Here is a 57,671-nt window from a genome sequence, read left to right on the forward strand (position 1 = left end):
GTGGAACGAAGCTGGCGGACTCGACTGGTGGCTCCTCGACGACCCGGGACACCGCGGCGTGCAGGACCTCGTGGCCGAGCTGAACCGCGTGTACGTCGCGAGCCCGGCACTGTGGACCCACGACGACTCCCCGGAGGGGTTCGAGTGGCTCGAGGGTGGCGACGCCGAACACTCGACCATCGGTTTCATCCGGAAGGCCGGAGACGAGCGGATCGCCGTGTTCACGAACTTCTCGGGCGTCCCGGTCGAGCGTCGGTTCGGGCTGCCCGAGGCGGGCGTCTGGCGCGAGGTCCTCAACACCGACGCCACCGCGTTCGGCGGCTCCGGGGTGGGCAACATGGGCGCCGTCACCGCCGAGGACCAGCCCTGGGCCGGTCGTCCGGCGTCGGCTGACCTCGTGGTCCCGCCGCTCGGGTCGGTCTGGCTCCGACTGGAGCGGTGAGCGATCGCCGCGCCGCACGCGCGCGGTGACGAACGGAACGGCCGGGAGGCGTGCCTCCCGGCCGTTCCGTTCGCCCTGCGTCCGCTGGGGGGCGCGCCACGAGCCGGTGCCGGCAGGGCGCGCCGGGCTCAGTAGAGCAGCGTCGCGAGCCGACGGCGTGCCGCCACGACCCGTGGGTCGTCGGCACCGACGAGCTCGAAGTACTCCACGAGCCGCGCGCGGACGGCCTCGCGCTCCGCACCGTGCACGGTCGGGAACACGTCGAGGAGGCGACCGAAGGCGTCCTCGACGTGGCCGCCGCTGATGTCGAGGTCGGCGACGCCGAGCTGGGCAGCCGGATCCGTCGGTGCTGCGGCCGCCGCGGCACGGAGCTCGTCGGCGGTCGCGCCCTGCAGCCGGTCGAGGAGCGACACCTGCGCCAGCCCCGCCACGGCCATGCGGTCGTGCGGGTCCTGCGCGATCGCGGTGCGGTACTCGGCGATCGCCGTCGTGTAGTCACCCTGCTCGATCGCGTCGTACGCGGCCTGGTGGTGCGGCGGCAGCGGCTCCGGTTCGGGCTCGGCGTCGGCGTCGGGGGCGCCGCCGGCCACCTGGACGCGTCCGGCGATCCCGTTCTGCGCGGCGGCCTGGAGCACCTGCTCGATGACGTCGCGGACCTCGGCCTCGGGCAGGGCGCCGACGAACAGCCCGAGCGGACGACCACCGATCACGGCGGCGACCGTCGGGATCGACTGTGCCTGGAACGCCTGCGTGAGCTGGGGGTTCGCGTCGACGTCGACCTTGGCGAGGACGATGCGCCCGTCGTACTCCTGCGCGAGGCGCTCGAGCACCGGCGACAGCTGCTTGCACGGCCCGCACCACTCGGCCCAGAGGTCGACGATCACGGGGACCTGCATGGACAGCTCGATGACGTCCTGGAACGTCTGGTCCGTCACGTCGACGACCAGCGAGGGCACCACGAGGGCGTCCGAGACCCCGGCGGCTGCGCCTCCGGGCCCGCCGGGGGCGGCAGCAGCCGCGGACGCCGGAGCCGGAGGTTGCGGCGATGCAGTGCCGCGGTTCACGAGGGACGACAGGTCGACCGCGCCACGGAGACCGGCGGGGGTCGGGGGGATGTTGCTCATTGCACCTCACTCGCTGCGATCAGGCCCTGCGTGAACCCGAGCAGTTCTATCTTGGCCTTGGATCCGACCGGCGGCACCGAGAACAGCACCTGCACGCCGTAGGTCGCGCTGATCCCCTTCGTGCTCGACCCGACCTTCGAGAGCGCCTTCACCGCTCCCTCCGTGTTCAGCGTCGCGCCCGACTGGGTCGGGGTCACCTTCTCGATCTCGTCGAGGCTCGTGGAGACGAGCGCGCCAGCGCCGTTCGTCGCGAGCGCGATGCTCGAGTCGGCCGACGGGACCTCGGACGAGTACGCGATCTTCGCGGTCGAGGACAGGCTCTTCGCCTTCTGGTCCTTGTAGGACTTGCCGATCTTCTGGCGGAGTTCGTCGCCCTCGGACGAGAAGACGTCGGCGTACTGGCTCGCCGTGTCGTTCGCGAGGATGTCCGCGTAGGCGGAGGCCACCTGCCCGGGCGGCAGGGTCAGCAGCTTGACGTCCGGCGAGAGCTGCGCGGCACCGGTGGTGACGGGCGCGACCGACGGGAGCTTCGCGTCCGCCTCGAGCGAGACGTCGTACTCGACCTTGTACTGCGCCCGCGGCGACGCCTGCACCAGCGTCAGGGCCTGCGGAGCGACGTCCTTCTGCTGCTGCGATCCCGTCAGCACGACGAACACCGAACGCGGCCAGGTGTCGGTCTGCTGCGGCAGGGCGACCGAGATGCCCGACGACGGGATCGTCGGCGGGGCGTCGACGTCGGTGTCGCTCCCCCGGATCGTGTAGTTCGCCTTGCGCAGGTCGAGCGCGGACCCGGTGAAGCGCTCCGCGGCCGTGGTGGCGTTCCGCGAGCTGTCCGCCTGCGCCGCGACCGCGGCGACGCGCGCGACGATGCGGCGGATCTGCGGGAGCGTCGCCGCCGTGGGCTCGGCGGCCGCGGCCGGGCCCGCCGTCGCGGTGACGGTCGGCGTCGGCGTCGGCGTACCGGAGGTCCCGTGCGGCCAGTACTCCGACGAACAACCCGCGAGGGCGAGTGTCGTCAGCGCGACGACCGGCACGACCGCGACCATGCGGCGGCCGCGGCGTGGACGCGGCGGGACCTGCGCGCCCGCGGCGACCGCGCGACGGCGCGAGACCCGTGCGCGCGGCGGCCGGGTGCCACCGCTGCGCCGGCGGGGTCCGCGCAGCCGCCGCTGGTGGATGATGGCCCAGATGTAGAGCGCGATGCCGAGCGCGACGAAGAACCCGCCCGCCGTCATCAGAGGGCCGACGAGTGGTGTGGCGGTGTCCCGCGGCCAGGTGACCGAGAGGTGCGCGGGGGCCGGGTCCGACCCGTTCGACACGATGACGAGCGCGGTGTCCGCCGGCAGGTCGACGGTGAAGTCGAGGGTGTGCCCCTCGTACTCGCCGTACCAGAGGTCACTGCCCTTCGGTGACGGGACGTGTCGCTGCGTGCCCGAGACGCGGTCCCGGAGCGATGTGGTCTCGGCGTCGTAGCGGATGGTGTTGTGCCGGGCCTTCCCGACCCAGGCCATCACGTCGGCGGTGCGCCCGTAGGCCGCGAACGCGGTGCCCGTGCCCCCGGAGACGCGGACGCGCTGGTGGCCCGCGTTCGCGACCAGCGTCCGACCCGGGATCACCGTCACCGGAGCGTCGCCCGTCGTGGTCGTCGACGCCACGGTCGAGGAGGGCGGCGCGAACACCGTCCGCTGCCCGACCCCGAGGCCGACGAGCACGACGCCGATGACGAAGCTGATGATCGCCAGGACGAAACGCACGTGTACTCTCCCTCCGCGCCGGGGTGGGTTGCGGCGCGACGCCCCCACGACATCGGACGCGGGGTCCCGCTTCGGATGGCGGGCGCCACGCTCCCGGGGGCCGCGCCGGAGCACGCCGCACGGGCGCGCGGAACGACGGTCCAGGATAGCCAACGAGCCTGGGAGGCGCATCTTCCCGGCGACCGGTGTGGACCGGCGGACGATGCCTGCATGACCGTCGTGCGCTCCCGCCGTGCTCGCCGGACCCACCACTACAATCGACCCCGGGCGGAGCCGCCTCGACGAGTGACATCAGGAGCGACACGTGGCGTACGACGAAGCAGAGTTCGGTTCGGAGCTCCGGGGCTACCGGCGGGACGACGTCGATCGCGCACTCGGTGAGCTGCGCCGTGAGCTCATCAAGTCGAACAACGACCGTGCCGAGGCCGCCAAGGAGATCCGCCTGCTGCAGGCCCGGGTCGACGACCTGCAGTCCGAGCTCGACGAGGCCGGCACGCCGACGTACAGCGGGCTCGGCACCCGGCTCGAGAACACCCTGCGCGTCGCCGAGGAACAGGCGACCCGCCTCATCAGCCAGGCCGACATCGACGCCGAACGGCTCCGTGCGACGAGCAGGACGGAAGCCGCCCGCCTCGTCGCGGACGCCCAGCGCGAGGCGACCGACACCCTCGAGGACGCCCGGGCCCGCGCGACGAGCGACGTGGCCCGAGCACGCGCCGAGGCCGCGGACACGATCGAACGCGCCCGGTCCGAGGCCGGATTGCTGCTCCAGGACGCCCGGAGCGAGGCCTCGGCCACGCGCGGCGCCGCGGTCACCGAAGCCGCCGAGACCCGCTCCGTCGCCGTCCGCGAGACCGCTGCGCTCCGTGCGCAGGTCGAGCGCGAGGTCGCCGAACTGCGCGAGGTCGCCCAGCGCGAGGCCGCAGCGGCACGCGAGGCCGCGGCGGCGCTCGACCGCGAGACCGAACACCGCCGCGGTGTGTTCGAGGCCGAGCACGAGCGACGCACCGCCGAGCTCGAACGCGCGATGCGCGAGGGCCACGAGACACTCGACCACGAACTGCGGAGCGGCCGCGAGTCCTGGGCCAGGGAGCTCCAGGCAGGTCGCGACGCCCTGGCGCTCGAGCTCGAGACCGGACGCGCGCAGCTCGAGGACGAGGTCGCCGGTCGGCTCGAGGCCGTCGACGCGGAACTCGCCAGGCGCCGTGACGACACCGAGGCCGGGCTGGCCGCCGAGCGTGCGGCGTGGGAGCACGAGGCCGTCCGCGCTCGGACGGACCTCGAGCAGGAGCTCAGCGCGGCCCGTGCCCGGTCGGACCAGGAACTGGCCGCGGCGCGCAGCGACCTCGACCACGAGATCGAGTCGGCGCGTGCCGCGATCGCGGTCGACACCGAGCAGACGCGCCTCGAGAACGAGCGCCTGGTGGAGGAGACCGCCGAGCGGATCGCGCGCGAGACCGCCGACCACCAGGCCCGGATCGCGCGGGAGCGGGCCGCCGCGGAGGACGCCGCGGAGCGGGCCGTTGCGGCACACGAGCACGAACTCGCCGAGCGCTCGGCACGGGAGCACGCCGCGCTCGACACCGAGATCGCCGAGCGGCGCACCGCCGAGATCGGCGCGCTGCTCGCCGAGCGGGACGCACTCCGCGAGCAGATCGACGTCGCCCGGGCCGACCTGGACCGTGAGGTCGACGAGATGCGCGCCGCCCTCGCCCGCGAGCGCGAGGACGCCCGCGCCGCCCTCGAGTCCGAGCTCGCCGGTCGCCGCGACGAAGCCGAGCAGGACTACCTGCAGAAGCACCAGGACACCGTCGCGGAGACCCAGAAGTACCTCGACGAGGCGAACCTGCAGCTCGCCGAGGCCGTCCGACGCGCCCACGACGCCCGAGCGGAGGCCGACCGGCTCGACCGCGAGTCACAGGACGCCGCTCGCGCGCGCGCGGACCGCGCGGCCGAGCGTGCGGACGAGACCCTCCGCGACGCCCAGGAGCGCGCCCGCACGCTCGTCGCCGAGGCCGAGGAGCGGACCGCTCGCCTGGTCGCCGACGCGGAGGACCGCCTCGCCGCCATCCGCATGGAGCGCGAGGCGGTGGCCGGGTACCTCGAGAACCTCCGTGGAGCGCTGACGCACGCGGTCGAGGTCCAGCGGGACTGAGCACGAGCCACGGCAGCGCCGCGCCGGCTCCCTCCGACGGCGGGGCGTCCGCCTCAGTCCGCGACCGGCCAGGTGGTCGGCAGCGGCGCGGATCCCGGCACGACCAGGTCGGCGATGGCGTCGAGCACGACCCGGACGGCCCGCTCCCCCACCCAGAGGTGCTTCGCTCCGGCGACGGGGACGACGCGGACGGCCGGCGCGATCGCGAAGCGACGGGCTGCCTCGTCGGGGCGCAAGAAGTCGTCGTGTTCCGGCACGAACGCGACGACGGGGACCTCGAGGTCTCGCCAGCGCGCCAGGACGTCGTCGGTCGTGCGGTGGAGGGGCGGCGACAACAACACCACGCCCGCGACCGCACCGGATCGGACGTGTTCGATGCCGTGCTGCAGGACGACCTCGGTCCCGAAGGACCACCCGACGAGCCACGGCGCCGGGAGCCCGCGGTCACGGACCTCGGCCACGGCCGCACGGAGGTCGAACCCCTCGGTGACGCCGTCCCCGAAGGCACCCTCGGACGTCCCCCGCGGCGACGACACCGAGCGGAAGTTGAAGCGGAGCACCGCGATGGCGGCGAGGGCCGGGAGGCGCGCGGCGGCTTTCCGGAACACGTGGGAGTCCATGAACCCGCCCGCCGTCGGCAGGGGGTGCAGCGTCACGATCGTCCCGGCGGCGGGCCGTCCCTCCGGCTCGGCCAGCTCGCCGACGAGCACGAGGTGGTCGTCGGTGACGAGATCGACCTCCGTGCGCAGCGCGGGCAGCACGACGTCGCTCCGGATCTCGGTGACGCGGTCGTCCGGGGCCGTACTCACGCGATCCTCCAGCAGTGGACGTGCCAGTGCCGACGACTGGCGAGGTCGGCGGCGTCACCGAGGACACCGTCCTGCCGCCACACCACGAGGTGTGCGACACCGGGCTCGATCGTCCCCCCGCACCCCGGACACACGTATGCCTTCTGTGCGGAGGACGCACTGATCGGTTGCACCGTGAACGTCCTGCCGCGCCGCGACTCGGTGCGCGCCCAACCGGTCAGGAGGCGGTCGAGACCGGACTCCTCATCGGGATCCGCGCGCCCGCGTCGCCGGGGCCGGTTGCTCCGCGGCACGCCGGGCGCCGATCAATACCAGTTGAAGGCGTTGCTGTGCGCCCAGGCCGCGCACGGCGTCCCGTACGAGCCCTGGATGTACCCGAGCCCCCACGCGATCTGCGTCGCCGGGTTGGTCTGCCAGTCGGCCCCGACGCTCGCCATCTTGCTGCCCGGCAGCGCCTGCGGGATGCCGTACGCACCCGAGGGGTTGTACGCGTAGACGTTCCAGCTGGACTCACGCGTCCAGAGCGACACGAGGCAGTTGTACTGGTCCGTGCCCCAGCCCTTTGCGGTGACCTGCGTCAGCGCGATCGCCTTGGCGCTGCCCGGGTCCGGCGTACCCGCGGCAGGTGCGGCGTCGCTCGCGGTCGCCGCGGCGCTCGAAGCGGTCGAAGTCGACGCTGCTGCGGCGGTCGTCGTCGTGGTCGTCGTCGGCGCGGTCACCTTCGGCGTCACGACCACGGGCTTCGTCACCTGGTAACCGTCGCGCGTGACGACGACGTTCTGGTACGTGCCGTGCGCCGTGAACTGCTGCGCGGGCGCCGAGGGCAGCGTCGGCGCGAGGACCGCCGCGGACGCGTACGAACCGGACAGTGGATTGACCAGTGAGCCGCCAACGAACCCGAACACCGCGAAGAACGACAGCGCGGGGATGGTCGCGCGACGACGGAGGAACGCGGTCACGCCGACGGCACGCTCCGGACGCTTCGGCGGAGCCACCGGAGCGCGCCGCACCCGGACGACGCGGGCGGCGACGTCACGCTGCGCGGTCAGGGCCGACTCGGCGGCGGTCGTCGCGTGCAGCGCCGCCTCGCCCCGAGCGATGGGTGCCGAGACGCGGTTGTCGGCGACCGAGACCGGCGTCGGCAGCACGGGAGTGGCCTCCCGGGCCGCCACGCGACGGGCCGCGGGCCGCTCGACGCGAGGCCGCCCGAGGGCTGCCCGACGTTCGCCGATGACGGAGCTGGACCTGCCCTGGTCGACGGTGTCCTGCTGGAAGGACTCGTTCTGACGGGGGGTCCGGACGGATCGTGGTTCTGCGGTGTGCCTGCCCATGAGTCCGTCCAGGGTAACGGATGGATCACGGAATGCGAAGCACTGACTCACCGAACGGCGAGCATGACCTCCACCACGGCGTCGAGCACCGCGTCGACCTGGCCCTCGCGGTACCCACCGTGCTTGGGCCGGAACACCACCGACCGCACCTCGGTGAGGCTCAGGGGCTTGCCGTCGTGGAAGTACCCGCGCAGTCGGGCGGCGAAGGTGTCCACGTCCTTCGGGTGGTAGCCGACCGTCAGGAAGCCGACCCGTTGGAACCGCTGGCCGTCCGGGCGGTCGAGGCGCGCCACCACGTCGGACGCCTTGGCGCGGGCCTCGGCGTACCACGCCTTCTGTCCGTGACGGCTCAGCTCCGCCTCGCGCTCCCGAGCCGCGAAGGCGTCCTCGAGCCGCTCGAGCGCCGCGTCGACGTGCTGCGTCGAGTACCCGCCCTTGCGCATGCTGAAGGCGGTCGCGCGGATCTTGTCCGAGGCGACGTGGCCGTCGGCGCCGTCGTCCGTGTAGGCCCGCCGCGCGTCCTCGAGGAACCGGTCGACCTCGTCGACGTCGTAGCCGAGGGTCGAACGGTCCACGGTCGGGAATGTCGAAGCCACGGCGACATCATGCCATCACCGCCCATGCGAGCAGCACCGGGCCGTCGGCTCGGCTCGCGCCTCAGTGCACCACGAGGTACAGGACGTACGCGACCGCCGCCGACGGGAGCACGCTGTCGATGCGGTCGAGCAGGCCACCGTGCCCCGGCAGGAACGTCGAGATGTCCTTGATGCCGAGGTCGCGCTTGATCATCGACTCGGTGAGGTCCCCGATGGTCGCCGAGGCCGTGATCGCGACACCGAGGACGACGCCGAACCACCAGGGCTCGTCGAGGAGCAGCACGGACACGATCACGCCCGCGATCATGCTGGCCAGCAACGACCCGCCGAAGCCCTCCCACGTCTTCTTCGGACTGATCCTCGGCGCCATCGGGTGCTTGCCGAACGACAGACCACTCGCGTAGGCGCCCGTGTCGACGGACACCACGACGATGAGGAACGCCATGGTCCACCACTGGCCGTGTGGCAGCGCGGTGAGGAGCACCGCACATCCGGCGAGCAGTGCGACGTACACCTGGACGAACAGGCCCGCCATGAGGTCGAGGACCACACTGCTCGCCGCCAGGCGCGGTCGGGTGGCAGCGAGCTCGACCAGGCGCCACACCGTGATGAGCACGATCCCGGCGATGAGTTCGAGGAGCGCGGCGCGCGGCCCCCCGAAGAAGGCGACCGGGGCGATGGCGACGCCGGCGAGGACACTCGGGATCCGGGGGACGTCACGGCCACCGGCGCGCATCGCCGTCGCGAGCTCGTAGACCGCGACACCGACCAGGAACGCGCCGACGAGGATGAACAGCGCCTTCCAGATGACGAGGCTGCCGACCATCACCAGGCCGAACACGACTCCGATGCCGATCGCCGCGGGCAGGTTGCGTCCGGTGCGCGCGGTCAGCTGTTCGTTCCGGGCCTCGATCTCGGCACGACGCTGCCGCAGCTGCGTCTCGAAGTCGGTCCGCGCAGACCGTGCGCGCGCGTCGAGGTCGGCGCGGAGCCGTCGCGCGGTGGAAGCGGGCCGGGTCGCGCGGTCGTGTTCGCCCGACTCGGGGCGGGGGTCCCCCTGCGACTGCTCCATCAGACCTCGAGGAGTTCCGCTTCCTTCTTCTTGAGCGCGTCGTCGATCTGGTCGACGTAGCGCTTCGTGAGGGCCTCGAGCTCCTTGTCGGCGCGCGAGATCTCGTCGTCCGAGATCTCGCCCTTCAGCGCGTCGAGGTCGTCCTTCGCGCGACGACGGATGTTCCGGATGACCACCTTGTGGTCCTCGCCCTTGCCCCGGACGATCTTGACGAACTCCTTGCGGCGGTCCTGCGTCAGCTCCGGGATCGTGACCCGGACGATCTCGCCGTCGTTCGACGGGCTCGCGCCGAGGTTCGGGAACGTCGCGATCGCGCGCTCGATCTCCTTGAGCGCGGTCTTGTCGTACGGCGTGACGATGAGGGTGCGCGCCTCGGGCGTCTGCAACGACGCGAGCTGCGCGAGCGGCGTCGGCGAACCGTAGTAGTCGACCGGGATCTTCTGGAACAACGCCGCGTTGATGCGGCCGGTGCGGACGGTCGAGAAGTCGTCCTTGGCCACCTCGACGGCGCGCGTCATCTTCTCGGTCGCCTCGGTCAGGACATCACTGATCACGGTCGTTCTCCTTCGGTACGCGTCGAGTCTAGTCGCGCGGGGTCCGTCGACCGTCCGGGAGGCCCCGCGCGCCTCGACCTCGCAGGGCTCAGTTGCTGACGACGGTCCCGATGCGTGCGCCGCGGATGGCGGCGGCGACGTTGCCCTCGCCCTCCATCCCGAACACGTGCATGGGCATGCCGTTGTCCATGCAGAGACTGAAGGCGGTGGCGTCCACGACCTTGAGCCCGCGGACGAGGGCGTCCTGGTAGGTGACCCGCTCGAGCTTCTCGGCCGACGGGTCCTTCTTCGGGTCCGCCGAGTACACCCCGTCGACGCCGTTCTTCGCGACGAGGACCTCGTTGGCACCGATCTCGAGCGCACGCTGCGCGGCCACGGTGTCCGTCGAGAAGTACGGCAGCCCCGCACCGGCGCCGAAGATGACGACGCGGCCCTTCTCGAGGTGCCGCTCCGCCCGGCGGGGGATGTAGGGCTCGGCCACCTGCGTCATCGCGATCGCCGACTGGACCCGCGTCGCGGCACCCGCCTGCTCGAGGAAGTCCTGGAGCGCCAGCGCGTTCATGACGGTGCCGAGCATGCCCATGTAGTCGGCGCGGCCGCGGTCCATGCCGCTCTGGCTGAGCTCGGCGCCGCGGAAGAAGTTCCCGCCGCCGACGACCACGGCGATCTCGACGTCGCGTGCTGCTTCGGCGATCTCGCCCGCCAGGCGGCTCACGACCGCGGGGCTCACACCGAGGGATCCGGCGCCGAACGCCTCTCCCGAGAGCTTCAGGAGGACGCGCCTGCGGCCGGTCTTCTCGTCGGTCATCGTTCGGTTCGCCCTTTCGTCGTCGTGCTGGAGGGAATCTATCGGAAGCGGACATGACGACGGGGTCCGGAACGTGTCGTTCCGGACCCCGTCGGTGGTGGGTTACGCGCCGACCTTGACGCGGGCGAAGCCCTCGATGGTCAGACCGGCGTCCTGCGCGACCTTGGCCACGGAGACCTTCGAGTCCTTCGCGTAGCCCTGCTCGAGCAGCACGATCTCCTTGAAGAAGCCGTTCAGGCGGCCCTCGATGATCTTCGGGAGCGCGGCCTCCGGCTTGCCCTCGGCGCGCGTGGTCTCCTCGACGATCCCGCGCTCCTTCTCGACGGCCTCGGTCGGGACGTCCTCGCGCGTCAGGTACTTCGGGTCGGCGAACGCGATGTGCTGCGCGATCGACCGAGCCGTCTCGGCGTCGTCACCCGAGTAGGCGACGACGACGCCGACCTGCGGGGGCAGGTCCTGGCTGGTCTTGTGCAGGTAGATCGCGAAGTTCGTGCCGTCGACACGGGCGACCGTGCGGAGCTCGACCTTCTCGCCCATGAGCGCGGCGTTGTCGTTGATGTAGTCGCTGGCCGTCTGGCCGTTGACCGTCGCCGCGTTGCCGGCCTCGACCGTGCCGGCGCCGGCCTCGGCGACCGCGCCGAGGACCTCGGACGCGAGCGCGATGAAGCGGTCGTTCTTCGCGACGAAGTCGGTCTCGCTCGCGAGCTCGATGATCGTGGCGGCACCGGTGGTCTCGGTGGCGGCGACGAGGCCCGCGGTGGTCGCACGGCCTTCGCGCTTCGCGACACCCTTGAGGCCCTTGACCCGGAGGATCTCGATGGCCTTCTCGATGTCGCCGTCGGCCTCGACGAGCGCGTTCTTGCTGTCGAGCATGCCCGCGCCGAGGCGGTCACGCAGGGTCTTCACGTCAGCTGCGGTGAAGTTCGCCATGGTGGACGTCCTTTCTGGACTCGCGTGTGGTGATGAACGGGGAGGCGCCGGACGGCGCCTCCCCGGTGTGTCCTGTGCGGCTGGTGTTACTCGGCCGGGGTGGTCTCGGCGGCGGCAACGGCCTCGGCCGTCGGCTCCGCGTTGACCGTCTCGAGCGGCTCGCCCAGCGGCTTCTCGGCGACCTGCGCGTCGGCGTCGTTCTCCTCGACCGTGGCGCCCTCGCCCTCGGTCTGGCCTGCGGCGGTGTTCGACCCGCCCTGCGCGAGGAGCTCCTGCTCCCACTCGGCCAGCGGCTCGACGGGCTCGTCCGACCCGCCCTGGTGGCGGACGGTCAGGCCCTCGGCGGCGGCGTCGGCGACGATGCGCGTCAGCAGACCGACCGAGCGGATCGCGTCGTCGTTGCCCGGGATCGGGTAGGTGATCTCATCGGGATCGCAGTTGGTGTCGAGGATGCCGATGACCGGGATGCCGAGCTTCTGCGCCTCGTCGATGGCGAGGTGCTCCTTCTTGGTGTCGACGACCCACAGGGCGCTCGGCGTGCGCGTGAGGTTGCGGATGCCACCGAGGGTCTTGTGCAGCTTGTCGAGCTCGCGCTTCTTGATGAGGAGCTCCTTCTTGGTGAAGCCCTTCGTCGTGTCGTCGAAGTCGATCTCCTCGAGCTCCTTCATGCGGGCGAGCCGCTTGGAGACCGTCTGGAAGTTCGTGAGGAGACCCCCGAGCCAACGCTGGTTGACGTAGGGCTGGCCGACGCGCGTCGCCTGCTCGGCGATGGAGTTCTGCGCCTGCTTCTTGGTGCCGACGAAGAGGATCGTGCCGCCGTGGGCGACGGTCTCCTTGACGAAGTCGTAGGCGCGGTCGATGTAGGACAGCGACTGCTGCAGGTCGATGATGTGGATGCCCGAGCGCTCGGCGAGGATGAAACGCTTCACCTTCGGGTTCCACCGGCGGGTCTGGTGCCCGAAGTGCACGCCGCTGTCGAGCAGCTGGCGGATGGTGACGACGGCCATGGCCGTTCTCCTTTTCCGGCGCACGGCACGGCCGCGCGCTGATGTTGCGGTTTGTCGACCACGACCGGCGGTCGGGTCCCTGGTGCCCGGCGCACGACCGCCGCGACGCCGGAGAGGACCAGCGGGCGGACCGATGGGCGTGGAGGCCGATGGGCACGCGAAGTCAGCGCTCAGCGCGCTGCTGCACTCAGGATAGCACCAGCCGGTCGCGCCGCAGGACGCCGGGAGGCACGGTGCCGGTGACTTGATCGTCTCCCGTGCCCCGTGCCTCCTGGACGACCGGCAACGCCGATCGCGATGGTCCCGCGCCGGTCAGGACCTGCTGCCGACCTTGCCGCCCTCGGCGCTGACACCCATCTCCTCGAGCGAGCGGCCCTTGGTCTCCGGGATCTTGGCGAGCACGAAGAAGAACGACACGAGCGCGAACAACGCGTAGATGCCGTACGTGACCGTCAGGTTGAAGCCCGACAGCGCGGGGAACGTGATCGTGACCACGAAGTTGGCGACCCAGTTGGCCGCCGAACCGATGCCGAGCGCGGTCGCGCGGATGCGGTTCGGGAACATCTCACCCAGGAGCACCCACATGAGCGGGCCCCACGTCGCACCGAACGACACGACGAACAGGTTGGCGAAGACGAGCGCGATGACGCCCCACGGACCCGGCAGGTGCGGATTGCCGCTGGAGTCCAGCGACGCCTGCGAGAACGAGATCGCGACCATGAGCAGCGACACGAACATGCCGGCCGATCCCGCGACGAGCAGGGGCTTCCGACCGAGGCGGTCGACCGTGAAGATCGCCACGAACGTGACGACGACGTTGATCACCGACGAGATGGTCGAGATCGTGAAGGAGTCCGACGCCTTGAACCCGACGGCCTGCCACAGGGTCGTCGAGTAGTAGAAGATCACGTTGATGCCCACGAACTGCTGGAGCACGGCGAGGATGATGCCGACCCAGACGATGCCCTTGAGGCCGAAGCGGTCGCCGCGGATCGTGCCCTTCTGCTGCTGTTCCTCCTGGCGGATGCCGTCCTCGATCTCGTCGAGGGACGTGTCGACGGTGTCGCTCGGCACGATCTTCGTCAGCACCTCCCGCGCATCGTCCTTGCGCCCCTGCGCGGCGAGGTACCGCGGCGACTCGGGCAGCACGAGCGCCAAGACGCCGTACACGACCGACGGGATCACCCCGACCAGGAACATCCACCGCCACGCCTCGAGGCCCCAGAAGTGTCCGCTCGCAGTGCCGCCCCCGCCGATCGCGATGACCTGGTCGGACAGCAGCGCGGCGAAGATGCCCAGCGTGATCGCCAGCTGCTGGAACGACGCCAGTCGACCGCGGATGCCCTTCGGCGCGACCTCGGAGATGTAGGCGGGCGCGATCACCGACGCGGTGCCGATGCCGAGACCGCCGATGAGGCGGAACACCACGAAGAACGTGGTGTCGGGCGAGAACGCCACCGCCACCGAGCTGACGAAGAACAGGATCGCCGCGATGAACATCACGCGCGTGCGGCCCCAACGGTCTGCGACCCGCCCGGCGAAGTAGGCGCCGAAGGCGCAGCCGATCAAGGCGCTCGCGACCGCGAAGCCGCTCCCCCCGGCCGACAGCTTGAACTGCTCGGTGATCGCCGACTCGGCGCCGTTGATCACCGAGCTGTCGAACCCGAAGAGGAACCCGCCGACCGCTGCGGCGATGGCGAACGCAGTCACCTTGCCCTTGAACGCCCGGTCTGTGCCGGACCTCGTCGTCGATGTGCTCACGTGCTCCTCGTTCCCGCCGGCGTACGACCGAGTCGCCGTGCGCTGCCCCGGAGGTCGGCTGGGCGCCGTCCGGGGCGGCGTTGCTCGGGACCGGAGCGACTGCCACGGTACCCCTGGGGCCGTGTCCGTGGTCGTCATCGCACGCCGCAGTCGCTCCCCCTCCCCAGGACCCGCCACCACGCGGCACTCCCCGCTCGCTCGCGCAGCGTCCCACGAGACGTGCGGCGGGAGCCAGGCTCGGCCCATGAACACGACACGACGGTCGCGAGCGGTGCCCTCTCCTCTGCGGACGATGACGCCGCGCAGATCCTGGACGCGCCTCGGCTCGGCGCTGGTGGTCGTCCCGCGCGTCCTCGTGCTGTGCGTCCTCGCGCTGTGCACCGTCACGCTGGGCGCTGGGCCCGCGCGTGCTGGTTCCTCGTGCGCTGGGCCCCCGTGTGCAGGGGCACCCCGGCGCCCGGCGTCGATCCCGTCGGCGAGCATGACGGCGTCGGCCTGGACCTGGCCCGTCCCAGAGCGCGTCGTCCTCCGGCCGTTCGAACCCCCGGCACACGACTACGGCGCGGGGCACCGCGGGATCGACGTCCGCGCATCCGTCGGCACGCTCGCGCTGGCCCCTGCGGCGGGCACCGTGGTGTTCGCCGGGCCCGTGGCAGGACGCGGCGTCGTGACGATCGACCACGGCCGTGGCGTCCGGAGCTCGCTCGACTCGGTCACGCCGGACGTCGTGGTCGGCACGACGGTCGCGGCCGGGACCCCTGTCGGTCGTGTCGCGGTCGGACACTGCCCGGCCGCCGCGCCCTGCGTCCACCTGGGTGTGCGGGTCGACGAGCGGTACGTCGACCCGCTCGCGTACCTCGCACCGGCGGCCTGGCCCGTGCTCCTGCCACTCGGTGATCACGCCCGAGGGTGAGCACTCCGGTACGCCTCGCGCAGGCGCGCACTCGACACGTGGGTGTAGATCTGCGTCGTGCCGAGGCTCGCGTGCCCGAGCATCTCCTGCACGGCCCGGAGGTCGGCCCCGCCATCGAGCAGGTGCGTCGCCGCGCTGTGCCGGAACGTGTGCGGGCCCGCGGGACCGTCCCCCGGCTCGGACGCCAGGATCCGCGCGATGAGCCGGTACACCCCGCGGACGCCGAGCCGGGCACCCCGGTCGCCCAGGAACAACGCCGACGAGTCCGGCGCCTGGGCACGGCCGACGAGCACCGGTCGGCCCTGTTCCATCCAGGCACCGAGGGCGTCGTCCGCGGGCACGCCGAAGGGGACGACCCGTTCACGTCCGCCCTTGCCCAGGACACGGACCGTCAGCCGGTTCCGGTCGACGTCCGTGAGGTCGATGCCCACGAGCTCACCGACCCGCAGCGCCGACGCGTACAGGAGCTCCACGACGGCGCGGTCACGGAGGGCTCCCGGATCGCCGTCCGCGGCGCGGTCACCGAGGGTCGTCAGGATGCCCTCGACACGGTCGGCACGCACCACTCGCGGCAGGTGGGCGCCGCCCTTCGGCGCACGGAGCCGGACGCCGGGGTCGGTGGCGATCCGACCGGTCTCGGCGGCCCACCGGGTGAAGGCACGCACCGACGAGGCCCGGCGGGCGATCGTCGTTCGGGCGAGTCCCCGCTCGGTCGCACGCCACAACCAGTCTCGGAGCACCTCGAGGGTGAGCTCGTCCGTCCCACCGACACCACGCTCCGCCGCGAACGCCACGAGGTCCTCGAGGTCACCGCTGTAGGCGCGGACCGTCTGGGCGCTCAGACCACGACCGTGGACGAGGTGGTCGAGGAACGCGTGCGTGGCGCGGACCAACTCCAGGTCCTCGGCCGCGGGCGTCATGGGCCAACCGTAGTCGCCGCCGGTCGCCCTCACGGAACCAGGCGCCACCCCGTCCGGTGGCGTTCCGCCCGGCCCTCGAGCTCGGCCAGGGCGAGCGCGTCCTCCGTCGCGGCGGTCCCCAGCCCAGACCGTCGAGCGACCTCGTCCACGGACAGTCCCGCGCGGCGGCTGAGCGCATCGAGCACACGGAGCAGCTCGGGGTCGTCCTGCGCCGATCGGATGCGGAGCGGCCCGCCGTCGGCGTCCGGACCGCTCACCGCCCGCACCGCATCGGCGGGGGCGGTGAGCAGCGTCGCCCGACCGCTGGACACCAGTCGGTGGCACCCGACCGACGACGGTGAGGTGAGCGGACCCGGCACCGCCAGCACGGGTCGACCGAGCTGAGCGGCGTGATGGGCCGTGTTGAGCGCCCCGGACCGCACGCCCGCCTCGACGACCACGACGGCGTCGGCGAGGGCCGCGATCAACCGGTTGCGCTGGAGGAACCGCCACCGCGTCGGCCGGACCCCGGGTGGCGCCTCGGCCACGACGGCCCCGCGCCGCATGACGCGGTGGAGGAGTTCCACGTTCGCCGCCGGGTAGAGCTGGTCGACACCGCCCGCGAGCACCGCCACGGTGGGTGTACCCGCCGCGAGGGCCACGCGGTGTGCCACCGCGTCGATCCCGTGTGCGCCGCCCGACACGACCAGCACGCCTGCATCGGCCGCGGCCGAGGCGAGGTCGGCCGCTGTCTCGGCTCCGTAGGGGGTCTCCGCGCGGGACCCCACCACCGCGAGCGATGGCGCGGACGCCCACCACGACGCGGGCGGGGCGGTGCTGCGCACCCAGAGCGCGAGCGGTGCGTGCGGGCCGAGATCCGCCAGCCGCTCGGGCCAGTCAAGGTCCCCGGGAACCAGGAGTCGTGCGCCGACCGCCGCAGCCGCGTCGAGCACGCGATCGGGGTCGAGATGTCGCAGCCGCGGCGCCCAGCGGGCGAGCGCGGCGACGAGCGCCTGCACGAGTTCGCGGTGGTCCTCGTCGGCCACCGGAACCCGTGCGCGGCAGGCGTCGGCGATGCGGAGGGCGTCGTCGCCGCGCGTCACCAGGCGGAGCGCGTCCACCGCCCCGAGGGCGGCGACGAGATGCCCGGCGACCGCGTCCCCCGGTTCCGTGACGACGGTCCAGAGCGCCGCGGCGACGGCCGTGTCCGGATCGCCGTCGTCCGTCCTGCCGACGACGCGCAGGCGAGCGGCCGCGGTGGCGCTCACAGGGCGCTCCGCAGCGCGATCGCCTGACGCACGTGGTCGGTGTCGGGCCGCTCCTCGCCCGCCAGGTCGGCGAGCGTCCACGCCATGCGCAGGATCCGGTCGTACCCGCGCATCGTCAGCGTCCCCCGTTCGAGTCCGACATCGAGCGACCGTGTCGTCGTGGTCGGCAACGCGATGTCGGCGCTCCGGAGATGGGTGCCGGGGACGTGGGCGTTGAGCCGCCACGGGGTGCCTCGCCAGCGCCGGGACATCGCGGCCCGGGCGGCGACGACGCGCTCTCGCGCCACGGCGGTGGTCATCGGGTCATCGACGTCAGAGCGGATGCGAGCAGGGGTGACCCGGGGCACCGCGAGCCGGACGTCGATCCGGTCGAGCAACGGGCCGGACAGCCGTCCGAGGTATCGACGCCGCGCGAGCGGCGGGCACTCGCACGGCGGTCCGGGGACGCCGTACCGGCCGCAGGGGCACGGGTTCGCCGCGAGCACGAGTTGGAAGCGTGCCGGGAAGTGCGCGCGTCCCACCGCGCGGTGGATGGTCACCGTGCCGGACTCGAGCGGCTGCCGCAGGGTGTCGAGCACGCTCCGGGGGAACTCGGTCGCCTCGTCCAGGAACAGCACCCCGTGTGTCGCACGGGACACGGCGCCCGGCAGGATGAGACGGCTGCCGCCGCCGATCAGCGCGACCGGACTCGTCGAGTGGTGCGGGTGCTCGTACGGCGGCCGGACCGTCCACGACTCCGCGCCGTGGCCGGCGAGCGACCGGATGGCCGCCACCTCGAGCGCGGTGACCGGATCGAGGTCGGGCAGGAGGCCGGGCAACCGTTCGGCGAGCATCGTCTTGCCCGCGCCGGGTGGGCCGAGGAACAGCACGTGGTGACCACCGGCGGCCGCCAGGACGAGGGCGCGGACCGCGGTCGGGTTGCCGACGACGTCCGCCAGTTCCTTCGGTTCGGGGTCCGCCGCCGTCACTGCCGCGGCGGTCACGGGTTCGGCCGGCTCGGCGAGCAGGTCGGCTCCTGCCAGGATCGCGGCGTCGCGGAGGGTGACGACCGGCTCGACGCGGATGCCGGGGACGTACGACGCCTCGGCGGCGTTGCCCGCCGGCACCACGGCACGCTCGGCACCCGCCTCGCGCGCGGCGGCGAGCATGGGGATGATGCCGGGGACGGGACGGACTCGCCCGTCGAGCCCGAGCTCGCCGATGTGCACCGTCCCGGCCGGGTCGGCGGGCACGACCCCCGCGGCGACGAACACCGCCATGGCGATCGCGAGGTCGAACCCGGAGCCGTGCTTCGGCACGGAGGCCGGGATGAGGTTGACGGTGATGCGCCGCGCGGGCAGCGCGCTGCCCGTGTTCGACGCCGCGGCACGGACCCGCTCGCGGGCTTCACCCAGGGCCGCGTCCGGCAGGCCGATGATGCTGAACGAGGGCAGCTGACTCGACAGGTGCGCCTCGACCTCGACCATGCGGCCGGTGATGCCGAGCAGCGCGACGGCCGTGGTCCGCCCGATGCCGCTCACGCGATGTCCTCGAGGTGCTCGACCGCGACGTGGTCGCCGACCATGAGGACCGCGACTGCGTCGACGCGGACGGCCGAGGCGCGAGCGACGCGGGGATGTGTCGCGCACCACTCCGCGGCGAGCCGGCGGAGCCGGGTGCGTTTGCGGCGGGTGATCGCCTCGAAGGGGTGTCCTGCAGTCGTCACCGTGCGCGTCTTCACCTCGACCACGGCCACCGTCTGCCCGTGGCGCACCACGAGATCGAGCTCGCCGCTCGGGCCTCGCCAGTTCCGGTCGAGGACGCGGGCCCCCCGTTCCTCGAACCACCGCGCTGCGATGTCCTCTCCCGCCGCCCCGGTCCGGCGGTTGTGACCGCCATCGTCCTGTGTCACCTGCATCATTCCTCCCGGACCGAGCCTGCCGAACCCGGGATCCACGCATTTCGCGTGGCGCAGATCGGTGGAAGGAATGCGATTCGGCCGGATTGTGGAGGACGGGAGGAATTGACAGGACGGATGTCCTGCTGAGAACACGAACGGCGGATCCGCGTGCGCGGATCCGCCGTTTCCCGACGGTCGTTCAGCGATCGTCGGAATGCGTCGTCAGTGGGCGGCCGCGTAGGCCTCCTGCACCGCCGCCGAGATACGGCCACGGCTGGAGACGTTGTGACCGTTCTCCTGCGCCCATTCCCGGATCTTCGCGAGATCGGCCGAGTTCCCGCGCTTGGCCGGGGTCTTGGTCGAACCCGATCCGGAACCCGAACGCCGGGCCCCCACCTTCCGCGCTGCGGCGATGTAGTCCGACAGGACTTCGCGGAACGCGTCGACGTGGTCGTTGGACAGGTCGATCTCGTAGGTCGCTCCGTCGAACGCGAACTCGACGGTCCGGCCGTCGCCCGCGCCGATCGGGGTGTCGTCGAGATCGTCCACCAGCTGAACGGTCACCTTCTGGGCCATGTGCACACTCCTTGCCCACCGTGGGGACGGTGGTTCTCCGGTCGTTGACGACGTCGATGACGTGGGGCATGCGGACATGTCCACGAATTGACGTCAGCACACAGCGTAACCATTCCGGATTGCACTCGCTCACGGAATTGCGGAATGCCGTCGAATTCGTCGGCGCCGGGTCCGTGATTTCACCCCGCCGGGGTGAACACCCCGTGCACGGCGCACCTACTCGTCGAGGGCGAGTTCCTTGGGGAGTTCGAGCTCCCGACTCGTCAGTTCCTCGACGTTGACGTCCTTGAACGTGAGCACTCGAACTGATTTGACGAAGCGATCGGAACGGTAGACGTCCCACACCCAGACGTCGTTCATGCTCAGTTCGAAGTAGAAGTCGTGCTCGGTGTCCCGCCGGACGAGTTCGACCTCGTTCGCCAGGTAGAACCGTCGCTCGGTCTCGACCACGTAGCGGAACTGGGACACCACGTCGCGGTACTCACGGTACAGCGCGAGCTCGACCTCGCGGTCGTAGTCGTCGAATTCGTCGTCATCCATCGCCGCACATCCTACGGCGCGACGAGCTTCAGGAGCGCTCGGGGTCGGCTCCGACGAGCGGGCGGACCCCGTCGTCGACCGACGGGACCGCGTCGTGGGCGGATGGGACCGCGTCGTCGCCGGACGGGACGTCCTCGTCGAGCTCGAACAGCGGCTCGACCTCGACGACGGGATCGAATCGGTGGAGCCACGACCGACGGTGGAGCGCGTGCGGACCGGCGGCACGGATGCCGTCGTAGTGCTCCGTTGAGCCGTACCCCTTGTTCGACGCCCAGGCGTAGTGCGGGGCCTCCTCGTGCGCGGCGACCATGAGGGCGTCGCGCCGCACCTTCGCGACGACCGACGCGGCGGCGACCGAGGCGCAGTCGCGGTCGGCCTTGACCCGCACGAGCACGTCGACCGGGTCGCGGAGCGCTCGGCTCAGCCAGTCGAACGAGCCGTCGAGGACCACGACCGCACCGTCCAACGCGATCCCGGCCGCGACGAGCTGGTCGATGCCGCGCGCCCCGGCCACTCCGAGCGCCGTGACGATGCCCTGCTCGTCCACGAGGTCCGCCGATGCCATCCCGACCGCGGTGGTCGCCCAGGCCTCGAGCCGCGGCACCAGCGCCTCACGCTTGGCGGGCGAGAGCAGCTTCGAGTCCGCGAGCCCGCTCGGCATCCGGCCGACCGCGATCGTGACCGCCGCGACCCCGACGGCCACCGGGCCGGCGATCGCTCCGCGACCGACCTCGTCGCACCCGATGACGGTCACGCGACCCTGCTCGAGCAAGGAGCGTTCCCATCGCAGGGTCGGCCGCGCAGGCCGCTTCGCGCCGCGCACTGCGCCCGCCGCCGTCACGAGTCCCGCTGCTCCACGCCCGCGAAGACGTCCGGGTAGTCGCCGAGCCACGACCACCGGCTCGTGGGCCACGAGATCACGAACGCGCGCCCCACGACGTCGGACTCCGGCACGAAGCCATGGCTCGGCGTCTGCCGGTTGTACCGGGAGTCCTTCGAGTCGTACCGGTTGTCACCCATCACCCACAGCGAGTGGGCCGGCACGGTGATCGAGAAGTCCGTGCCGGATGCGCGGGTCTCCCCCGCCGGCAGGGTGATGTACGGCTCCTTGATGGGCACGCCGTTCACCGAGAGCTGTCCGAAGTCGTTGCAGCAGGACACCTTGTCGCCCGGCAGCCCGATCACGCGCTTGATCAGGTGGTCGTCGCTGTCCGCGGTCCCGAGGCCGACCAGCGTGAGCAGCCACTCGGCGGCCTTGCCGAGCGCGGTGTGCGGGGTCAGGTCCGGGAGCTGCTCGCCGTCGAGCCATCCACCCGGGTCCTTGAACACGACGACGTCACCGCGCTTGAGTCCGACCACGTGCGGCACGAGTTCGTTCACGATGACCCGGTCGTTCGGGACGAGGGTCTCCTCCATCGACGCCGAGGGGATGTAGAACGACCTGATCAGGAACGTCTTCACGAGGAACGACACGAGCAGCGCCGCGAGGAAGATGATGACGAGGTCGCGGAGGAAGGTGAGCGCTCCACTGCGGCGGCGCGGCTCGCCCCGGCGACGGGTCTCCCCGTCGGTGATCGGTTCGGTCATTGACGTCCTGCTGGTCCTTGAACGGTGGCGGACGAAACAGCGAAGGCCCCCCGTCCAGCGAACACGCTACATGGACGGGAGGCCCTCGCCGACGCTCGGCGCGCTGGCTGATCCTTCGAGGAGGATCAGGCTTCGCGCTTCTCCTTGATCTTCGCCTTCTTGCCGCGGAGCTCGCGGAGGTAGTAGAGCTTGGCGCGACGCACGTCACCGCGGGTCACGAGCTCGATGTGGTCGATCACCGGGGAGTGCACCGGGAAGGTCCGCTCAACGCCGACCTGGAAGCTGACCTTGCGGACCGTGAAGGTCTCGCGGACCCCGTGGCCCTGCCGGCCGATCACGACGCCCTGGAACACCTGGACACGCGAGCGCGTGCCTTCGATGATGTTGACGTGCACCTTGACGGTGTCACCGGCGCGGAAGGCGGGGATGTCGCTCTTGAGCGAGGCGGCGTCCACCTGGTCGAGGAGCTGGCTCATGATGTGTCACTCTCTGCGGCCGCGCACGGGTCGGTCGCTGATCGATGGGAAGATGTGGTGCGTGCCCCACGAGCGGCGGTTCCCCCGTGGCAGAACCAGGCCAGGGCACGGCTGTCCATCTTGCCACAGGCTGTATGGCCAGCGCCACCCGGGCCGTCAGCCGGGACCACGTCCCGCGCGGGGTCGGCGTGCCGAAGCGCGGCCCGTGCGGTGCAGGATGGTGTGCATGATCGAACTGCGCACCCCCGCCGAGCTCGACGGCCTCCGCACCGCCGGACGGTTCGTCGCGGACGTCCTGGACGCGCTCGTCGACGCCACCGACGTCGGCGTCGACCTGCTCGACCTCGACGCGCTGGCCGGTCGGATGATCGCGGAGCGCGGCGCGGAGAGCTGCTACGTCGACTACCACCCGTCGTTCGGCGCGATGCCGTTCGGCCGGTACCTCTGCACGTCCGTCAACGACGCCGCGCTGCACGGCCTGCCCCACGCGCAGCGCCTCGTCGACGGCGATCTGGTGAGCCTCGACTTCGCCGCGAGCGTGGACGGCTGGGTCGCGGACTCGGCCGTGACGGTCCAGGTGGGGACCCCGCGCGCCGAGGACCAGCGCCTCGTCGCGACCGTCCGGCGCGCGCTCGACGCGGGGATCGCCGCGGCGCGTCCCGGCAACCGTCTCGGCGACGTCTCGTCGGCCATCGGCTCGGTGGCACGGGATGCGGGCTACCCGGTCAACCTCCAGTTCGGCGGCCACGGTGTCGGCCGCTCGATGCACGGCGACCCCCACGTCCCGAACGACGGCCGCGCGGGCCGGGGGATGGTCCTCCGTCCCGGTCTCGTGATGGCGATCGAGCCGTGGCTCATGGCCGGCACGGACGAGCTCTACCAGGACCAGGACGGCTGGACCCTGCGCAGCAGCGACGGGTCGCGGGCGGCGCACGTCGAGCACACCGTGGCGGTCACGGAGGACGGCCCGGAGGTCCTCACGCTGCGCAGCGCCGAGCGGGCCGCCCTCCTCGCCTGACGTCTACTCACCGAGGAGGTCCGGGCGGACCCGCCGCGTCCGCTCGAGCTGCTGCTCGTGACGCCACGCGGCGACGCGCCCGTGGTGCCCGCTGAGCAGGACCTCGGGGACGTCGAGACCCCGCCAGGACGCCGGCTTCGTGTAGCTCGGGTACTCGAGCAGGCCGTCCTCGTGCGACTCCTCGGTGAGGCTCTCGGGGTTGCCGACGACGCCCGGGACGAGCCGCCCCACGGCCTCGACGATCGCCATCGCCGCGACCTCGCCACCGTTGAGCACGTAGTCCCCGAGCGAGACCTCACGCACGGACGCGCGAGAGGACGCCCACTCGACGACCCGCGCGTCGATGCCCTCGTACCGGCCGCACGCGAACACGAGGTGTTCCTGCTCGGCGAGGGCACGCGCGGTCTCCTGTCGGAACGGCACCCCGGCAGGGGTCGGCACGACGAGGGTCGAGGACCGGTCGGGCCGCAGGAGCCCTTCGAGCGTGAGGCCCCACGGCTCCGGCTTCATCACCATGCCGGCACCGCCGCCGTACGGGGTGTCGTCGACGGTCCGGTGGCGGTCCGAGGTGTGGTCGCGGAGGTCGTGCACGTGCACGTCGAGCAGACCCCCCTGCCGCGCGCGACCGAGGAGCGAGACGTCCAGCACGCCGAAGAACTCCGGGAAGATCGTGACGATGTCGATCCGCACGGGTCAGTCCTCGTCGTGGTCGGTGGCGGACCCGTCGGCCTCCGCCTCCGACGCACCGGCGGCGTCCTCCGGGCCGTCGGCGGCGTCCTCGGGCGCTTCGATGACCTCCTCGAACAGCCCGGTCGGGGGCGTCACGGTGAGCGTGCCCCCGGCGATGTCCACCGACGGGACGATCGCGCTCACGAACGGGACGAGGACCTCACCACGGGACGGCGTGTCGATCGCCAGCAGGTCCTGCGCCGGCAGGTGGTCGACCCGCGCGACCGTCCCGACCTCGACGCCCTCGCGGAGGACCCGGAGCCCGACGAGCTGGTGGTCGTACCATGCGTCGTCCTCGCCCGTCGGCTCGTCCTCGTCCTGCTCGACCCAGAGGATCGCCTTGACGAGCGTCTCGGCGACCGTCCGGTCGGGGACACCGACGAAGAACGCGACGGGGTGCGCGTTGTACCACCGGAGCTCCTGGAGCTCGAGGTCCTTGCCGGACCACGGCGAATCGTCCGGCACCTGGAGCGAGAAGACGGCTCCCGGGGTGAACCGACGGTCCGGGTCGTCGGTGTAGAGCTCGAGCTTGAGACCGCCCTTGAGCCCGTGCGCCTTGCTGAGTCGACCCACCCGGAGCTGGGTCGTGCGACTAGGAATCGGTGTCGACCACGTCGACCCGCACCCGCTGACCGTCGGCGAGCGCCGACACGAGGGTGCGGAGCGCCTTCGCGGTCCGTCCGGCGCGTCCGATCACGCGGCCGAGGTCCTCGGGGTGCACACGCACCTCGAGGACCTCGCCACGCGGAGAGGTGGAGCTGGCGACGCGCACGTCGTCAGGGTGATCGACGATCCCCTTGACGAGGTGCGTCAGCGCGGATTCGAGCAAGACCTACGCCTCGGCTGCGGTCTCGTCGGTGGCGTCCGCGGCCGGAGCGGCCGGGGCCTGCTTCTCCGACTTCGGCTTGAGGACCGGCTTCTTCTTGTCGTCGGCGACGAAGGCCTGCTTCGGCTCGGCGGTCTTGACGGTGCTCGTCGCCGAGGCGTCGCCCTTGAACTTGCCCCAGTCACCCGTGAGCTTGAGGAGGGCGGCGACCTGCTCGGTCGGCTGCGCGCCGACGCCGAGCCAGTACTGCGCGCGGTCCGAGTCGATGTCGATGACCGAGGGCTCCTCGGTCGGGTGGTACTTGCCGATCTCCTCGATGACACGACCATCGCGCTTGGTGCGCGAGTCGGCGACGACGACACGGTAGTACGGCGCTCGGATCTTCCCGAGGCGCTTGAGGCGGATCTTGACAGCCACGTTTGCTCCTGTTGCGTGTTCAGAGTGGTTGAACTGCCGACCGTGGGCGTGGGGGCACACGCGGCGAAAGCTCGGATGGAAGTCGCGCACCGCCTGATAGAGGGTCGGGCGGGCAGGACTCGACCGTTCATTCTTGCAGATGACCGGGAGGCTCGCCAACCGGCACGCGGTCGGGCGTCAGGGAGCGAGCCGCCGGACCGCTTCGAGCGCCTCCGTGGTCGCGCGGACCGCGTCCACCGAACGGGCGTCCCGCGCACCGCCGACGACCGCGAACGGCACCCCGGTCGCCGCGAGTTCCGACGCCAGGTCGCTCGACGCCTCCTGCCCGGCGCAGAGCACCACCGTGTCCGCGGGCACGGCGACCGGTGTGCCGTCCTCGTCGAGGATCCGGAGCACCCCGGGCTCGATCCCCACGTACTCGCGCACGCCTCCGATGAAGCGGACCCCCGCGTCCCGGAGACGGCCGAGCGCGACCCAGCGCGAGGTGATCCCCACACCCTGTCCGAACTTGCCGGAGCGGCGGAGCACGGTCACGTCGGGCCCCGGCCGGAGCGTGCGGTCAGCGGCGGGTTCGCGCTGCGGCAGGTCACCGACGAGCCCGTCGAAGCCGTCGAGCCCCCAGCGCTCGTCGAACTCCGCGGCCCGACGCGACTCGTCGGGGGACTCCACGAGGAACGCGGCCGTGTCGACACCGATCCCACCGCCGCCGATCACGGCCACGCTGCCCGCGGGAACGCCGTGCCGGAGCGCCTGCTCGTACGTGACGACGTGCGGCAGGTCCGCTCCGGGGATCGTCACCGTGCGGGGCACGACGCCGGAGGCGAGCACGACGCCGTCGCTGTCGGCGAGGTCGGCGGCGGTGGCGGTCCGGCCGAGCAGGACCTCCGCGCCGCGCTCGACGAGTTCCGCGTGCGCGGACCGGACCGGACCGGCGTAGTCCTCTTTCCCGGGGATGCGGGAGGCGAGCCCGAACTGCCCGCCGAGCTCGTCCGCGCGCTCCCAGAGTCGCACCCGGTGCCCGCGACGCGCCGCGTCGACGGCCGCCGCGAGACCCGCCGGTCCCCCGCCGACGACGTCGATCCGCTTCGGCTCGGCGGTCGGACGGACCGGGAACGCGACCTCACGAGCGGCCCGCGGGTTCACGAGGCACGACACCGGCTGACCGACGATCGACCGGTCGAGGCACGCCTGGTTGCAGCCGATGCACGTCGTGACCAGGTCGAACCGGCCGCGGAGGCTCGTGCCGACGATGGACGGATCGGCGAGGAACGGGCGGGCGAGGGCCACCGCATCGACGAGCCCGCGTTCGAGGACCGCCTCGACGTCGCGGAGGTCGGTCATGCGGTTCGACGCCAGCACCCGGACGTCCGGGCGGTCGGAGGAGCGCACGACGCGCGCGATGCGTTCGACGTACGACAGCCAAACACCGTGCGGCACGGCGGCCTGCACGGTCGGTACCCGGGACTCGTGCCAGCCGACCCCGACGCTGATGCCGTCGATCCCGGTCGGCAGCAGGTCGCGGACGAGTGCGTCGACGTCCTCCGGCGACGACGACCCGGGCATGAGGTCGACCCCGGACAGGCGGATCGTCACCGCGAGGTCCGGTACCGCGCTGCGGACGGCGCGCGCGACCTCCACGGCGAACCGCCGCCGACGCTCGGGGTCGCCACCCCATGCGTCGTCCCGCTGGTTCGTGAGCGGCGAGCAGAACTGGTTGACGAGGTAGCCCTCGGACGCCATGATCTCGACGCCGTCGAACCCGATGTCCCGAGCGGCCCGGGCCGCGTCGGCGAAGTCCTCGATCGTCCGGAGGACCTCGTCGTGGGTCAGCGCCTCGGGCACGACACCGCGCGCGGCCGCCCACGGCAGGGGCGACGGCGCGACGGCGCGCTGCGGCGCACCGTTCCGGTCCGTGAGCCCGGCGACCAGGGCGTAGCGACCAGCGTGGAAGAGCTGGGCGAGGACTGCGCCGCCCTCCGCATGCACGGCGTCGACGGCGGTGCGGAAGCGGTCGTCGGTGTCCCCCACCCCGAACACCGCGAAGTCCGGGCCGCCGCGCGCCTCGTCGTTGACCGCGATGCCGCCGGTGATGAGCAGCGCCGCTCCCCCGGCGGCTCGCTCCCGGTAGAACGCGGCCATGCCGGCGCCACCGTCGTCGTGCACCTCGAGTCCGGTGTGCATGCTGCCCATCACGACACGATGCGGCAACGTGATCGGACCGAGCGACCACGGGGTCGTGGTGACGGCGAGCGGTGCGGCGGTCGTCAGCGGTGTCGACGGGTCGGACATGGGCGCGAGGGTCCTACTCCGGCAGGACGGCGTCGCGCAGCGGCGACGTCGTGTCCGACCAGAAGGGCGGCGCGATGACGGTGAGCCCACCGTCGACCGACAGCACCTGTCCGGTGATGTAGGACGCCTTGTCCGAGAGCAGGAAGTCGACCGCGTCCGCCATGTCGTCCGGGGTGCCGGGCCGCTGCAGCGGCAGCTTCTCGAGCACGGTGTGCATCGGGGCCTGACCGGGGACGTTCGAGTAGAAGTAGTCGAGCGAGTCGGTGTCGATGAGTCCGCCGTTGACCGCGTTGACGGTGATCTGCCGCGGACCGAACTCGACCGCCATGTACTTCATGTAGGACTCGGTCATCGCCTTCGCGGCGCCGAGCGCGGCGTACGTGGGGAACGCCCGCAGCGAGCCGTAGGACGTGACGACGACGATCCGACCGCCGTCGTCCATGAGCTCCGCCGCGCGCTGGGCGCCGAGCACGAACGACCGCGCGTTGGTCGCGTAGCTGCGGTCGAGGTGGTGGAGCTTCAGCTCCTTGACGGCCTTGAACGCGCTGGCTGCCGCGTTCGCCACGAAGTAGTCGAGCCGTCCGTAGGTGTCGCGGACGACGTCGAAGAGCGCGTCGATGGACTCGGGCTGCTCGATGTCGACCTGGGCGGTGATGCCGTCACCACCGGCGGCCTTGACGTCGGCGAGCGACTCCTCGGCCAGGTCGGCGTTGCCCTTGTAGGTCACGACGACGGTGACGCCGCGCGCGCCGAGCTTCTTCGCGAGCAGGCGGCCGATGCCGCGGGATGCGCCGGTGATGACGGCGACGGGTGCACTGGTGGTGTCGGCCACGGGGGTTCCTTGTCTCGCTGGTGCCGGCGCGTGCGCGCCGGTCGGGGGTGGGGCGGACGTCACGCGGGTGGGACGGTCACGCTGGTGCTGACGGTCGGGAGGCACGGGACGGGCCCGCCCCGCGCCTCCCGACCGAGGTCATGTCAGAATCGCGCCTGCCCGGTGACGACCGCGCGGCCGACCACGAGCTTCTGGATCTCGTTCGTGCCCTCCTCGAAGCGCTGCGCACGGGCGTCGCGGTACACGCGCTCGATGGTGTTGCGCTTCCAGTAGCCGGATCCGCCGTGCACCTGCAGGGCCTTGTCGGTGACCCGCGCGAGCATGTCCACGGCGACCATCTTCGACGCGCTCGAGAGCGTTCCCGCGTCGGGGCGGCCCTCCTCGTAGGCGCGGGCGGCCTCGTACACCAGGGCCCGCGCGGCCGCGATGTCCGCGTAGTTCTCGGCGAGGTAGAACTGGATCGCCTGTCGACTGCTCAGCTTCTTGCCGAAGGTCTCGCGGGTGTTCGCGTACTCGACAGCCAGTTCGTTCGCACGCTCGGCCAGACCGACGGCGCTCATCGCGACCGACACGCGGCTCGGCAGGAGGAACCCGCCGAGCGCGACCTCGAGCCCCTGGCCCTCCTCGCCGAGGCGCGCGGACACCGGCACCGGGACGTCGTGGAACTTGAGGATGGCGTGGTCGGTGCCCCGGATGCCCATGGTGTCCGAGTCGTCGATCACCTCGGCACCCGGCAGACCCGAGTTCGGCATGAGGAACGCGACCGTGCCCTCCTGGCCCGTCGACCCCTCGAGCCGCGCCGCCAGCAGCCAGTAGTCGCACTTCACGCCGAACGTGATGAGGTGCTTCTCGCCGTTCATGACGTAGGTGTCACCCTCGCGCCGGACGGTCGTGCGGATGTCCGCACCGGTACCCGCGGTCGCTTCGGTCAGCGTGAACGCCACGAGCGTGTCACCGGCGATCGACGGCTTGACGACCTCTTCGAGCTGCTCCGGAGTCGCGTACGGCGCCATGGCGCGCCACGTGCCGTTGATGACGTGCACGAGCATGCGGATCGAGCCGTGGGAGCGCGAGATGATCTCCATGATCTCGAGGTAGCGCGGGAACGGGATCCCACGACCGCCGAGCTCGACGGGCGCCGCCAGGCCCAGCCACCCACGCTCGCGCAGGTCCACGAGGACCTGCGGGGGGACCTGCCCGGTGCGCTCGATCTCGTTCGCGTAGTCCTCGCCGGGGCCGCGCACCCACGCGTCCACCTCGGCCTTGAGCTGCTGGAACGCGTCCTCGTCGAACGGGGCCACGGTCTCGGTCACCTGCGTCATGAGTTCTCCTTCTGGGCGACGAGCGCCGCGGCCTGCTCGCGCAGGACGTTCTTCTGGACCTTGCCCACCGCGTTCCGCGGCAGTTCGTCGATGTACTCGAGCCGCTCCGGCCAGTAGTACTTCGACACGTTGGCGTGCTCGAGGTACTGCTGCATCGCACCGAAGTCGAGGGTCTCGTCGTCACGCGACGACACCACGAACGCGCAGGCACGTTCCCCGAGTCGCTCGTCGGGCATCGCGACGATCGCGACGTCCGTGACGAGGGGGTGCTGGTACAACAGGTTCTCGATCTCGACCACGGGGATCTTCTCACCGCCGCGGTTGATGACGTCCTTCACCCGGCCGGTGATGCTGAGGAACCCCTTGTCGTCGATCCGCGCGAGATCGCCGGTGCGGTACCACCCGTCCGGGGTGAACACGTCGTCGGTGAGGTCGGGGCGGTCGAGGTACCCGTCGAACATCGTCGGCGAGTGCAGCTCGAAGTTGCCCTCGCTCCCCACCGGGAGCTCGGCGCCCTCGTCGTCGACGATGCGCAGGCGGATGCCCGGCAACGCGCGCCCGTCGTGCCCGTATGCGTCCGCCGGGTCGTCGCTCGGGCTCGAGAGCGCGCCGAGGCAGGTCTCGCTCGTGCCGAAGGCGCCGAGGATCGCGCTCCCGAGCACCGTCGCGGCGCGCTGCGCGAGCGCGCGTGGGACCGCGGCGCCCGTGGGCACGAAGATCCGCAACGAGGCGGGCAGCTCGGCCCCGGCCTCGACGAGGTCGACGAGGTCGGTCAGGAACGGCGTCGCGCACTGCACGAACGTCGCCCCGGCCGCTCCGAACGCCTGGTCGAGCGCCACGCGGCCGTCCCAGACGGGCTGGATCACCTGCGCGACGCCGAGGCGGAACGCCAGGAGCATGCCGTAGAGGAACCCGGTCTGGTGTGCCAGCGGCGACGGGATGTAGATGCGGTCCTGGGCACCGAGGCCGGTCTGCGCGACGTGCATCGCGGTGGCCAGGCCCAGCGTCCGGTGTGGGTGCTGGACGCCCTTCGGCTCCCCCGTCGTCCCGGAGGTGAACAGCAGCTGGCAGATGTCGTCCGGACCGGGCGACATCGAGCGGATCTGCGCGGTGTCCGGTTGGACCGACTCGAGCGCGGTGTCGTAGTACCGCCAGTTCCACTCGGAGGCATCGACGCGGTCCATGGCGTCAGCGGGCATCGGCGGCAGGTTCGTCGGGGTGTCCTGGTGCCCGCGGGCCTCCGACCGCAGGACCACGACGTGCTCGACCGCGAGCCGACGGTTCTGCGCAGCGGCCTCGTCCACCACGTCGAGCAGCTCGATCGCGGGCCGGCGCTTGCGGAACACGTTCGGCAGGAACACGACACGGGCACGCGACCGCGCGAGCGTCATGGTGGTCTCACGCGGTCCGAACACCGGCATGATCGGGGTCGCGACGGCGCCGATCTGGACCGCGCCGAGCGTGATGGCGACGAACTCCCGCCAGTTCGGCAGCTGCATCGCGACCGACTCGCCCTTGCGCACGCCGAGTTCGAGCAGGAGCGCGGACACCTGGTCCGCCTCGTCCTGGAGCTGCTTCCACGTGGTCGTGACCGCGGCCGGTCCGCCGACCTCGATCACCGCGGCTCCGTCGGGGTCCGACTCGGCGAGTGCCCGGACGCGCTCGCTGAGCACGAGCGGCTCGGCGTCGATCCCCGCCGGGACCGCGGTCTCCTCGGCGGCGACGGCGCCGAGGTCCTCGGCGGCGTCCTCGGGGTCGAAGCCCTCGGCGGAGTCGGCCGCGGCGAGCGCCGCGGTGGCATCCCCGACCTCCATGTCGAGCCCGACCGAGTTCATCGCCTCGAGGAACGTCGGGTAGGAGATGCGGTACGCCCTCGGGTAGGTGAGCGCGGACACGCCGTCGGCCTTCGACGCCGCGACGGCGAGCGACATGAGCACGCGGTGGTCGTTGAACGACGACATCGGCGATCCGGTGAGCTGCTGCACCCCAGTGACGCGGAGCTCGTCCGCGCCCTGCTCCGCGCGGCCGCCCATCCGGTTCAGCTGCAGCATGGCGGCGACGCGATCGGACTCCTTGAGGCGGATGTGCGCGACGTTCCACAGGCGGCTCGTGCCCTCGGCGAAGGTCGCCATGGTGGACAGGACGGGCAGGAGGTCCGGGATCGGTTGGCAGTCGATGTCGAGTGGCCGGAGCGGCGAGCCGTCGTGCGTGATGCGCACGAACCCGGTCTCCTCGTCGATGCGCATCGGGACGCCCATCGCGGTGGCGAGGTCGAGGAACTCGCTCTCGGGGTGGTCGGTGTCGGCAGTCCGGAACGAGGTCATCCCACGCAGGAGCACGTCCGATTCGCGGATGCCCGCGGCGGCGATCCCGAACGCGGCCGAGCCGATGTCCGGCGGGATGACGTAGTCGTGTGGCGTCGCGCGCTGGTTCGCCGGCACGCGGTACTCGAGCCAGTCGTCCGAGACCTCGACGGTCAGTCCGAACTGGCGCATCATCGCGACCGTCAGCTCGACGTAGGGCTGCTCGTTGAGGCGGCCGCCCGTGATGTGGATGCGGGTCTCCTGCTCGGCGAACGGGGCGACCAGGAGCAGTCCGGAGACCCACTGCGACAGGGTGCCGGCGATCGAGACGTCGCCACCGCGCGGCCGTCGGGGCTGCACGGTGATGGGCGGGCAGTCGTTCGTCGCCTCGAGTTCGACGCCCATCTGCGTGAGCGAGGTCAGGAGCGCCTTGATCGGGCGCCGCTGGAAGTACTTCATGCCCGTGAGCGTCATCGGGCGGTCGGCGAGTGCGGCCAGGCCCGTCATGAAGTAGAGGGTGGTCCCGGACGAGCCCATGTTGAGCAGACCGTCCGCCCCGCGGGAGCCGTGGTCGACGACGTCGGTGGCGACGTAGCGACCGCCGAGCCCCGTCACGAGGTAGTCGTTGCCCCGTCGCACGATGTCGACGCCGAGCGCCCGCAGCGTCCCGACCGTCCACTCGACCTGCCGTGTCGTGCTGATGCCCGACACGACGCTGGTGCCCTCCGCCAGTGATGCGAGGACCAGCGCTCGATGCGCGTGGTACTTGGACACGGGGATGTCGAGTTCCCCGACGAGGGGTGCGGATGTCCCGCGGACGACCAGCTGCATGCGTACCTCATTCCGTGGCGGAGCGGATCCACCGTAGTCCTCGCCGAGCGCGGGTCGAAACCGCCGGGGGAACGACGCGCGGGAGCCGTTGTTGTGCGTGTCCGACAATGCACGAGGCAGGATGGGACCCGATCCGACAAACCGGCGCCCGACCCCGGGCGCGTGTCCCGAGCCGGCGACGGAGCCGTGTCCCCGGGCGCACCGACCGCCTCCGAAAGGCCGCGCATGGACATCGCGTTCACGTCGTCACGACCGTCCACGATCGGGATCGAGTGGGAGCTGCCGCTCGTCGATCGCACCACGGGCGACCTCACGCCGCGGGCGCCCGACGTGCTCCTCGCGGTGCGCGAGCGGTTCGGACACGACCGGGTCACGAACGAGCTCCTGACGAACACCGTCGAGGTCGTCTCGGGCGTCCACGACACCGTCCGCGACGCGGTCCGCGACCTGGCCGGCATCGTGAGCGCGGTGCGCACGGCCGCTGACGTGCTCGACACCGACGTGATGTGCTCGGGTACGCACCCCTTCGCGCAGTGGGACCAGCAGGAGGTCACGCCCGACAGTGAGCGGTACACGACCCTCATCGACCGCACGCGCTGGTGGGGTCGCCAGATGCTCATCTGGGGCGTGCACGTCCACGTCGGCATCGACGACCGCGAGAAAGCCCTGCCGATCCTCAACGCGATGCTCGCGTCCGTGCCACACCTCCAGGCGCTGACGGCGTCCAGTCCCTACTGGGCCGGCGTCGACACCGGCTACGCCTCGAACCGGGCGCTCATGTTCCAGCAGCTGCCGACGGCGGGACTCCCCCCGCAGTTCGGTGCGTGGGCGGACTACGAGGAGATGGTGGACGACATGGTGCGCACCGGTGTCGTGGACGACCACACCGAGTTGCGCTGGGACCTCCGACCGTCGCCGAAGTGGGGGACGCTCGAGAACCGCGTCTCGGACGGTATCAGCACGGCGCACGAACTCGCCGCGGTCGCCGCGCTCGTGCAGTGCCTGGTGACCGAGGCGTCCGATCGGCTGGACGCCGGGGAGACCCTCCCCACCATGCAGCCCTGGTTCGTGCGCGAGAACAAATGGCGTGCGGCTCGGTACGGGATGGAGGCGGAGATCATCGTGGACGCCGCCGGTGACGAGCGCCTCGTGTCCGACGACGTCCGCGACCTCGTCGTACGACTCGAGCCCGTCGCCGAGCGCCTGGGGTGCCTCGAGGAGCTCCACGGGCTCGACCGCGTCCTCGAGGAGGGCGCGTCCTACCAGCGGCAGCTCCGCGTCGCGGCAGAGCACGAGGACGACATGCGGGCCGTCGTCCGGTCCCTGGTCACCGAACTCGGGGAGAGCATCGACGCGGTGCTGTGACCGGGCGACCGACGGGACGGACGGGAGGCGCACCGCACGTCCGTCCCGCCGCTACCGGTTCAGGAACTTGCCGAGCGCGGCCATCTCCTCTTCGGTGGGCGCCTTCGGGTTCTTCGCACCGCCGAGCCCGAAGCCACCGCCGGTCGGCGCCGTCGGCGCCTGCGGTCCGGACGCGATGGCCGCGTTCTGCGCAGCGCGCTTGGCCGGGTTGCCCGCCTTGGACCCCTTCTTCTTCGGCTGCTGCCGCTTGCCCGCGTAGGACGCACCGGGAACCGGGCCCATGCCGGGCACCTGGGGGACCCCGCCCTTGGCGACCGTCTTCATCATCTTCGCGGCCTGCTCGAACCGGTTCACGAGCTGGTTGACCTCGGTGACGGTCGACCCGGCACCGCGCGCGATCCGCAGGCGACGGGACCGGTTGAGGATCTTCGGCAGCGCACGCTCCTGCGGCGTCATCGACTGGATGATCGCCTCGGTCCGGACGATCTCGCGCTCGTCGAAGGAGTCGAGGGCCTCGCGCATGCCCTTCGCGCCGGGCAGCATGCCGAGCATGCTCTTGATCGACCCCGCCTTGCGGAGTTGCTGCATCTGCTTGAGGAAGTCGTCGAGCGTGAACGAGTCGGTCGCGATCTTCTCGGCGACCTTGCGGGCTTCGTCCTCGTCGAAGGCCTGCTGCGCCTGCTCGATCAGCGACAGGACGTCACCGAGGTCGAGGATGCGGCTGGCCATGCGGTCGGGGTGGAACGGCTCGAAGTCGTCGAGGTTCTCGCCCGTGGACGCGAACATGATCGGTCGGCCCGTGATGCTGGCCACCGACAGCGCGGCACCACCGCGGGCGTCACCGTCGAGCTTGGACAACACGACGCCGGTGAAGTCGACGCCCTCTTGGAAGGCGCGCGCGGTCGCCACGGCGTCCTGACCGATCATCGCGTCGATGACGAACAGGACCTCGTCCGGGTCGACGGCCTTGCGGATGTTCGCCGCCTGCTTCATGAGCTCGGCGTCGACGCCGAGCCGCCCGGCGGTGTCGACGATGACGGTGTCGAACTGCCGGTCCACCGCGACCTTCATCGCGTTCTTGGCGACCTTGACCGGGTCCCCGACGCCGTTGCCCGGTTCCGGCGCGTAGACCTCGACGCCGGCCTGCTCGCCGACCACCTGGAGCTGCGTGACCGCGTTCGGCCGCTGCAGGTCCGCGGCGACGAGCATCGGGGTGTGGCCGTCCTTCTTGAGCCACTTGCCGAGCTTGCCGGCGAGCGTCGTCTTGCCCGCGCCCTGGAGGCCCGCGAGCATGATGACCGTCGGCGGGCGCTTCGCGAACTCGAGGCGGCGCTGCTGGCCGCCGAGGATCCCGACGAGTTCCTCGTTGACGATCTGGACGACCTGCTGGGCCGGGTTCAGCGCCTTGTTGACCTCGTCCGACAAGGCGCGTTCGCGGACCGACGCCGTGAACGACTTGACGACCTCGAGCGCCACGTCGGCGTCGAGCAGGGCACGCCGGATCTCGCGGACGGTGCCGTCGACGTCGGACGGGGTGAGTCGACCCTTGGACCGCAGGTTGCGGAAGGTCTCGGTGAGCCGATCGGAGAGTGTGCCGAATTGCGCCATGGTCCCGCGATTCTACGCGCCGGACCCGTGCCGTGCCTCCCGGCCCGCCCACCGCGGGCGCGCGCGCCGGTCGTCAGGCGCGACGACCGGTGACGAGGCGCACCAACCACCCGATCACCGCGATCACGAGCACGACGATCCCGATCCAGAGCAGGATGCGCAGGGCTGCGCCGAGCAGACCGACGACCAGCAGGACGATGCCGACGATGATCGCGATGGTGAGGAGCCAGCGCATGAGAGCCTCCGGGTCGAGCCGACGGCCGGGCGACCGCCCGACCACCGTCGACGCTAGCCCCGCGGGCGCGAGCTGTCCGGGAGTAGAAGGGTTCGAGATCGCCGCGCAGGTGGTCGTGGACGAGGCGGTGCGCATGGAGTCGGTGGACGAGCAGCGACGTGGACCGGTGCTCGGCGCGCCCCTCCCGAGGGTCGAGGGCGCCGACAAGGTCCGCGGACGGGCTCGGTACGCCGCCGAGACCGGCGGCGAGGACGTCGCCTGCTACGCGTGGGTCGTGCAGGCCGCGATCGCACGCGGCCGGGTCGTGGCGATCGACCGGGAGGCGGTGCTCGCCATGCCGGGGGTCGTCACCGTGATCGCGGCCGACGACGCACCACGGCTCACCGCCGTCCCGACGACCGAGCTCTTCGTGCTGCAGAGTGACCGCGTCCACTACCGGGGCGAACCGGTCGCGCTCGTCGTCGCGGAGACCTTCGAGACCGCGCGGGCGGCCGCGGCCGCGCTCCGGGTGACCTACGACGCCGAGCCGGCGGACACGGTGTTCCCCGACGAACCGTCCTTCGGTCCGGACGACGCCCCCGGGGTGTTCGTCGCCCCGGAGTCGATCAACGGCGACCTCGAGCCGGACACCGACCAGGGCGACCTCGACCGCGCGCTCGCCGACGCGGACGTCGTCCTCGACGCGACCTACACCACGCCACCCCAGGTCAACAACCCGCTCGAGCCGCACGCCGCGACCGCGTGGTGGGTCGGCCCGTCGCGCGAGCAGGACGAGGACGGTCGACCACGCGCCGCTGCCGGTGCCCGGCTCGAGCTCATCGAGGCGACGCAGGGGCCGTCCCTGGCCGCGGGTGTGGTCGCCGACCTGTTCGGCATCGACGACAGCGCGGTCCGGCTCCGCACCGAGCACGTCGGCGGCGGGTTCGGCTCGAAGGGCTCGCCGAAGCCCGATCTGCCCCTGGCCACCATGGCCGCACTCGTCACCGGCCGTCGTGTGAAGCTCGTGTTCACGCGGCAGATGGTGTTCTCGATCGGTGGCTACCGCACGCCGACCGCGAGCCGCATCCGCCTCGGAGCGCGTCCGGACGGCACGCTCACCGCGATCGGTCACGACGTCCGCACCCAGACCTCCACGATCGGCACGTTCGTCGAACAGGTGGCGGACTGCACCCGCCACGTGTACGCCGCACCGAACCGCCGCACCTCGCATCGGTACGTCGCACTCGACGTGCCGACACCCCGCTTCATGCGCGCTCCCGGAGAGGCACCCGGGAGCTTCGCGCTCGAATCGGGGATGGACGAGCTCGCCGCCGCACTCGGCATCGATCCCGTCGAGCTCCGCCTCCGGAACGAGCCGGACGTCGACCCGATCGACGGGGCGGCGTTCAGCACCAGGAACCTCGTCGGGTGCCTCCGCCGGGGGGCGGAGCTGTTCGGGTGGGAGGCCCGTGGCCGCGAGCCGCGCATGCGTCGCGACGGACGGTGGCTGGTGGGCGCGGGTGTCGCCGCCGCCTACTACCCCGCTCGCGTCGTCCCGAGCGGAGCGACCGTCACCGCCGAGGCGGACGGGACGTTCACCGTCGGCGTCGCCGCCTCGGACATCGGGACCGGGTCCCGCACCGTGCTCCTGCAGGTCGCGGCCGATGCCCTCGAGGTCGGGGTGGACCGCATCCGCATGCACATCGCCGACTCGACGCTCCCGCAGGCCGCGCTCGGTGCGGGGTCGTTCGGGACGACCTCGTGGGGATGGGCGGTCGACAAGACCTGCCGCTCGTTGCGAGAGCGACTCGAGCGCGGAGCGGTCGTGCCGTCCTCCGGTCTCTCCGTGACGGAGCGGACCGACGACGACGTGCAGCACCTCGCGGAGCGGTCGCGGCACGCGTACGGCGCGCAGTTCGTCGAGGTCCGCGTGGACACGGACTCCGGCGAGGTACGGGTCGACCGCATGGTGGGCGTGTTCGCCGCGGGCCGCATCTACAACGCCCGCACGGCCCGAGCGCAGCTCGTCGGTGGGATGACGTGGGGCATCGGCATGGCGCTGCACGAGGACGCCGAGATCGACCCCGTGGCGGGCGACATCGGCAACCACGACCTCGCCACGTACCACGTCGCGACGAACGCGGACGTGGAGTCGATCCACGCCGAGTGGCTCGACGAACCCGGCGAGGACCTCACGCCGCTCGGCGGCAAGGGGATCGGGGAGATCGGGATCGTCGGTGCTGCCGCGGCGCTGGCGAACGCCGTCTGGGACGCGACCGGCGTGCGGGTCCGTCGCCTGCCGATCCGACCGGACGCCCTCGTCGATCGGATGCCGGCCCGAGCCTGATCCGGCGCCCGCTCGGACACCCGGGCACGGTCACCGTCCAGGCGTCGAACGGTCAGCCGACGAGGTTCTGCACGAAGACGTGGGGCGTGAACCCGGTGAGGTCGTTGATGCCCTCGCCCTGGCCGATGAGCTTGATGGGGATCCCCGTCTTCTCCTGCACGCTGAGCACGAACCCGGCCTTCGCCGAGCCGTCGAGCTTCGTGATGACGAGACCGGTGACGCCCGCGCCCTCGATGAACGCCTGCGCCTGCGCGAGGCCGTTCTGCCCGGTGGTGGCGTCGAGGACGAGCAGCACCTCGGCGATCTCCGTCTGCTTCTCGACGACGCGCTTGATCTTCGAGAGCTCGTCCATGAGGCCCGCCTTGGTGTGCAGGCGGCCGGCGGTGTCGATGACGACGATCTCGATCCCCTCGCGCATCGCCCGGTCGACGGTCTGGTAGGCCACCGACGCGGGGTCCTGTCCGGGCTGCTGCGGTCGCACGACCTCGACCCCGGCGCGCTGGGCCCACGTCGCGACCTGCTCCACCGCCGCGGCACGGAACGTGTCCGCGGCGCCCACGAGCACGCTGCGGTCGTAGGTACGGAGGAACTTGGCGAACTTGCCGATCGTCGTCGTCTTGCCGACGCCGTTCACACCGACGACGAGCACGACGGCCGGGCGGTTCGACAGCTTCAGCGTGGTGTCGAGCTTCGACAGGCGCTCCTCGAGCACCTCGCGCAGCATCCGGTTCAGGTCCGCCGGATCGGTCGTCTGGTACCGGTCGACCTGCGCACGGAGGTCGTCGACGACCTCTTCGGTGATGTCCGGCCCGAAGTCGGCACCGATGAGCGCCGCCTCGAGGTCCTCCCAGGTCGTCTCGTCGATCGTGCGCCGTTGGAACAACCCGCGGAGCCGACTCGAGAGGGACCAGGAACTCGCCATGCTCCCAGCTTAGAGCGGGCCGAACGCGCGCGATCACCGGTAGCCTGGCACCACGAAGGGGAGTATTCCTCCCGCGGTGGTGCCGTCAGTACGGTCCGGGACGATCCGGGCCCGGTGCCATCGGCCGCTCGTCCGGGCGGCGGAAGAGACCTTCAGTCGTCGTCGTCCCCGATTCCGGGAACGGCCCTACTGGAGGATCCACGTGGACGTCCACATCGCCGTCTGGCTCGGCACCATCGCGCTGGTGCTCGCGCTCCTCGTCTTCGACTTCTTCTCGCACGTGCGCAAGGCGCACGAGCCCACCATCCGCGAGTCGACGACCTGGTCGCTCGTGTACATCGGGATCGCGGTCCTCTTCGGCCTCGGCGTCTGGGCGTTCGGCGGCCACCAGGCGGGCGGCGAGTTCTTCGCCGGGTGGATCACCGAGGAGTCGTTGAGCATCGACAACCTCTTCGTGTTCCTCATCATCATGACCGCGTTCAAGGTCCCGCGCGCCTACCAGCAGAAGGTCCTCCTCGTCGGCATCGCGATCGCGCTCATCGCACGCGGGGTGTTCATCGCCCTCGGCGTCGTCATCATCGACAACTTCTCGTGGGTCTTCTACCTGTTCGGCGCGCTGCTGTTCTGGCTCGCCTGGAGCCAGGCGCGCGGCGGGCACGAGGACGAGAGCGCCGGCGAGTCGCGGCTGATCCGCGTGCTGCGCCGCATCCTGCCGACCTCGGAGGACTACGACGGCGACCGCGTCACCACGAAGGTCGACGGCCGTCGCCTCCTCACGCCGATGGCGCTCGTCATGGTGGCGCTCGGCCTCACGGACGTGCTCTTCGCCCTCGACTCGATCCCCGCGATCTTCGGGCTGACGCAGGACGCCTACATCGTCTTCGTCGCCAACGCGTTCTCGTTGCTCGGTCTGCGACAGCTGTACTTCCTCATCTCCGGGCTCCTCGAGCGCCTCATCTACCTCGGGCAGGGACTCGCCGTCATCCTCGGGTTCATCGGCGTGAAGCTCGTGTTCCACGCCATGCACGTCAACGAGCTCCCGTTCGTCAACGGCGGTCACCACATCGAGTGGGCTCCGGAGATCCCGATCTGGTTCTCGCTGTCGTTCATCGTGCTCGTCGTCGCGGTGGCGACGATCGTCAGCCTCGTCGTGTCCGCGCGGCGGGTCCGCCGCGGCGAACCGCTCGACGGCCACCACGACCAGCGCGTCGAGGCCTGATCCGCTGATCGGGGCGCTCAGCTCGCGGCGCGCTCGCGCTCCGCGTCCTGCACGCGCTGCCCGACGACCGCGCTGACGCCGTCCTGCCGCATCGAGACGCCGTACAGCGCATCGGCGATCTCCATCGTCCGCTTCTGGTGCGTGATCACGATGAGCTGCGACGAGGTCCGGAGGCGTCCGAACACGGTGAGGAGTCGCCCGAGGTTGGCGTCGTCGAGCGCGGCCTCGACCTCGTCCATGATGTAGAACGGGCTGGGCCGGGCCGTGAAGATCGCCACGAGCAGCGCGATCGCCGCGAGTGAGCGCTCGCCGCCGGACAGCAGGGTGAGCCGGTCGATCTTCTTGCCCGCGGGGCGCACGGCGACGTCGATGCCGGTGGCGAGCATGTCGTCCGGATCGGTGAGCTCGATCGTGCCCGTCCCGCCGGGGAACAGGATCGGGAACACCTCGTCGAAGGCCCGCTTGGTGTCCTCGAACGCCGAGCGGAAGATCTCCTGCATCTTGCCGTCGAGCTCCTCGATGATCGTGAGGAGGTCCCCCCGCGTGCTCGTCAGGTCGTCGAGCTGCTCGGTGAGGAACCGGTGCCGCTGCTCGAGCGCCTGGAACTCCTCGAGCGCGAGCGGGTTCACCTTGCCGAGCTGGCCGAGGTCCCGTTCGGCGTCGCGGAGCCGGCGTTCCTGCTCCGCGCGCACGTACGGCACGGTCGGGACCTCCGCATCGGCCTCGGAGCGGGGCGCGGCGTCCGGGTCCGGGAGCGCGGCGCCGCCGGGCAGTGTGGAGACCTCGGCATCGAGCGTCGCGGGGTCGGCGTCGGCGTCGGCGTCGGCGTCGGCATCCGCGTCACGGTCGACTCCCACCGCGCGCATCGCCTCGCGGTGCTGGCGCGCACGCACGCGGGGGTCGACGAGCACGTCCACGGGGACCGGGACGTCGGGGCCGTACTCGGCGACGAGCACCTGCTCGACCAGGCCGAGTTCGCTGCCGGCGCGTTCGAGCAGCGATGACACGTGCAGCTTCTTCTCGTAGATCTCCATCTCGAGCCCGTGGAGGCCGTCGGTGACCGACTGCAGCCGGTCGCGGAGGGACTGCTCCTCGGCCCGCAGGGTCTGGAGCTCCGTGTTCCGCCGCGCACGGTCGGCCTCGGCGGCGGTCAGCCGGACGCGGGCCTCAGCCACGGACCGATCGACGGCGTCCAGGACCGCGGGGAGGTCGGCGATGACCCCCTCGGCGGCCTCGATCTGCCGGCGACGGATCACCGCGAGGCGCGCTTGTTCCTCGGCGGCCGCGCGCTCCGCGGCCAGCTGCCGCTCCAACGCCGCGCCCCGCGCCCGTTCGGCGCGCGCCCGCTCGCGGATGGTCTCGACCTGGATGCGCTGGTCGATCTCGTCGCTCCGCGCGGCCTCGAGGTCGTCGAGGAGGTCGTCACGCGCGGACGCGTCGAGGATCGGCCGTGGTGCGGCGAGGAAGGCGGCGTGCTCCTGGTCTGCGGCGGCGAGCGCCTGCTCCGCCTGTTCGACGGCGCCCGCGGTCTCGGCGAGCGCGGCGCGGAGCCGGTCGGCCTCGCCTCGCGCGTTCTCCGCGCGGGTGCGCGCGGTCGCCGATGCCCGGTCGAACGCCGCCTTCGCGGCCACGTGCGCGCGGAGGGTGCGGTCGGCCTCGTCCGCCGCGGCGCGTGCCGCGTCCACGGCGTCACGCGCAGCTCGGAGGTCGGTGCCCGCCGCGTCGGCGGCCGCGACGACCTCGACGTGCCGGCTCGCCGCCGTGTCCCGCTCGGCCACGAGTTCGAGCCGCGAGGTCGCGCGTTCCCCGCCGCCCGTGACGAGGACCGCGCGGACGACGTCACCCGCGGCGGTCACGACCGTCGCCTGCGGGACGGCGGCGAGCAGGGCCTCCAGGTCGGCCGCGGCCAGGTCCGCGCCCGGCTCGACGACGACGGTGTCCGCGAGCAGCGCCACGATCGCGGGAGGCCCGTCGACCACCTCGAGTGCCGGACGGACGCCGGACGGGAGGGCCGGGGGCAGGTGCGATCCCGTGCCCGGCGCGTCGGCGACGACGACGTCGATGCGACCGATGTCGTTCGTCCGTGCGGCGGTCACGGCGTCGAGCGCGGCGGACCGGGTGGCGGCGAGCACCGCGTCGGCGAGTCCGCCGAGGGCGGCCGCGACCGCGGCCTCGTACCCGGCGGCGACCCGGATGTGGTCGGCGAGTCGGCCGAGCACCCCGGCGCGCCCGGCGTCGATGAGCGCCTGTGAGCCGTCGCGGACGTCGAGCGACAGCCCGAGCGCGGTCACGCGTGCGGCGAGGGCGTCACGCTCGCGCTCGAGCCGGTGCAGCCGCTCCCGCGCCTCGTCCCGTCGCGACTGGGCGCCCTCGAGCGCCGCCCGGGCGTCCATGAGCAGCTGCGCCAGGTCGTCCTCGTCCGCGTCCAGTCCCGGGTCGCGGGCGATCCCGGCGAGCTCCTGTTCGGCGCGTCCGGCACGCTCCTCGGCCTCGGCGAGCGCCCGCTCCCGACGGGCACGGTCGGCCGTGGCGGAGGCTAGCCGCTGCCGTGCCACGTCGACGCGGTTGCCGAGGCGCTGGGCGTCCAGGTCGTGCTGCGACACGAGTGCGCTCTGCGCCGCGATCTCCTCGTCGAGGGCGTCGAGCGACGCACGCGCCCGGGCCACGCGCTCGGCCGCCGACGCCAGCGCGCCCTGGAGGTCCTCGGCGTTCGCCTCGAGACGCTCGGCCTCGTCCCGCGCGTCCGCGACCATCGACGGGGTGACGGTGGGGCCCTGGGCGGGCACGTCCGCCTGTTGGGCGAGCAGCACGAGGCGCTGGTTCGCGAGGGTCGACAGCCCCCGCAGTCGCTCCTGCACGCTCTCGAGGCCGTGGAGCACCGTCCGCGCCCGGTCGACGTCGTCACCCACCATCGTCTGCTCGACGTGCTGCTGTCGGATGCGCGCCTGGTCGAGCCGCTCCTGGAGCACGATGCGCTCGCTCTTCCGGCCGGCCTCGACCGCGAGGTGCTCGGCGAGCTCCCGCCGCAGCCGGACGACGTCGTCCGCGAGGATCCTGGCCCGCGCGTCCCGGGCGACCGCCGCCACGGACTGCGCCTTGCGCGCGACCTCGGCCTGCCGTCCCAGCGGCTTCAGCTGACGCCGGATCTCACCGGCGAGGTCGGACAACCGGGTGAGGTTCGCCTGCATCGCGTCGAGCTTGCGGAGCGTCTTCTCCTTGCGCCGACGGTGCTTGAGGATGCCGGCGGCCTCCTCGATGAAGCCGCGTCGATCCTCCGGCGTCGCGTGGAGCACCTTGTCGAGCTGTCCCTGCCCGACGATGACGTGCATCTCGCGGCCGAGCCCCGTGTCCGACAGGAGTTCTTGGACGTCGAGCAGGCGACAGTTCTCGCCGTTGATGGCGTACTCGCTCCCGCCGTTCCGGAACAGGGTCCGCGAGATCGTGACCTCCGCGTACTCGATCGGGAGCACGCCGTCGCTGTTGTCGATCGTCAGGGTGACCTGCGCGCGGCCGAGCGGTCCCCGCGTCGAGGTGCCGGCGAAGATGACGTCCTCCATCTTGCCGCCGCGGAGCGTCTTGGCGCCCTGCTCCCCCATCACCCACGCGAGGGCGTCCACGACGTTCGACTTGCCCGAGCCGTTGGGACCCACGATGCAGGTCACGCCCGGCTCGAGTGCGAAGGTCGTCGGTTGCGCGAAGGACTTGAACCCCCTGAGGGTCAGGCTCTTCAGGTACACGGACGGCCTTCCATGCTCGCGCGATCGGTGGGCACAGGCTAGCCCAGGCGCGACCGCGGCCGACGCTGGCACACGGGGCAGCGGTGGCTCGAGCGGTTCATGAACGCCTCGCGCACGATCGTCGCCCCGCAGCGGGGGCACGGCTGACCTTGTCGCCCGTACACGGCCAGCCGCTGGGAGAAGTACCCGGACTGCCCGTTCACGTTGACGTACTGGGCGTCGAAGCTCGTGCCGCCGTCCTCGAGCGCCCGGCGGAGCACCGCGCGCACCTCGTCGAGCAGGCCGGTCAGCGCGCGCCGGCTCAATGCGTCGGCGGGGCGGTCGTGGTGCAGCCGGGCCGCCCACAGGCTCTCGTCCGCGTAGATGTTGCCGATCCCGCTGACCACACCCTGGTCGAGCAGCACCCGTTTGATGCCGCTGTGCCGCCGGTGCGCGAGCGCGACGAACCGCGCGTCGTCGAACGCGGGGTCGAGGGGGTCCCGTGCGATGTGCGACACCTGCGTCGGGATCCGCCGTCGCCACGCCCCGTCGGGATCCGCCTGGTCGGCGGCACCCGCGTGCCCCGCGGGTGCGCTGTCGACGGTCGGGACGGTCGCGTCGACCGCCATCGAACCGAAGGTCCGCTGGTCGACGAACTCGAGCTCGACCGGCGGCTCGACGAGGCCGTCGGCGGTCCGGCCCGCGGGCTGCACCGCGAGGACCACCCTTCGGTGCCGAGCGGCCGGGCGGTCCCGACCGAGCAGGATCTGACCGCTCATGCCGAGGTGCGCCACGAGGGCCTCGGGACCCGCGCCGACGTCGTCGAGCGGCATCCACAGGAACTTGCCGCGCCGCACGGCGGCCTGCACGGTGCGCCCGGTCAGGCGGGCGACGAAGTCCTCGGCCGGGCCCCGGTGTCGCGTCAGAGCGCGCTCGTCGACGACCTGGACGTGGAGCACGCGGGCGCCCGTGACGGCCGGTTCGAGGCCCGCCCGGACGACCTCGACCTCGGGGAGTTCGGGCACTAGCGGGCGTCACCCGTGCCGGCGTCGGGGCCGTCCGCCGCGAGGAGGTCGACCGATTCCTCGCCGCGGCCGGACAGTCGCGTCCACGCGCCGAGCGCCGCGGCCATCTCGGCGTTCTTCTTGCTCGATCCGGTACCGCTCGCGATGTCCTCGCCCATGAGCACCACGGTGGCGTGGAAGGTCTTGTCGTGGTCGGGGCCCTCTTCGGTGACCCGGTACGCGGGGTTACCGAGGGACCGTGCCGACGCCAGTTCCTGCAGGCTCGTCTTCGGATCCATCGCCGCGCCGAAGCGGTCGGGGTCGACGAGCAGGGGCTCCACGAGGCGCAGCACGAGCGCGGTGGCGACGTCCGGCCCCGCGGACAGGTAGGTCGCGCCGATGACGGCCTCGACCGTGTCGGCCAGGATCGACGACTTGTCCCGGCCGCCCGTGAGCTCCTCGCCGCGACCGAGCTTGAGGAAGGCGCCGAGGCCGATGATGCGGGCGATCTCGGCGAGGGCGACGGTCGACACGAGACTCGCGCGTCGCTTGGCGAGCTCGCCCTCGTCCAGATCCGGGTAGTCGCGGTAGAGCTTGACCGTCACGGCCTGCCCGAGGATCGAGTCACCGAGGAACTCGAGTCGCTCGTTGTGCGCGATGCCCCCGTGCTCGTAGGCGAACGAGCGATGCGTCAACGCCAGATCGACGAGATCCGGGTCGACGTCGACGTCGAGGACGGCCAGCAGACGTGCAGCGTCCGACTCCGCGGGGGTCGACCCACGGGAACCGGACGCTGCACGCACTGATCCGCCTCGATCAGACGTCGGCGACCTTGCGGCCCTTGTACTCCATGTAGAGCGCGGTGCCGGCGCTGTCCTCGACGACCTTGGCGCGGTGCGGGAGGCTGTAGGTGACCTTGCCGTTCTCGACGGTCTTCACGAGCGCGACGGGCGCCGCCTTCCACTGCGAGCGGCGGGCGTGCGTGTTGGCGCGGGACTTCTTGCGCTTGGGAACGGCCATGGCTTATCTCTCTTCCTTGTCGGCGTCAGGACGAGCGCCGTCGGGGTCGGTGGTGTCGATTCGGAGTGCTGCGAGCGCGGACCAGCGCGGGTCGATGACCTCAGGGGTCACACGCTCGCCGACGTCCGCCAGGCGCTCACCCGTCACCGGGTCCAGTCCTGGGCAGTCCGGTCGGCAGACCGGTCGGAACGGCAGTGCGAGCACCACCGCGTCTCGGATCACCGGTTCACAATCCACGTGATCATCGTGAACCTGGAGATCAGAATCCTCCGAGGCATCATACGCGAACAACTCGGTGAAATCGACCTCGACCGGCTCGGTGATGTCGATCAGACAGCGGCTGCACTCGCCGACGGCCTCGGCGTCGGCATGGCCGGACACCAGGATCCCCTCGTGCAGCCCCTCGAGTCGGACCTCGACGTGGAGCGCCCCACCGACTGGTACGGCGACCTGTCCGGCACCGAACGGTTCCGCGAGCTCGACGTCGATGACGTGCTCGCGCATCTCGCCCGGGCGGTGCATGATGTCACGCACCGGCAGGGTGTACGGGGTGTTCACGAAGCCAGGCACGAGGATCGATCCTACCGCGCATCCCGCCCGAGAGCGAGCGTCAGCATGCGGCGGCGCACCCCGGTGCGGTGCGCGCAGGACGGCGGCACCCGCCACCGACGGTCACCGCTCCGGGTCACTGGGCCAGGGCCTCCACCACGACCCGCGGCACGTAGGGCGAGACGTCCCCACCGAGCGACGCGACCTGCCGGACGAGCGAACTCGACACGTGCGAGCGACCGGGCTCGGGGACGACGAACACGGTCTCGACGCCCGCGAGGTCGCGGTTCACGGCCGCCATCGGTGTCTCGTACGCGACGTCCGCGCTCGACCGCACCCCCTTGACGATCACGCGCGCACCGACCTGCCGGCAGTAGTCCACGAGCAGACCGGAGGACCACGACTCCACCCGGACGCCGTCGTGCAACCCGGCCTCGTCGAGCGCGGCGTCGATGAGCCGGACCCGTTCCGCGGCGTCGAAGAGGCTGCTCGTCTTGTCCGGGTTGTGCACGACGAGGACGTGGACCTCGTCGAAGATCGTGGCGGCACGCTGGATCACGTCGAGGTGCCCGACGGTGACGGGGTCGAACGAGCCGGGGACGACGGCGATCTGGGGCATGGACCGACCCTACCGACGCCGCCGCGTCAGTTCTTGCCGAGGAACGCCGCGTCGGTCTCGTCGAGGCGTCGGTCGAGCGCGGCTCGGAGCACGGCGTGGTGCTCGAGCGTCGGGTCCGCCGTCAACAGCCGCTCAGCCTCACCCCGGGCGTCGACGATGACGTCGGCGTCCCGCACGACCCGCAGGAGCGTGAGCGACGACCGGCCGCCCGACTGTCGCTCACCGAGCACGTCGCCCTCACGTCGGAGTTCGAGGTCGACGCGTGCGAGCTCGAACCCGTCGTCCGAGCCGGCCACCGCGTCCACGCGCTCGCGCGCCGGTGTGCCGTCCTCGGCGCTCGTCACGAGCAGACAGACGCCCGGGTGACCGCCACGCCCGATGCGCCCACGGAGCTGGTGCAGCTGGGACACCCCGAACCGGTCGGCGTCGAGGACCGCCATCATCGAGGCGTTCGGGACGTCGACGCCGACCTCGATCACGGTCGTCGCGACGAGCACGTCGACGTCCCCGGCGGCGAACGCGGTCATGGTGGCGTCCTTGTCCTCGGCGGGCATCCGGCCGTGGAGGACCGCGATCCGCCGGTTCCGCAGCTCCGGCATCGCGCGGATCCGCTCCGCCGTCCCGAGGACGGTGGCAGGGGGACGACGAGTGGGACCCGTTGCGCCCGCGTCGGCCTGGACCGCGTCGTCGCCGGCTTCCTCGCCCTCCTCGACCGAGCCGTCCTCGATGGCCGGGCACACGACGAACGCCTGCCGCCCGGACGCCAGTTCCTCGGCCATCCGGGTCCAGATCCGGTGCTCCCAACCCGGGTGGTCCGCGAGGGCGACGGTGTGGGTCTCGACACCGGCCCGCCCCGAGGGCAGCCCCTGGATCGTCGACACGTCGAGGTCGCCGAAGACCGTCATGGCGACGGTGCGCGGGATCGGGGTCGCGGTGAGGACGAGCACGTGCGGCGGGGTCCTGCCCTTGGTGCGCAGGGCCTCGCGTTGTTCGACGCCGAACCGGTGCTGCTCGTCGACGACGACCAGGCCGAGCTCGGCGAAGTCGACCCGGTCCCCGAGGAGCGCGTGCGTGCCGACGACGAGCCGTGACCCGCCGCTCGCCGCCGCGAGGAGCGCCCGCTGCCGCTCCCGGGAGGACTGGGAACCGGTGACGATCACCGGCCGGAGCTCGGCGGCGAGGTCCGGTCCGAGGAACCGCACGATCGAGCGGAGGTGCTGCGCCGCCAGGACCTCCGTCGGTGCGATGAGCGCCGACTGGCCGCCGGACTCCGCCACCGTGAGCATCGCGCGGATCGCCACGAGGGTCTTGCCGGATCCGACCTCGCCCTGCACGAGCCGGTGCATGGGGTGGTGCTCGGCCAGGTCGGCGGCGATCTCCGCGCCGACGGCCGTCTGGTCGTCCGTCAGCGTGAAGGGGAGGTGCCGGTCGAAGCGCTCGAGCACGCCACCCGGCGCCGCGACCCGCGGCGTCGACGCGGTCGCCCGTGCGGCCAGGCGCCGTCGGACGAGCGCGGTCTGCAGCACGAAGGCCTCGCGGTACCGGAGCGCGTCCTGCGCGGCCTTCCAGTCGGCGGTCCGCTCGGGCCGGTGCAGGAGCTCGAGCGCGCGCCGGTGCCCGAGCAGGCCCAGTCGGGCGCGCACCGACGACGGCACCGGGTCCTCGAGCTCGGGCAACGTGTCGAGCACGACCCCGACGGCCTTGGCGATCTGCCACGACGACAGCGTCGAGGTCGCCGGGTAGATCGGGATCGGCTGTCGCGACCAGCGCATCGCCTGCTCGCCGTCGGCGTCGGCCGTGGCCCGCGGATCGTCGGCGTCGAACAGCTCGTAGTCGGGGTGCGCGAGCTGCCGTGCGCCCCGGTAGTCGGACACCTTGCCCGCGAAGATGCCGCGTGCGCCCGCGACGAGGTCCTTCGCGCGCCAGCCCTGGTTGAAGAACGTGAGTGTGAGGATGCCGTTGCCGTCGCCGATGCGTGCCTCGAGGATGGACCCGCGCCGCTGCCGCATCGTCCGTTCACGGACGTCGACGACCTCGGCCACGATGGTCACGGACTCCCCCACCGCGAGCTCGTCGAGGGCCGTCAGCGCGCCGCGCTCGGCGTACCGCCGCGGGGCGTGCGCGAGCAGGTCGCCCACCGTGCGGACGCCGAACGCCTTCTCGAAGGCCGTCGCGGTGCGGCCGCCGAGCACCCCACTCAACCGTGCGTCGAGCGGGTCCGGGGTGACTGCCGGGGACGACGCGGACGCGGGACTGGCGGTGACCACGTCGCAACGGTAGTCGCTCCCGCCGACATGCACCGGGCCTCCCGGCCGTGCACGACGTCCGCTGGTGCCGATACGGTGTCGTGCGTGACCCGGATCATCGCGGGGGCCGCTGGCTCCACGACGCTGCGCGTGCCGCGGGCCGGCACGCGACCCACGAGCGACCGTGTGCGCGAGGCCCTGTTCTCCTCGCTCGACGCGCGGGGACTCGTCGCCGGCGCGGCGGTGCTCGACCTCTACGCCGGCACGGGCGCTCTGGGCCTCGAGGCGGCGTCGCGCGGCGCGGTCGAGGTCGTGCTCGTCGACCGCGCAGCACCCGCGGCAGCCGCCTGCCGCGAGAACGCCCGGTCGGTCCAGCGGCGGACCGGCGGCGCCACCCACATCGACGTCCACGCACAGTCCGCGCTCGGGTACCTCCGATCCACCGGTCGCCGCTTCGACCTGGTGTTCATCGACCCGCCGTACGAGGTGGACGAGGACGAGATCCAGGCCGTGCTCGCGGCCCTCGTCCCCCGGCTCGGGCCGGAGGCGCTCGTGGTCGTGGAACGCAGCACCAGGTCGCCGCAGCCGACCTGGCCCGACGGGCTCCAGGCCTGGAGCAAGCGCACGTACGGCGACACCGTCGCGTGGGAGGCCGCGCCCGACATCACGGACTGACCCCGGCGCCCACCGCGCTCGTCCTGGCGTCAGCCGACGGCGCCGTCCCAGCCCACGTACGGGTCCCACCCCTGCGTCGACACCGGGACGCCCCCGCGCGTCACGCCCGGCGCACCGGCCGCCGACACGACCGTCCCGATCCGCCGGAACCCGGCCGGGAGGCCCGACCCGCGTGGGAACGTCGCGAACAGTCCGTGGTCCTCACCGCCGTGCAGGGCCGGCCCCTCCGGGACCACCGACGGGTCGAGGTCGATCGTGACACCGCTGGCCCGGGCCACGCGACCGGCATCGATCGCCAGCCCGTCGGACAGGTCGAGCATCGCGGTCGCCCCGGCCTGGGCGGCGAGGACCCCCGCGGCGACCGGCGGACGGGGGCGACGCTGCCGCTCGACGCCCGGGTCCGTCCCCCCGGGCGAGGCCGCCAGGAACGCCGCGGTCCGTTCGGCGTCCGGTTCGCCGCGGTCGTCGACCCCCTCCGCGAACAGCCGCGCGAGTCCCCGGGCCGCGACGCCGAGTTCACCCGCGACCGCGACCTGGTCACCCGCTCGTGCGCCCGACCGGAGCACCGGCGCCCGGCCCTCCAGGTCCCCGAACGCCGTGACCGTCACCGTCGCGGTCGCCGACGTCGACAGGTCGCCGCCGACCACGCCGCAACCGGGGGCGAGGGTGGCGCACGCCGCCGCGAACCCGTCGGCGATGGCCTCGAGCACGCCCACCGGGGTCTGCGGCGGCACGGCCAACGCCACGAGCAACGCGGTCGGGCGCGCCCCCATCGCGGCGACGTCGGACAGGTTCGTCGCGGCCGCCTTCCAACCGACGTCCGTCGGCGAGGACCACGCCCACCGGAAGTCCGGGCCGTGCACCATCATGTCCGTCGTCACGACGAAGCGTCCGTCCGGCGCGGTGACGACCGCGCAGTCGTCGCCCGGGCCGAGCAGGGCGGATGCGGCGGACGGGAGCCGACGGGTGATCCGAGCGAGCACGCCGAGTTCGCCGACGCTGCCCACCGTGTCGTCGCTGTCGTGCACTCTCCGACCGTACCGCCCGCTCGGGTAGCCTGATGGCGATGCACTCCTCGCGCCGACTCCCCCGGGCACTCGGGGCGATCGCCCTGGCGGTCGGCCTCGTCGCGGCCCTCGAGGGCTGTGCTGACGCCGTCGCGCTGACACCGGCGCCGGCGGCGAACTCCGTGGCCTGCGCCGCGGTCCAGGTGCGCCTGCCGACCACCGTCGAGTCGAAGCTCGCGATCCGAGCCACGAACGCGCAGTCCACGGCCGTCTGGGGCACCCCGGCAGCCGTGGTCCTGCACTGCGGCGTGCCCGTGCCGACCGTGTCCGACCTGCCGTGCTTCACCCTCGGATCGGTCGACTGGATCCGGGACGCCCGGAAGGACTCCATCGTCTACACGACGTTCGGACGCTCGCCCGCCGTGCAGGTCGCGCTCGATCCGACGGCGGCGACGAGCGACGTGCTGCAGGACATCGGGGATGCCGTGTCGACCCTGCCGAAGGACGGCCACGCGTGCCTCGACCCCTCGGACGTGGCAACGCCCTCCGCGCCCGCCACGCCGTCGGCGAGCGCCACCCCGGCGGGCTGACCCGCCACGACCGGTCAGCGGACGGCGACCGCCCCGAGCTCGACGAGTTCGCGGACGAGGTCCGGGTAGGGCAGCCCGGACGCGGCCCAGCATCGGGGGTACATCGAGAACGGGGTGAACCCGGGCATGGTGTTGACCTCGTTGACGACGAACCCGTCGTCCGTGAGGAAGCAGTCGACCCGTGCGAGGCCCGAACCGGCGATCGCCTCGAAGGCGCGGGCGGCGATGGAACGGACCTCGTCGGTCTCGTCCTGGGACAGCGGGGCGGGACACCGGAGCTGCTCGTCGCCGCCGAGGTACTTCGCCTCGAAGTCGTAGAACCCCGCTTCGTCGACGACGATCTCGCCCGGGAGGCTCGTGCGCGGGGTGCCATCGCGACCCTCGAGCACCGCGACCTCGATCTCGCGCCCGACGATGCGTGGCTCGACGATGACCTTGCTGTCGTGCTCGAACGCGGTCGCGAACGCCGCCGGGAGCTGCCCCGGCTCGTCGACCCGCGAGACCCCCATGCTCGACCCGGCACGCGCGGGCTTCACGAACAGCGGCCACCCGTGCGCGGCCGCTCGCTCGAGGACGTCGGCCTCGTCGGCGTCCCATTCACGGCGGAGGACCGTCGTCCAGGGCGCCACCCGGAGACCGGCGTGCTCGAGCACGACCTTCGACAGGTGCTTGTCCATGCCGACCGCGCTCGCGAGGACGCCGTCGCCCACGTAGGGCAGCCCCACCAACTCGAGGAGGCCCTGGACCGTGCCGTCCTCGCCGAACGGGCCGTGGAGGATCGGGAACACGACGTCGACGTCGCCGAGCGCGGTGATGGATCCGTCGGCCTGCACCACCGCGAGGGCGCGGGAGTCGACCGAGTCCGGCCAGCGCACGCGGGTGCCGTTGTCCGGGACCGAGGGGAGGTCGGAGCCGCGCAGGGCCCAAGCGCCCGGGTCGTCCGACTGCAACGTGAACGCGCCCGCACGGGTGATGCCGACCGGCACGACGTCGAACAGCGAGCGGTCCATCGCGGCCATGATCCCGCCCGCGGTCACGCAGCTGATCGCGTGCTCGCTCGAGCGGCCGCCGAACAGGACCACGACACGGGTCCGAGCCCCGGCTCCGGCCGGCCGGGCGTCGATGGCGGTCGTCTGCGTCATGGGATCACTCGCCCTGGGGTTCGTCGGTCTCGGTCAGGTGCGGCGCGATGTTCCGCGGGTCGAGCCTACCGGCGAGCACCTCGCCCACCTGGCTGACGATGGGCATGTCGACGCCGTGGTCGGCGGCGAGCGCCAGGATCGGAGCGACCGACGCCAGACCCTCGGCGGTCTGGTTCATCTGCCGGACGACCTCGTCGTATCGGTAGCCCTGGCCGAGCAGTCGGCCCGCGGTGTTGTTCCGCGACAGGGGTGACTGGCACGTCGCGATGAGGTCGCCGAGCCCGGCGAGACCGGCGAGCGTCTCGGGGCGCGCACCGTTGGCGACCGCGAACCCGGTCATCTCCGCGAGGCCGCGGGTGATGATCGACGCCTTCGTGTTCTCGCCGTAGCCGACACCGTCGACGATGCCGATGGCCACCGCGATGAGGTTCTTGAGCACGCCGCCGAACTCGGTGCCGATGACGTCGGTGTTGATGAACGACCGGAAGTACGGGTTCGTGGCGGTCGCCGCGACGGCGGTCGCGGTGTCGGTGCTCGTCGACGACACGACGGCCGCCGTCGGCTGTCGTCGTGCGATCTCGAGTGCGAGGTTCGGGCCGGACGCCACCGCGATCCGATCCGGATCGATGTCGAGGCCCTGCTGGAGGACCTCGCTCATCCGGAGGCCCGTGCCCTTCTCGACGCCCTTCATGAGGCTCACGACGGGCGCCTCGACGGGCAGCAGTGTCCGGACCGCCTCGAGGTTCGCGCGCAGGCTCTGACTGGGCACCGACACGTAGACCTGCTCGGCGCCGTCGAGCACGCGGTCGAGGTGGTCCGAGGCGGTCAGCGTGCGCGGGAGGTTGATGCCGGGCAGGTAGTCGGAGTTCCGCTTCGTCTCGGTGATCTCGCGCGCGACCTCGGGTCGACGCGCCCAGAGCACGACGTCGGCCCCGCCCTCCGCGAGCACCTTGGCGAACGTGGTGCCCCAGCTCCCCGCGCCCAGCACGGCGACCCGTCGCGACTCGGCGCGACGGAGGACGACGTTGATGGCGGCGGTGTCGACCGCGCCGCGGCCTGGATGGTCGGGCGCGTCAGGCAAAGCGGCCGGTCTCCTTCTGGTTGTTCGCTGCCGGGTCCCACCGCTCGGCGGGTGCACGCTCGCCGCGCAGCTCCTCGACGAGCGCGGTGATCGCCTGCATGAGCTCGGCGGTCGCCTGCTGCAACAGGTGCTGGTCGAGCGGACGTCCCCGGTACGCGGAGAGGTCGAGCGGCTCGCCGATCGCGACGTCCACGCGCGACGGCGGGAAGAGCCGGAGCGTGCGCCCGTACCGCGGCATGATGCGCTGGGTGCCCCAGTGCGCCATGGGGATGAGCGGGACGTCGTTCTCGAGCGCGAGTCGGACCGCGCCGGTCTTCCCGCGCATGGGCCAGAGGTCCGGGTCGCGCGTGAGCGTGCCCTCGGGGTAGACGATGAGACCGCCGCCGCCCGCCACGAGGGCACGACCACCGGTGAGCGGGTCGCTGCCGCGGGTCCGCCCGGAGCGCTCGACGGGGACGTTGCCCATGCCGCGCATGAAATACCCGAGCACCGGGACCCGGAACAGCGAGGCCTTCGCGAGGTACTGCGGGAGTCGACGGTGCAGCCACACGACCGTGCCGACGACGAGCGGGTCGATGTTCGTGTAGTGGTTCGGCGCGACGATGAACGGGCCCTCGGCCGGCAGCCGCGTGCTCCCGTGCCACCGGAACCGCGCAGCGACCCGGATCATCGGGATGACGATCGACGCGACGACCCGGAACGCACCGTTCAGGTCGCCCCGGTGGAACCGCCGTCCCGGGGTGGGCAGGCCGGCGGTGACGACCTCGCGCCCGCCGCCCTGCTGCCCGCTCGTCGACCCCGTGCCGTTGTCCGGCACCGCGCCCTCACCCGGCAAAGTCGAAGTCCGCGCCGAGCTTGCGGAGCTTCGGGATGAAGTGCTCGTACCCACGGCTGATGATGCCGACGTTCGTGATGTGCGACTCACCGCTGGCGGTGAGCGCGGCGATGAGGTGGCTGAACCCGCCCCGGAGGTCGGGCACGCGCACGTTCGCGCCGTGCAGCGGCGTGGGTCCGGTGATCACCGCGGCCTGCTCGAAGGGACGACGAGCGACTCGACGGTCGTGGCCGGGCAGTCCCTCTTTGTGCACGACGATGTCCGCACCCATCTCGTTGAGCGCGTCCGTGAACCCGAACCGGTTCTCGTACACGGTCTCGTGCACCACGCTGCGGCCCTCGGCCTGCGTCAGTGCCACGACGAGCGGCTGCTGCCAGTCCGTCATGAACCCGGGGTGGACGTCGGTCTCGATGACGACGGGCTTGAGCACCTCGACCTCGCGGTAGAAGCGGATGCCGTCCTCCTGGATGTCGAACCCGCCGCCCACCTTGCGGAAGACGTTGAGGAAGGTCATGAGGTCCTGCTGCTTGGCACCCTCGACGAAGATGTCACCGTTCGTGGCGAGTGCGGCGGCGGCCCAGCTGGCGGCCTCGTTGCGGTCGTTGATCGCCCGGTGCGTGTACCCGCGCAGCTTCTCGACGCCCTCGATGAAGATCGTCCGGTTCGGCTCGACGGAGACGACGGCGCCCATCTTCTGCAGGATCGCGATGAGGTCCATGATCTCGGGCTCGATCGCGGCGTTCCGCAGCTCGGTGACACCCTCGGCCAGCACGGCGCTGAGGAGCACCTGCTCGGTCGCGCCGACGCTCGGGTACGGCAGTTCGATGTTCGCGCCCTTGAGACCGTTCGGTGCCTCGAGGTGGATGCCGGCGACCTGCTTGTCCACGACGGCGCCCATCGCGCGGAGCGCGTCGAGGTGGAAGTCGATCGGGCGGTCGCCGATGCGGCAACCGCCGAGGTCGGGGATGAACGCCTCGCCGAGCTTGTGGAGCAGCGGACCGCAGAACAGGATCGGGATGCGGCTCGACCCGGCGTGGGCGTCGATCTCGGCGAAGTGCGCGCTCTCGACGTTCGAGGGGTCGAGGATGAGCTCGCCACGGGCAGGATCGCTGATCCGGACGCCGTGCACCTCGAGCAGGCCCCGGACGACCTTGACGTCGCTGATGTCCGGCACGTCGCGGAGGATCGAGGGTGTGTCGCCCAGCAGCGCGGCCACCATCGCCTTGGTCGCGAGGTTCTTCGCGCCGCGGACCTCGATGCGTCCCACGAGCGGCTTGCCGCCGCGGATGACGATCTCGTCCGACTTGAGACCGACGCGAGCGCCTGCAGCCGCTGCGTCCTGTACGAGAGAGTTCACTTACTTCACCGGCAATGTCTCGGGCCGCCACGAGGCGCGGCGGGATTCGAACTCCGTGATCGACGGTTCGTCGCGGAGGGTGAGCCCGATGTCGTCGAGCCCTTCCATCAACCGCCATCGAGTGTATGCGTCGATCTCGAACGGGACGTCCACATCACCCACCGACACGCGCTGCGCGACGAGGTCGACCGTCGCCTCGACTCCGGGCGCGGCATCGATCGCCGCCCAGATCCGCTCGACGTCGGACTCGGTGACCACGGCGGTCAGCAGCCCCTGTTTGCCGGCGTTGCCGCGGAAGATGTCCGCGAACCGCGGCGAGACGACCACCCGGAACCCGAAGTCCCGGAGCGCCCACACCGCGTGCTCCCGGCTCGACCCCGTGCCGAAGTCCGGACCGGCGACGAGCACGGACGCACCCTGGTACTCGGGACGGTTGATGACGAACTCGGGATCCTGCCGCCAGGCGGCGAACAGGGCGTCCTCGAAGCCCGTCTTCGTCACCCGCTTGAGGTAGACGGCCGGGATGATCTGGTCGGTGTCGACGTTCGCCCGACGCAGCGGTGCCGCCACGCCGGTCACGACCGAGAGCTTGTCCATCAGTGTTCCTCCTCGGGCTGCGCGACGCCGGCCTCGGCGTCGGCGACGGTCGTGCGGCCAGCGGCGACACCGACCGGCGTGACCTCGTCCACGGCACGCCGCGCGTCGTCCTCCTCGAGGTCCCACGGGCTCGACAGCGTGCCCCGGACGGCGGTGGCCGCGGCGACGAGCGGTGACACGAGGTGTGTCCGGCCGCCCTTGCCCTGGCGCCCCTCGAAGTTGCGGTTCGACGTGGACGCACATCGCTCGCCGGGGGCGAGCTGGTCGGGGTTCATGCCGAGACACATGGAGCAGCCGGCGAACCGCCACTCCGCGCCGAAGTCGAGGAACACCTGGTCGAGGCCCTCGGCCTCGGCCTCGAGGCGGACCCGCGCGGACCCCGGCACCACCATGACCCGGACGCCCTCGGCCTTGGTCCGACCGCGGACGATCGAGGCGAACGCGCGGAGGTCCTCGATGCGCGAGTTCGTGCAGGAGCCCATGAACACCGCGTCGACGGGGATCGCCTTC

Annotated in this window: 55 protein-coding genes (2 of these 55 only partly in view); 9 read left to right on the plus strand and 46 right to left on the minus strand. The window is 72.0% G+C overall.

The window, feature by feature from the left end; genetic code table 11:
* Positions 1-442, plus strand: the 3' end of a protein-coding gene (glgB, locus tag DEI93_RS09695) for a 1,4-alpha-glucan branching protein GlgB (RefSeq protein WP_111120158.1). 2,108 nt of this gene lie to the left of the window's left edge; 442 of the gene's 2,550 nt are visible here — the last part of the coding sequence; its start codon lies beyond the left edge, outside the window; it ends in the stop codon at positions 440-442.
* A 128-nt stretch (positions 443-570) separates the two neighbouring features.
* Here glgB and DEI93_RS09700 read toward each other — a convergent pair whose 3' ends face one another.
* Both DEI93_RS09700 and DEI93_RS09705 read right to left on the minus strand, forming a co-directional pair.
* A complete protein-coding gene (locus tag DEI93_RS09700) occupies positions 571-1,566 on the minus strand; it encodes a tetratricopeptide repeat protein (protein ID WP_111120159.1) in 996 nt (331 codons plus the stop codon).
* Positions 1,563-3,320: a DUF8094 domain-containing protein gene (locus tag DEI93_RS09705; protein ID WP_146244446.1), complete on the minus strand. Its 1,758-nt coding sequence runs from the start codon at positions 3,318-3,320 to the stop codon at positions 1,563-1,565. Before DEI93_RS09705 ends, DEI93_RS09700 begins: the two co-directional genes overlap by 4 nt.
* 304 nt (positions 3,321-3,624) lie before the next feature.
* Between DEI93_RS09705 and DEI93_RS09710 the strand changes: the two genes are divergently transcribed.
* Positions 3,625-5,475: a DivIVA domain-containing protein gene (locus DEI93_RS09710; RefSeq protein WP_111120160.1), complete on the plus strand. Its 1,851-nt coding sequence runs from the start codon at positions 3,625-3,627 to the stop codon at positions 5,473-5,475.
* A 53-nt stretch (positions 5,476-5,528) separates the two neighbouring features.
* Here DEI93_RS09710 and DEI93_RS09715 read toward each other — a convergent pair whose 3' ends face one another.
* From DEI93_RS09715 to DEI93_RS09760, 10 genes are all read right to left on the minus strand, one after another.
* Entirely contained in the window at positions 5,529-6,284 is a 756-nt protein-coding gene (locus tag DEI93_RS09715) for an alpha/beta hydrolase (protein ID WP_111009271.1), read from the minus strand.
* The gene (locus tag DEI93_RS09720) at positions 6,281-6,577 is read right to left on the minus strand and encodes an Rv1322 family protein (protein ID WP_181434894.1); all 297 of its coding nucleotides are present in this window, start codon (positions 6,575-6,577) and stop codon (positions 6,281-6,283) included. Before DEI93_RS09720 ends, DEI93_RS09715 begins: the two co-directional genes overlap by 4 nt.
* Before the next feature lie 12 nt (positions 6,578-6,589).
* Entirely contained in the window at positions 6,590-7,615 is a 1,026-nt protein-coding gene (locus DEI93_RS09725) for an aggregation-promoting factor C-terminal-like domain-containing protein (protein WP_258372284.1), read from the minus strand.
* Between the two features lie 47 nt (positions 7,616-7,662).
* A complete protein-coding gene (locus DEI93_RS09730; RefSeq protein WP_309146664.1) occupies positions 7,663-8,190 on the minus strand; it encodes a DivIVA domain-containing protein in 528 nt (175 codons plus the stop codon).
* A gap of 82 nt (positions 8,191-8,272) precedes the next feature.
* A complete protein-coding gene (locus tag DEI93_RS09735; RefSeq protein WP_111120161.1) occupies positions 8,273-9,283 on the minus strand; it encodes a phosphatidate cytidylyltransferase in 1,011 nt (336 codons plus the stop codon).
* Positions 9,283-9,837 (minus strand): ribosome recycling factor, encoded by a 555-nt coding sequence (frr, locus tag DEI93_RS09740; protein WP_111009274.1) that lies wholly within the window; start codon positions 9,835-9,837, stop codon positions 9,283-9,285. The genes DEI93_RS09735 and frr overlap by 1 nt, the downstream gene beginning before the upstream one ends.
* Positions 9,838-9,925: 88 nt before the next feature.
* Positions 9,926-10,645 carry a UMP kinase gene (gene pyrH / locus DEI93_RS09745; RefSeq protein WP_111009275.1) on the minus strand — a complete coding sequence of 240 codons (720 nt, stop codon included), beginning with the start codon at positions 10,643-10,645 and terminating at the stop codon, positions 9,926-9,928.
* A 102-nt stretch (positions 10,646-10,747) separates the two neighbouring features.
* Positions 10,748-11,575, minus strand: coding sequence for a translation elongation factor Ts (gene tsf / locus DEI93_RS09750; RefSeq protein WP_111120162.1), 828 nt, complete (start codon positions 11,573-11,575; stop codon positions 10,748-10,750).
* A gap of 86 nt (positions 11,576-11,661) precedes the next feature.
* The gene (rpsB, locus tag DEI93_RS09755) at positions 11,662-12,582 is read right to left on the minus strand and encodes a 30S ribosomal protein S2 (RefSeq protein ID WP_111120163.1); all 921 of its coding nucleotides are present in this window, start codon (positions 12,580-12,582) and stop codon (positions 11,662-11,664) included.
* Between the two features lie 312 nt (positions 12,583-12,894).
* The gene (locus tag DEI93_RS09760) at positions 12,895-14,343 is read right to left on the minus strand and encodes a sugar porter family MFS transporter (RefSeq protein WP_258372285.1); all 1,449 of its coding nucleotides are present in this window, start codon (positions 14,341-14,343) and stop codon (positions 12,895-12,897) included.
* Between the two features lie 481 nt (positions 14,344-14,824).
* On the opposite strand from DEI93_RS09760, the gene DEI93_RS09765 reads away from it, so the two are divergent.
* On the plus strand, positions 14,825-15,256 hold the full coding sequence (locus tag DEI93_RS09765; RefSeq protein WP_181436083.1) for a murein hydrolase activator EnvC family protein: 432 nt from the start codon (positions 14,825-14,827) through the stop codon (positions 15,254-15,256).
* Here DEI93_RS09765 and DEI93_RS09770 read toward each other — a convergent pair.
* The 9 genes from DEI93_RS09770 to rplS all read right to left on the minus strand — a co-directional run bounded on the left by DEI93_RS09770 (position 15,241) and on the right by rplS (position 22,481).
* The gene (locus tag DEI93_RS09770; protein ID WP_111120165.1) at positions 15,241-16,176 is read right to left on the minus strand and encodes a tyrosine recombinase XerC; all 936 of its coding nucleotides are present in this window, start codon (positions 16,174-16,176) and stop codon (positions 15,241-15,243) included. The two genes, DEI93_RS09765 and DEI93_RS09770, sit on opposite strands and share 16 nt — an antisense overlap.
* A gap of 29 nt (positions 16,177-16,205) precedes the next feature.
* Positions 16,206-17,423, minus strand: a complete 1,218-nt coding sequence (gene dprA, locus DEI93_RS09775; protein WP_111120166.1) for a DNA-processing protein DprA — start codon at positions 17,421-17,423, stop codon at positions 16,206-16,208.
* Positions 17,420-18,889, minus strand: a complete 1,470-nt coding sequence (locus DEI93_RS09780) for a YifB family Mg chelatase-like AAA ATPase (RefSeq protein WP_502868545.1) — start codon at positions 18,887-18,889, stop codon at positions 17,420-17,422. The genes dprA and DEI93_RS09780 overlap by 4 nt, the downstream gene beginning before the upstream one ends.
* 50 nt (positions 18,890-18,939) lie before the next feature.
* A complete protein-coding gene (locus DEI93_RS09785) occupies positions 18,940-19,314 on the minus strand; it encodes a YraN family protein (RefSeq protein ID WP_258370192.1) in 375 nt (124 codons plus the stop codon).
* Between the two features lie 210 nt (positions 19,315-19,524).
* Positions 19,525-19,878 carry a histone-like nucleoid-structuring protein Lsr2 gene (locus DEI93_RS09790; protein ID WP_111009282.1) on the minus strand — a complete coding sequence of 118 codons (354 nt, stop codon included), beginning with the start codon at positions 19,876-19,878 and terminating at the stop codon, positions 19,525-19,527.
* A gap of 216 nt (positions 19,879-20,094) precedes the next feature.
* Positions 20,095-20,418, minus strand: a complete 324-nt coding sequence (locus DEI93_RS09795; RefSeq protein ID WP_111009283.1) for a DUF2469 family protein — start codon at positions 20,416-20,418, stop codon at positions 20,095-20,097.
* Between the two features lie 28 nt (positions 20,419-20,446).
* Positions 20,447-21,172 (minus strand): ribonuclease HII, encoded by a 726-nt coding sequence (gene rnhB / locus DEI93_RS09800; protein WP_258372286.1) that lies wholly within the window; start codon positions 21,170-21,172, stop codon positions 20,447-20,449.
* A gap of 83 nt (positions 21,173-21,255) precedes the next feature.
* Positions 21,256-22,005, minus strand: a complete 750-nt coding sequence (lepB, locus tag DEI93_RS09805; protein WP_111120168.1) for a signal peptidase I — start codon at positions 22,003-22,005, stop codon at positions 21,256-21,258.
* A gap of 125 nt (positions 22,006-22,130) precedes the next feature.
* Positions 22,131-22,481, minus strand: a complete 351-nt coding sequence (gene rplS, locus DEI93_RS09810; protein WP_111009285.1) for a 50S ribosomal protein L19 — start codon at positions 22,479-22,481, stop codon at positions 22,131-22,133.
* 226 nt (positions 22,482-22,707) lie between these two features.
* Here rplS and map point away from each other — a divergent pair, with 226 nt between their 5' ends.
* Positions 22,708-23,499 carry a type I methionyl aminopeptidase gene (gene map, locus DEI93_RS09815; protein ID WP_111120169.1) on the plus strand — a complete coding sequence of 264 codons (792 nt, stop codon included), beginning with the start codon at positions 22,708-22,710 and terminating at the stop codon, positions 23,497-23,499.
* A gap of 3 nt (positions 23,500-23,502) precedes the next feature.
* Here map and trmD read toward each other — a convergent pair whose 3' ends face one another.
* The 8 genes from trmD to aroA all read right to left on the minus strand — a co-directional run bounded on the left by trmD (position 23,503) and on the right by aroA (position 33,048).
* Positions 23,503-24,189, minus strand: coding sequence for a tRNA (guanosine(37)-N1)-methyltransferase TrmD (trmD, locus tag DEI93_RS09820; protein WP_111120170.1), 687 nt, complete (start codon positions 24,187-24,189; stop codon positions 23,503-23,505).
* A gap of 3 nt (positions 24,190-24,192) precedes the next feature.
* Entirely contained in the window at positions 24,193-24,801 is a 609-nt protein-coding gene (gene rimM / locus DEI93_RS09825; RefSeq protein WP_111009288.1) for a ribosome maturation factor RimM, read from the minus strand.
* 19 nt (positions 24,802-24,820) lie between these two features.
* A complete protein-coding gene (locus tag DEI93_RS09830; RefSeq protein ID WP_111009289.1) occupies positions 24,821-25,057 on the minus strand; it encodes an RNA-binding protein in 237 nt (78 codons plus the stop codon).
* Positions 25,058-25,060: 3 nt separating this feature from the next.
* Positions 25,061-25,471, minus strand: coding sequence for a 30S ribosomal protein S16 (gene rpsP, locus DEI93_RS09835; protein WP_111009290.1), 411 nt, complete (start codon positions 25,469-25,471; stop codon positions 25,061-25,063).
* 177 nt (positions 25,472-25,648) lie between these two features.
* Positions 25,649-27,760, minus strand: a complete 2,112-nt coding sequence (locus tag DEI93_RS09840) for an oxidoreductase (protein ID WP_111120171.1) — start codon at positions 27,758-27,760, stop codon at positions 25,649-25,651.
* A 13-nt stretch (positions 27,761-27,773) separates the two neighbouring features.
* Positions 27,774-28,592: an SDR family oxidoreductase gene (locus DEI93_RS09845; RefSeq protein WP_111009292.1), complete on the minus strand. Its 819-nt coding sequence runs from the start codon at positions 28,590-28,592 to the stop codon at positions 27,774-27,776.
* A gap of 143 nt (positions 28,593-28,735) precedes the next feature.
* Complete coding sequence (locus DEI93_RS09850) at positions 28,736-29,914, minus strand: acyl-CoA dehydrogenase family protein (protein ID WP_111009293.1); 1,179 nt, start codon at positions 29,912-29,914, stop codon at positions 28,736-28,738.
* Complete coding sequence (gene aroA / locus DEI93_RS09855; protein ID WP_111120172.1) at positions 29,911-33,048, minus strand: 3-phosphoshikimate 1-carboxyvinyltransferase; 3,138 nt, start codon at positions 33,046-33,048, stop codon at positions 29,911-29,913. Before aroA ends, DEI93_RS09850 begins: the two co-directional genes overlap by 4 nt.
* Before the next feature lie 225 nt (positions 33,049-33,273).
* Between aroA and DEI93_RS09860 the strand changes: the two genes are divergently transcribed.
* Entirely contained in the window at positions 33,274-34,413 is a 1,140-nt protein-coding gene (locus tag DEI93_RS09860; protein ID WP_111009295.1) for a glutamate--cysteine ligase, read from the plus strand.
* Positions 34,414-34,464: 51 nt separating this feature from the next.
* Here DEI93_RS09860 and ffh read toward each other — a convergent pair whose 3' ends face one another.
* On the minus strand, positions 34,465-36,021 hold the full coding sequence (gene ffh / locus DEI93_RS09865) for a signal recognition particle protein (protein WP_111120173.1): 1,557 nt from the start codon (positions 36,019-36,021) through the stop codon (positions 34,465-34,467).
* Between the two features lie 73 nt (positions 36,022-36,094).
* Entirely contained in the window at positions 36,095-36,391 is a 297-nt protein-coding gene (locus tag DEI93_RS09870) for a PH domain-containing protein (protein ID WP_146249513.1), read from the minus strand.
* On the opposite strand from DEI93_RS09870, the gene DEI93_RS09875 reads away from it, so the two are divergent.
* Positions 36,390-38,582: a xanthine dehydrogenase family protein molybdopterin-binding subunit gene (locus DEI93_RS09875; RefSeq protein ID WP_111027171.1), complete on the plus strand. Its 2,193-nt coding sequence runs from the start codon at positions 36,390-36,392 to the stop codon at positions 38,580-38,582. The two genes, DEI93_RS09870 and DEI93_RS09875, sit on opposite strands and share 2 nt — an antisense overlap.
* A gap of 52 nt (positions 38,583-38,634) precedes the next feature.
* On the opposite strand, the gene ftsY is transcribed toward DEI93_RS09875, so the two are convergent.
* A complete protein-coding gene (gene ftsY, locus DEI93_RS09880; RefSeq protein WP_111009298.1) occupies positions 38,635-39,504 on the minus strand; it encodes a signal recognition particle-docking protein FtsY in 870 nt (289 codons plus the stop codon).
* Between the two features lie 202 nt (positions 39,505-39,706).
* On the opposite strand from ftsY, the gene DEI93_RS09885 reads away from it, so the two are divergent.
* Positions 39,707-40,723, plus strand: a complete 1,017-nt coding sequence (locus DEI93_RS09885) for a TerC family protein (RefSeq protein WP_111009299.1) — start codon at positions 39,707-39,709, stop codon at positions 40,721-40,723.
* Positions 40,724-40,740: 17 nt separating this feature from the next.
* Here the strand turns inward: DEI93_RS09885 and DEI93_RS09890 are convergent, their stop codons facing one another.
* The 7 genes from DEI93_RS09890 to DEI93_RS09920 form a co-directional block, all read right to left on the minus strand.
* Complete coding sequence (locus tag DEI93_RS09890) at positions 40,741-44,460, minus strand: chromosome segregation SMC family protein (protein ID WP_111120174.1); 3,720 nt, start codon at positions 44,458-44,460, stop codon at positions 40,741-40,743.
* 38 nt (positions 44,461-44,498) lie between these two features.
* Complete coding sequence (mutM, locus tag DEI93_RS09895; RefSeq protein WP_111120175.1) at positions 44,499-45,464, minus strand: bifunctional DNA-formamidopyrimidine glycosylase/DNA-(apurinic or apyrimidinic site) lyase; 966 nt, start codon at positions 45,462-45,464, stop codon at positions 44,499-44,501.
* Positions 45,464-46,189 carry a ribonuclease III gene (gene rnc, locus DEI93_RS09900; protein ID WP_258368504.1) on the minus strand — a complete coding sequence of 242 codons (726 nt, stop codon included), beginning with the start codon at positions 46,187-46,189 and terminating at the stop codon, positions 45,464-45,466. The genes mutM and rnc overlap by 1 nt, the downstream gene beginning before the upstream one ends.
* Positions 46,190-46,259: 70 nt before the next feature.
* Positions 46,260-46,463 (minus strand): 50S ribosomal protein L32, encoded by a 204-nt coding sequence (rpmF, locus tag DEI93_RS09905; RefSeq protein ID WP_111009303.1) that lies wholly within the window; start codon positions 46,461-46,463, stop codon positions 46,260-46,262.
* A 3-nt stretch (positions 46,464-46,466) separates the two neighbouring features.
* The gene (locus DEI93_RS09910) at positions 46,467-46,967 is read right to left on the minus strand and encodes a YceD family protein (RefSeq protein WP_258368494.1); all 501 of its coding nucleotides are present in this window, start codon (positions 46,965-46,967) and stop codon (positions 46,467-46,469) included.
* Positions 46,968-47,148: 181 nt separating this feature from the next.
* A complete protein-coding gene (coaD, locus tag DEI93_RS09915) occupies positions 47,149-47,631 on the minus strand; it encodes a pantetheine-phosphate adenylyltransferase (RefSeq protein ID WP_111120176.1) in 483 nt (160 codons plus the stop codon).
* 26 nt (positions 47,632-47,657) lie between these two features.
* Positions 47,658-49,898 carry an ATP-dependent DNA helicase RecG gene (locus DEI93_RS09920; RefSeq protein WP_111120177.1) on the minus strand — a complete coding sequence of 747 codons (2,241 nt, stop codon included), beginning with the start codon at positions 49,896-49,898 and terminating at the stop codon, positions 47,658-47,660.
* A gap of 84 nt (positions 49,899-49,982) precedes the next feature.
* Here DEI93_RS09920 and rsmD point away from each other — a divergent pair, with 84 nt between their 5' ends.
* Positions 49,983-50,552 (plus strand): 16S rRNA (guanine(966)-N(2))-methyltransferase RsmD, encoded by a 570-nt coding sequence (rsmD, locus tag DEI93_RS09925; protein WP_111009306.1) that lies wholly within the window; start codon positions 49,983-49,985, stop codon positions 50,550-50,552.
* 29 nt (positions 50,553-50,581) lie between these two features.
* Here rsmD and thiL read toward each other — a convergent pair whose 3' ends face one another.
* Positions 50,582-51,580, minus strand: a complete 999-nt coding sequence (gene thiL, locus DEI93_RS09930) for a thiamine-phosphate kinase (protein ID WP_111120178.1) — start codon at positions 51,578-51,580, stop codon at positions 50,582-50,584.
* A gap of 38 nt (positions 51,581-51,618) precedes the next feature.
* Here thiL and DEI93_RS09935 point away from each other — a divergent pair, with 38 nt between their 5' ends.
* Complete coding sequence (locus DEI93_RS09935; RefSeq protein ID WP_181435320.1) at positions 51,619-52,149, plus strand: DUF3515 family protein; 531 nt, start codon at positions 51,619-51,621, stop codon at positions 52,147-52,149.
* A gap of 14 nt (positions 52,150-52,163) precedes the next feature.
* Here the strand turns inward: DEI93_RS09935 and DEI93_RS09940 are convergent, their stop codons facing one another.
* The 6 genes in view from DEI93_RS09940 to leuC are tightly spaced (at most 43 nt apart) and all read right to left on the minus strand, a layout consistent with a single transcriptional unit that may run on beyond the window.
* Complete coding sequence (locus DEI93_RS09940) at positions 52,164-53,291, minus strand: D-alanine--D-alanine ligase family protein (RefSeq protein ID WP_111120179.1); 1,128 nt, start codon at positions 53,289-53,291, stop codon at positions 52,164-52,166.
* Between the two features lie 4 nt (positions 53,292-53,295).
* Complete coding sequence (locus DEI93_RS09945; RefSeq protein ID WP_111009379.1) at positions 53,296-54,321, minus strand: NAD(P)H-dependent glycerol-3-phosphate dehydrogenase; 1,026 nt, start codon at positions 54,319-54,321, stop codon at positions 53,296-53,298.
* 43 nt (positions 54,322-54,364) lie between these two features.
* Positions 54,365-55,189 (minus strand): lysophospholipid acyltransferase family protein, encoded by an 825-nt coding sequence (locus DEI93_RS09950; protein WP_258368495.1) that lies wholly within the window; start codon positions 55,187-55,189, stop codon positions 54,365-54,367.
* A gap of 7 nt (positions 55,190-55,196) precedes the next feature.
* Complete coding sequence (gene murA / locus DEI93_RS09955) at positions 55,197-56,564, minus strand: UDP-N-acetylglucosamine 1-carboxyvinyltransferase (protein WP_111009310.1); 1,368 nt, start codon at positions 56,562-56,564, stop codon at positions 55,197-55,199.
* Positions 56,565-57,161, minus strand: a complete 597-nt coding sequence (gene leuD / locus DEI93_RS09960) for a 3-isopropylmalate dehydratase small subunit (RefSeq protein WP_111027139.1) — start codon at positions 57,159-57,161, stop codon at positions 56,565-56,567.
* Positions 57,161-57,671, minus strand: partial view of a 3-isopropylmalate dehydratase large subunit gene (gene leuC / locus DEI93_RS09965; RefSeq protein WP_111013705.1) — the final stretch only. It continues 1,004 nt past the right edge of the window; the window shows 511 of its 1,515 coding nt (coding positions 1,005-1,515); the start codon falls outside the window, past its right edge; the stop codon is at positions 57,161-57,163. The genes leuD and leuC overlap by 1 nt, the downstream gene beginning before the upstream one ends.

Origin of the sequence: Curtobacterium sp. MCBD17_035, assembly GCF_003234815.2 — a bacterium.
Classification (GTDB): Bacteria; Actinomycetota; Actinomycetes; order Actinomycetales; family Microbacteriaceae; genus Curtobacterium.

Coding starts and splice junctions, on each gene's coding strand:
- DEI93_RS09700 (WP_111120159.1), bottom strand. CDS start 1,566: ATGAGCAACATCCCCCCGACCCCCGCCGGTCTCCGTGGCGCGGTCGAC.
- DEI93_RS09725 (WP_258372284.1), bottom strand. CDS start 7,615: ATGGGCAGGCACACCGCAGAACCACGATCCGTCCGGACCCCCCGTCAG.
- DEI93_RS09735 (WP_111120161.1), bottom strand. CDS start 9,283: ATGGAGCAGTCGCAGGGGGACCCCCGCCCCGAGTCGGGCGAACACGAC.
- pyrH (WP_111009275.1), bottom strand. CDS start 10,645: ATGACCGACGAGAAGACCGGCCGCAGGCGCGTCCTCCTGAAGCTCTCG.
- tsf (WP_111120162.1), bottom strand. CDS start 11,575: ATGGCGAACTTCACCGCAGCTGACGTGAAGACCCTGCGTGACCGCCTC.
- rpsB (WP_111120163.1), bottom strand. CDS start 12,582: ATGGCCGTCGTCACCATCCGCCAGCTGCTCGACAGCGGCGTGCACTTC.
- DEI93_RS09765 (WP_181436083.1), top strand. CDS start 14,825: ATGACGGCGTCGGCCTGGACCTGGCCCGTCCCAGAGCGCGTCGTCCTC.
- DEI93_RS09770 (WP_111120165.1), bottom strand. CDS start 16,176: ATGACGCCCGCGGCCGAGGACCTGGAGTTGGTCCGCGCCACGCACGCG.
- DEI93_RS09780 (WP_502868545.1), bottom strand. CDS start 18,889: ATGGTCGAGGTCGAGGCGCACCTGTCGAGTCAGCTGCCCTCGTTCAGC.
- DEI93_RS09790 (WP_111009282.1), bottom strand. CDS start 19,878: ATGGCCCAGAAGGTGACCGTTCAGCTGGTGGACGATCTCGACGACACC.
- DEI93_RS09795 (WP_111009283.1), bottom strand. CDS start 20,418: ATGGATGACGACGAATTCGACGACTACGACCGCGAGGTCGAGCTCGCG.
- lepB (WP_111120168.1), bottom strand. CDS start 22,005: ATGACCGAACCGATCACCGACGGGGAGACCCGTCGCCGGGGCGAGCCG.
- rplS (WP_111009285.1), bottom strand. CDS start 22,481: ATGAGCCAGCTCCTCGACCAGGTGGACGCCGCCTCGCTCAAGAGCGAC.
- map (WP_111120169.1), top strand. CDS start 22,708: ATGATCGAACTGCGCACCCCCGCCGAGCTCGACGGCCTCCGCACCGCC.
- DEI93_RS09840 (WP_111120171.1), bottom strand. CDS start 27,760: ATGTCCGACCCGTCGACACCGCTGACGACCGCCGCACCGCTCGCCGTC.
- DEI93_RS09850 (WP_111009293.1), bottom strand. CDS start 29,914: ATGACGCAGGTGACCGAGACCGTGGCCCCGTTCGACGAGGACGCGTTC.
- aroA (WP_111120172.1), bottom strand. CDS start 33,048: ATGCAGCTGGTCGTCCGCGGGACATCCGCACCCCTCGTCGGGGAACTC.
- DEI93_RS09860 (WP_111009295.1), top strand. CDS start 33,274: ATGGACATCGCGTTCACGTCGTCACGACCGTCCACGATCGGGATCGAG.
- ffh (WP_111120173.1), bottom strand. CDS start 36,021: ATGGCGCAATTCGGCACACTCTCCGATCGGCTCACCGAGACCTTCCGC.
- DEI93_RS09875 (WP_111027171.1), top strand. CDS start 36,390: ATGGAGTCGGTGGACGAGCAGCGACGTGGACCGGTGCTCGGCGCGCCC.
- DEI93_RS09870 (WP_146249513.1), bottom strand. CDS start 36,391: ATGCGCACCGCCTCGTCCACGACCACCTGCGCGGCGATCTCGAACCCT.
- ftsY (WP_111009298.1), bottom strand. CDS start 39,504: ATGGCGAGTTCCTGGTCCCTCTCGAGTCGGCTCCGCGGGTTGTTCCAA.
- rpmF (WP_111009303.1), bottom strand. CDS start 46,463: ATGGCCGTTCCCAAGCGCAAGAAGTCCCGCGCCAACACGCACGCCCGC.
- DEI93_RS09910 (WP_258368494.1), bottom strand. CDS start 46,967: ATGCGCGAGCACGTCATCGACGTCGAGCTCGCGGAACCGTTCGGTGCC.
- coaD (WP_111120176.1), bottom strand. CDS start 47,631: ATGCCCCAGATCGCCGTCGTCCCCGGCTCGTTCGACCCCGTCACCGTC.
- DEI93_RS09935 (WP_181435320.1), top strand. CDS start 51,619: ATGCACTCCTCGCGCCGACTCCCCCGGGCACTCGGGGCGATCGCCCTG.
- DEI93_RS09940 (WP_111120179.1), bottom strand. CDS start 53,291: ATGACGCAGACGACCGCCATCGACGCCCGGCCGGCCGGAGCCGGGGCT.
- leuD (WP_111027139.1), bottom strand. CDS start 57,161: ATGGACAAGCTCTCGGTCGTGACCGGCGTGGCGGCACCGCTGCGTCGG.